Raw genomic sequence first — 56,092 nt, 5'->3', positions numbered from 1 at the left:
AACAGCAGCGCGTTCACGATGAAGCCCGCCCGGTCCCCGCAGTCGACCGCGTGCTTCCTGATCCGGCCGCAGACCTCGCGGACCGTCGCGTGGACGTCGTCGGCCGTCAGCACCGTGCGGACGACCTCGACCAGCTTCATGGCCGGAGCCGGGTTGAAGAAGTGCATGCCGATCACGTCCTGCGGGCGCGAGGTGGCCCGGGCGCAGGCGACGACCGGCAGGGACGAGGTGGTGGTGGCCAGCACCGCGCCCGGCTTGCAGACCTTGTCCAGCGCGGCGAACAGCTGCCGCTTGACCTCCAGGTCCTCGGCGACCGCCTCCACGGCCAGGTCGACGCCGGCGAAGTCGTCGTAGGTGCCCGTCGGCGTGATGCGGTCCAGGGTCTGCGCGGCGGCCTCGGCGGTCATCCGGCCCTTGTCGACCGAGCGGGACAGGGACTTGCCGATGCGGGCCTTCGCGGTCTGGGCCTTCTCCTCGCTGCGGGCGGCGAGGACGACCTCGTACCCGGCCTTGGCGAAGACCTCGGCGATACCGGAGGCCATGGTGCCCGAGCCCGCGACACCGACCGAACGGACCTCCCGTCCGGGCACGAGACTGCCGTCCTCCAGCGGGGTCAGCGCGTCCCGCACGACGGTGCCGCTGCCCGGCGCCTCGTACGTGTAGAACCCGCGTCCCGCCTTGCGGCCGGTCAGGCCCGCCTCGCTCAGCTGCTTGAGGATCGGCGCCGGGGCGTGCAGCCGGTCGCGGGACGCGGTGTACATCGCCTCCAGGACCGTGCGCGCGGTGTCGACCCCGATCAGGTCGAGCAGCGCCAGCGGGCCCATCGGCAGGCCGCAGCCCAGCCGCATCGCGGCGTCGATGTCCTCGCGGGAGGCGTACTTCGCCTCGTACATCGCGGCGGCCTGGTTGAGGTAGCCGAACAGCAGGCCGTCGGCGACGAATCCGGGGCGGTCGCCGACCGCGACGGGCTCCTTGCCCAGGTCGAGGGCGAGATCGGTGACCGCCGCGACGGCCGCCGGCGCCGTCAGCACCGAGGAGACGACCTCGACCAGCCGCATCGCCGGGGCCGGGTTGAAGAAGTGCAGGCCCAGCACCCGCTCCGGACGGGCCGAGTCGGCGGCGAGCCGCGTGACGGACAGGGCGTTGGTGCCGGTCGCCATGATCGTCTCGGGCCGCACGATGCCGTCCAGTTCCCGGAAGATCTGGTGCTTGATCTCGTACGACTCCGGCGCCACCTCGATGACCAGGTCGGCGTCGGCCGCGGCCCGCAGGTCGGTGGAGGTGCGGACGCGGTCCAACATCTCCGCGCGGTCCTGCTCGGTCAGCCGCCCGCGCTCGACGCCACGGGCGGTGGAGGACTCCAGGGCGGCGACGCACTTGGCGGTCTGGGCCTCGCTGATGTCGATGCCGACGACCTCGCGGCCGGCCTTGGCGAGGACCTCGGCGATGCCGGTGCCCATCGTGCCGAGGCCGACGACTGCGATGGTGCGCAGCGGGGACAGGGACGGGTCGGAAAGGGGAGTGGCCATCGCGGGACTCCAGGAATGAGGGTGACGACTTCGGAACGCGCCCGGGTGCGCCGAAGACGGACCGGCGGGAGCCGGACCCCGGGCGCACCGGGTGCGTGAAAAACGCGGGTGTTGTTGGCCGGGCTGCGAGCGCACACGCCCGGTGCCGTCGCCACGGGCGCGCACGCCCGGTGAAACGGCGGTTCCGACCGGCCCTGTCCCGGGGCCGAGCCGTACTGCGGTACCTGACGTACCGAACCGACTGCTCTCACGACGGCCGCGTCACCAGACCGCCGCGAGGAATACGAGTGGGTAACTCGCTCGTCTGAGCTTAACTCGCGGGTAACGAGCGCGCCAGCCCTCGTGTTTGTGATGTACGTCCCGAGCAGCTCGCGCCGCCCCTAATCTCTCAGTCATGGACGAAGAGTTGCGATCACTCACGGAGCGCTTACGGCAGGAGTCGGGGGCGTCGCCCGCCTTCGAGCGGCTCGTGGCGACCGACGACCTCGACGCCCTGGCCGCGGTGCTGACCGAACCCGGGCAGCCCTTGTGGGCGCGGGAGCTGGCCGCCTTCCGGCTGGGACTCGCCGGGGACCGGCGGGCCTTCGAGTCCCTGGTGCTGCTGCTCAACCACCGTGACCCGCCGCGCTGCGCCTCCGCCGCCTACGCCCTCGCCCGCCTCGGCGACCCGCGCACCGCCCGCGCGGCCGCCGCCCTCGCCACCAACGAACTGCGCGTCGCCTACGCCCTGCACCCCGTCCGGCTCCTGGTCGACCTGCGCGCCCCGGAGGCCGTGCCCGCCCTGATCACCACCCTTCAGCGACGGCTGCGCCCGCACGACCCGTACCGCCGCGTGGCCCTAGCCTGCGTGGAAGGGCTCGGCGCGCTGGGTGACGCCCGGGCCAGACCCGTGCTGAACGAGGCTCTCGCGCATCCGGTGCTGGCGGAGGCGGCGGTGCGGGCGCTGGGGCGGATTCCGAAACAGAGGTGAGTCAGCGGGGGCGGGTGAGCTCAGCGGGGGAGTGCGCGTGCGTACCGCACCTCCGGGACAACGACACCGTCCACCTCGAAGGGCTCCTCGGCGCCGTCCGCCTCGAAGCCGGCCCGTTCGTAGAAGCGGCGGGCCCGGCCGTTCTCCTTGAGGACCCACAGGAGCAGACGGCCGTGGCCCGCGGCGGCGCAGCGCGCGACGGACTCCGCGAGCAGGGCCTGCCCCGCGCCCTGTCCCAGGTGTTCCGGATGGACGTAGATCGCGTACAATTCGGCGTGAGCGGTGACGACTTCGCCGTCCCGGTACGGCCCGTGGCATGCCCAGCCCACGACCTCGCCGCCGGTGTCCTCGGCGACCAGGTTCACCACGCTGCCGTCGGCTTGGGCCAGATGTCCGCGACGGCGCTCGGCGTCCTCCGCGACGCTGAGCCCGTCCAGGTACGACCGCGGCATCAGCCCCCGGTACGCGCTCTGCCAGCCGCGGATGCGGATCTCCGCGACGCGGTCGCAGTCGGCGAGCGTCATCTCCCGTATCCGAAGCGCCCTTGTCGAGGGGTTCCGAAGCACCCTCGTCGAAGGGTTCACTCCGCCACCACCACCGCGAACGCCTCGACCTCCAACAGGAATTCAGGTCGGACCAGCCCTGCGACCCGCACCGCCGACGCCGCGGGCAGCCGGTCGTCGGGTATGTGCTCGGCACGGGCTGCTCGGATCGCGGGCATGTGGGCCATGTCCGTGACGAAGTAGGTGAGTTTGACGACGTGGTCGAAGGTCGCCCCGGCGGCGGCCAGGCAGCGCCGGAGGTTCTCGAAGACCTGACGGGCCTGCGCCGCCGGGTCGCCCTCTCCGACCGGCCGGCCCTGCTCGTCGAGGGGGAGCTGTCCCGCGATCGCCACGAAACGGCCGGTGCCCATGACGACGTGGCTGTACTGGGCCGCGGCGGCGACCCCGTCCGGCGCGGGAATTCTGGTCAGCTCACTCATGGATCCCATGGTGGACCACGGCACCGACCCGTGCGTTCAGAAGGTGCGTTCCGCCGCGTTCACGCGTGGGGTCGCCTCCAACGCGGCGCGCAGCTCGTCGGCCGGGAGCGGCGCGGCGGGTGACTGGAGCATGTGCTCGACCGGCACGTCGGGGTCGGCCAGGTAGATGCGGGTGTAGGCGCCGGACTCCGGTTCGAAGCGCCGGCTTTCGCCCAGCGTTCCGGCGTCGACGGTGTCGCAGCCGAGCCGGTCGATCAGCGCCGCTGCCCGAGCCTTCGCGTCGGGATCGTCGCCGGCGACGGGCAGGGCGCTGCCGTCCGCGGCCCCGGCGGCCGGGCGAGTTGCGGGATGTGGTGGGCCAGGATGTTGTTGAACGCCTTGACCAGCAGGGCGCCGGGCAGCAGCCGTTGGGCCAGTTCGGTCGTGGTCACCTCCTCGGAGTCGAGTTCGGCGATCCGGCCGTCGCGGGAGGGGTCGTAGTTGCCGGTGTCCAGCACGGTCCGGCCCCGCAGCAGGTCGGCGGGCAGAGAGCGGTACGCGGTCAGCGGGCGCTGAGCAGGGTCTGCTCCCCGGCGCGGGCGGCCTGCTCGACGGTGCCCGCCGTGGCTCGCGGCCCCAGCTCCTCGACCAGGCCCGTCACCATTTCCGTCCCCCCGGCAATACGGAGGTGGCCTCCGTATTGTCGGGGGGACGGATCCGGCGAGTGGGAGGGGCGGCCCGGGTCGCCCGGCGGCTCAGGCGGACGCCAGCTTCCGGATGCGCGGGTGGTTCTCCAAGGCCCACCGCACGGTCTTCGGTGGGCGCCCGAGCAGGGTTTCCAGCTGGTCGGTGACGCCGCGGTACCCCCCGCCGCCCATCAGCCGGGTCAGGGTCTTCAGGTGCTCCGCGATGTGCGGATACGCGGACATGGCGGTGTCCACGTAGATCTCGTTCCAGGTTTCGACGTCTTCGGGAACGTAGACGACCGGGCGTCCCAGCGCGGCCGCGTAGTCCTCCGCGAACCCGTGCATGTCCTTCAGTTCCGGGCCGGTCAGATCGTAGGACTTCGCGATGTGCGGCTCCGGGTCGGTCAGGATCTTCACGCACAGTTCAGCCACGTCGTAACCCGCGATGGGCGCGAGCCGGTGGTGGCCGAAGGGCAGGCGCAGTTCACCGTTGCTCAGCGGCTCCAGCGCCAGCCAGGTCAGGAGGGGATTCTCGACGAACATGGCCGCCCGCACATGGACCGCCGGGAGGCCGGACCATTCCAGCACCTGCTCGGCGACCCAGTGGGCCCGTTGCTGCGGCGACCACTGCGTGACGAGTCCACCGAGCCATGAACGCCGCTCCTCCTCCGGCGCTGTCATCTTCTCGAACGTCATGAAGGACTGCTCGTACTCGGAGATGTTGACGAAGACCTCGATGTCGCCCTGGGCCCGCGCCGCCGCTGCCATCAGGCTGACGGCGTCGGTGTAGTACGGCGACAGGCTCATGCTGAAGTAGATGCGGCGCACGCCCTGCAGCGCGGCGGTCACGTCGGCGATGTCGAGCAGGTCGCCGACGAAGACCTCGGCCCCTGCCTGGCGGAGCGCGTGGGCGCGTTCGTCGTCCTGGCGCACGAACGCGCGCACCGGCTGCCCTTGGTCGAGCAGCATGTCGACCATCGTTCGGCTCACACCACCGATCTCGCCGGCGGCACCGGTGATCAGGATGGGGTTGCGTTCTGGCATCGAGGTGTCCTCTGTCTGGTGGGGGTGGGTCATCGGGGCGCCGGGCCGTCGATGCGGGTGAGGAAGTCGAGGAGTGCGGCGTGGACCTCGGCGGGACGCTCCTGCTGCGTCCAGTGCCCGCAGCCCGGCAGTACCACCGGACCGTGCAGTCGAGGCGCCACGGCGGTCAGCGGGTCGGCCGATCCGCCCTGGCCACGGAACATCTCGCTCAGCGAACTGCCCCCGTCCGGGCCGCGCAGTGAGGTGACCATGTCGCGGTCTCCCACCACGTACAGGGCGGGGACGTCGATCCCCCGCCCCCGGAAAGGCGCGAGCAGTGCGTTGTTGCGTTCGAGGTTCCGGTACGAGTTGAAGGCTCCGGTGAATCAGGGCGATCACGTCGCCGACGAGGTGGAGCAGGGTGTACGACGTGACGTCCGGCGGCTGCTCGCTGCGGGCGTAACCGCGCTGGTCGGGGGCGACGACCCGGTATCCGGCCGCCGCCGGCGCCCCGAACCGGTGACGCCAGGAGTACCAGCTCTCCGGCCAGCCGTGCAGCAGCAGGACCAGCGGCCCCTGCCCCTGCTCGGCGATGTGCAGTCTGACCCCGTTCACGTCGACGAAGAGGTGGGTGAGCGGACTCTCCACGAGGAGCTCCCTGCGAGGGACGGGGCGGTGCGGGCTAGTGCTTCAGCTGGGCGTACAGGGCTTCCAGGTCCGCGGACAGCTGCGACTTGACCCACCGGGTGGTGTCGTCGGCCAGCACCTCGTGCGCCCCTGCCTCGATGCCGTCGAGCGCGGCCACGGCGACGCCGCGGGGGTCGGCCTTGGGCGCGTCGATGCCCGACGTCATGTCGGTGTTCACGTAGGCGACATGGAGCCCGGTCACCGCGATGCCGCGCGGCTGCAACTCCAGACGCAGAGAGTTGGTCTGCGACCACAGGGCGGCCTTGGAGGCGCTGTAGGGCGTGCCGTCGGCCAGCCAGGACAGGGCGGAGTGGACGTTGAGGATGTGACCCCCGCCCCTGCGCTCGATGACCGGCGCGAAGGCCCGGGTGACCAGCAGCGGCCCGTAGAAGTTGGTCTCCAGGTCCCGGCGTACGTCGTCCATCGGGGAGTCGAGGTACGAGGCACCGACGGAGGCGCCGGCGTTGTTGATCAGGATGGTGACGTCCTGCGCCTGCTCGGCGGCGGCTGCCACGGATGCCGGGTCGGTGACGTCGAGCGCCAGCGGAACGGCACCGGGGTGCGTCACCGAGCGCCGGTCGCGGGCGGTGGCGTAGATCTTGCCGGCGCCGCGTGCGTACAGCTCCTCGACCAGCATCTTGCCGATACCCCGGCTGCCTCCGGTGACGAGGACGTTGGCGCCTTTGATCGCTGTCACGACTACCTCCAGAACGCGGGAAACCGATCGGTTTCACCACAGTAAACCGATCGGTTTCGTCCTGCAAGTCGTGTCAGGTCGCCCGTGGCGGTCTGCGGCCCCTCTTATCGGGCCGGGACCACGGGCAGGACGATGCGGGACGGCCGGGCGGGGTCGTGGAACACCCGCTGCCGGGCCGCTCGGGCCGTGGTCGCGCTCTCCTCCGGCTCACCCGTGTTGAGGTTGCGGTCCCAGCGCGGGAAGTTGCTGGAGGTGACCTGGACCCGTATCCGGTGCCCCGTCCGGAAGACGATGCTGGTCGACCACAGGTCCACGACGTGCTCGGCCGCCTCGCCCGGTGTCGCCGCGCGTACGCGCACGATGCCGTCGGCCACATTGCGGGAGACGCCGTTCTCGTCGACGTCGCACAGGCGTGCCACCCAGTCGGTCGAGGGCCCGTCCGTGGCGGCGAAGAGCACCGCCCGGACCCGGCCGGTCACCTCGACGTCCTCGGTGAGCGGTTCGGTGGTGAAGACCAGGACGTCCTCGCGCGCCTCCACGGCCGTCTGGTCGAGTGGCCCGGGGCGGAAGTCGTCGGACATGTAGATCGCGCCGCCGGTGGTCGGCACCGGATTCATGGGGTCGTAGGTGAACTCCTCCGGCTGCTCGGCGGTGGACGGCGGCTCCGGGGTCAGGCGGCCGTCGGCGCGCAGGTGGAAGTCGGTGTCCACCGCCCGCGATAGCGGCCATTCCGTCTCCACGCGCCACTGGTTGATCCCCATGACGAACAGCAGGACGTTGCCCGTGTCCGGCTCCAGAGGCTCACCCTCGCCGAGGGTGCGCCGGAACCAGTCGAACTGCATGTCGTGCACGCGTCCGCGCATGCCCATGTACTCGGAGTGCGCGGCGAATCCGAAGTTGACGTCACCGACCACGTGCTGCCAGTTGGTGTGGGTCCACGGGCCCATGACCAGCGTGGCGGACCGGCCGGCGCGGCGCATGGCGGTGAAGTTGTCGAGCGTGCCCTGGCTGAAGATGTCGTACCAGCCGCCGAGCTGGAAGGTGGGCAGGTCGACCTCGTCGTGCCGGCCCGCGACGCGGCAGGACCGCGCCCAGTCGGGCTCGCGCCGGGAACGCTCGTAGCCGAGCTCGGGCAGGTCGTGCCGGGCGAACGCCGGGAACCGCCCGGCGGGCAGCTCCGCGTAACCGCCGCTCGCCAGGCCGTCCAGATCCCGCACGAGCCCGGTGATGCCGCTGACGAGCCCGTCGAGGTCGGTGCGGTGACGGCGCATCAGGGTGTCGGCCCCCTGCATGAGAGACCAGGAAGCGGTCATGCCGAGCTCGATCGCGCCGCCGCGCGTCCACAGGCCGTCGTCCGGATCCGACCACGTGATCAACGGGGCGATCGCCTGCAGCTCCGGCGGCTTCGACAGCGCCGCCATCCACTGGGTGTTGCCGAAGTAGCTGCCGCCGATCATGCCGACGGAGCCGTTGGAGCCGGGCAGGGCGGCGGCCCACCGCACGGTGTCGTAACCGTCGCTCTCCTCGTACGTCCACGGCTCCCATTCCCCGTCGGAGGCGAACCGTCCACGGGTGTCCTGTATGACGACGATGAAGCCGCGCCTGGCCGCCGCCAGAGGATCGAGTACGACGCCCATCAGGGGCGTCTGCTTGCCGTACGGCAGCCGGCTCAGCAGCACCGGCCACGGTCCCGTGTCGCCGGGCCGGTAGACATCGGCGCGCAGCACCGTGCCGTCACGCATCTGGGCCGGAACATTGCACTCGATCTGAATCTCCGCCATGTACTGCTCCCTTGTGTGCCGTGACGTCGGCCGGTCACGCCACCGCGTTCAACAGGTCGGCCGGTGTGGATTCGGCGGCAGGCAGAAGTTCCGGGACCAGTCCTTCTCCCCGTGGACGGGCGATGCCGCGCACCAGCTCCCGGGGTCATTGAGAAACCGACCGGCACCTTACGGTAAACCGATCGGTTTTCATGTGCAAGAGGGTGACGAGGGGCCAAGGTCTACGAGTGGTGCGTCAGCGCATGTCTGCCGCATCGAGCAGGGTGGTCACGGTGGGTGCGACGAGCCCGGTCAGCCTGTCGGCTCCGATCCCCGCGCGGGCGCTGGCGCCGTCGAACACCAGGCTGAGCTGCCGGGCCAGCAGGTCGGGATCGCCCGCCCCGCCCTGTTCGGCCTCGGAGCGGAAGAACTCCGTCAGGTTCGCCTTGATCCGGTGGGCCACTCGGCTCGCGGGGTGGTTCTGATTCTTCAGCTCGATCTGCACGGCCAGGTACGGGCAGCCCCGGAACTCGGGCGCCCCCGACTGCGACTCCACCTGCTCGAAGACGTGCAGGATCCGCTCGCGGGGTGACCGGCCGTCGTCCGCCGCGGGCAGGAGGGTCGCCACGAAGGCGGAGGCCCGCTCCTCCAGGCTCACTGCCAGCAGTTCGTCCTTGCTCTCGAACAGCTGGTACAGGGAGCGCTTCGACACCCCCGCCGCCTTGCACAGCGCCTCGACGCCGATGCCGACACCGTCCCGGTAGGTGAGCGTGGCCGCCGCCTCCAGCAGCCGCTCTCTGGTACTTGCCTTCACCTCGGTGGTCATACTGCGAGGTTAACCCGATGTGGAGGAAATGAAAACCGATCGGTTTTCGGGGGTCGGTCTCCGCTACGCCGGGACGGCGGTCTTCTCGGGCTCGGTCTCGACCGGGATACGGTGCAGCCCCTTGCGGTCGTACCAAGCGGTCACGCCGAAACCGAACAGCACGGCCACCGCGAGGCCGGCGCCCATCATCACCCAGCCCCGGGTCAGGCCCGCGTCGGCCTGGGCGTCGTAGTAGAGGATCGAGCCGAGGCCGCCGGTGATCTGCCGCAGCGGCTCGAACTCCGCGAGGAAGCGGTAGAAGCCGGGGAGCGCCTCGAAGGGCGCGGTGGCGCCGGCCGTCGGCACCGCCATCCCGGTGAAGACCAGCGTGACCACCAGCGTGCCGGGCGTGCCGAAGACGGCGAGGAGGGCGAGCGCGCCGATCCCGCAGACCGCGATGGCGCACACCGAGTACAGCCACAGCAGCGGCAGATGGGCGGCGTCCATCCCCGTGATGCCGATCGCGCCCGCCATGACCAGGGTTCCCATCAGCAAGGACAGACCGATCATCACCGTGCTGCCGATGGCGAGGGTCTGCACCCGGGTCGCCCGGATCAGCGGGCGGTGCAGGCGCAACGGGCCCATGTCGTTGTGGGTGTAGCCGAGGCGGCGTGGTTCACCTGGCCGCTGATGACATTGTGCGGACAGCATGCCGCAGACCACCAGGGCAAGCGCGTAGTAGAACGCCGTCAGACCCAGGCCGCTGTGCGAGTCGAGTGGATGCCCGTCCCTGACCGTGACGGCGGCCGGGTCGGCGAGCAGGACTCGCGCCGCGCCGGGCAGCTTCGCCTGCCCGGCCGCGTTCCGCGCGGTGAGTTCCCTGCCCACCTGGAGCGAGGCGCTCTCGGCCGCCTCCGTCGTCGCCGCCCGGGCCAGGCTGGAGCCCATGCTGCCGGCGGACTGGTTGGTCAGTACCGTCAGTGTCGGGCGGGACGGGGTCCCGGTCCCGGTCCCGGTGGTCGTCGTGCTGGTCAGTTCGGTGGTCGAGGAGGTGAAGCCGGCGGGGACGACGAGCGCGCCGTACCGCTTGCCCTCGCCGAGTTCCTCCTTCGCCCCCTTCTCGTCCATCACCTTCCAGCCGATCCGGTCCCCGCTCACGGGGGACTTGATGATCGACTCGGTGATCCGCGCTCCCAGGTTGATGTGCTCGCCCCCGGCAGCGGCCCCTTTGTCGGCGTTGACCAGCCCGACGGGCAGCTTCTTCACGTGGTCGACCGGATCGATGTCGGCACCGACGTAGAGCACGGCGAACAGCAGCGCGAGTACGCCCGTGATGACGCGTTGGCGATCCACAGAGGTTTGGCGCGCAGGACGCGGAAGGGGTGCAGGCCACTCATGGCTTACTCCGGCAGATCAGGGCGTTCGCTTCGCCGGAGGCTGCCAGCCGCCGGTGACTTCCTTGACGGGCTTGTGGGGGAAGCGGCGCTGGGCGTATTCCTGCGCGTGTGAGCCCGGCAGGACGTGGAGGGTCTCCTTCTTGTTCTGGAGCGGTCGCAGGACGGTGTCCATGAAGGTCTTGCGGTCGTCCAGATAGGGGCCCAGGACGTCCTCGCCGCCGGGGCAGACGGCCAGGCAGTAGCCGGACTTGTAGCCGGGGGGTGAGCTCAGGCTCTGCCACATGGAGGCGCTCTCGGAGTCGGTGACGCGGGAGCGGTAGTCGGCGGCGTCCTCGCTGTCGGCCACGGTCTGCGCCCGTCGGTGAACCCGCTCATGAACTCCCGGTAGTTGTGCGTGGTGCAGGCCAGCGCGTCGAACGCCCCGTCCTTGCTGATGGCGCCGATCGGGCAGGCGGCGACGCACAGCTTGCAGTCGATGCAGGGGTTGTAGTCCAGCGCCTGCCCGTACTCGCTCACCTCCGCGTCCACCAGGACGGTCGCCAGCAGGATGAAGCTGCCGAACTTCGGGTGGATGACGTTGCGGTGCAGGCCCATCACGCCGAGGCCCGCGGCCACCGCGACGGTCTTGTGCGCCACCACCCAGATCCGCTCGCTGGGGAAGCGGTCCATTTCCTGGGGGAAGCCGACCGACGGATTGAGCGCGCGGTAGCCGGCGTCCTGCAGTGCCTGGGTGACGCTGCGGGCGGCGTGGTTGGCCTGCTCGTCGGTCTGGTGGAACTCCTGGTTGGCCACGCTGCGGGCGGGGGAGCGGCAGTTGTCGCGGTTCATCCGGAACGCCATCGCGATCAGGGTGCGGGTGCCGGGCAGCGCGGACTGTGCGTGCTCGCGCTCACCGGCCAGGTCGGGGTGGTCCAGGCTGACCGCGGCGGCGTCGTCCGCGCCGGCCGCCAGGCACAGTTCGCGCAGCCAGGCCGCGTCGATCACCGCCGGCGGGCTCGCGACGTCACCCGCCGCGCGCCGGGCGAGCACGGCCCGCACCGACGGATGTGCGGCCAGTTTTGCCGGGATCCTGAGATCCGCCGACTGCCCCTCGGCGCCGCGCGCGGTTGTCATCCGTCACTCCCTGGTAGAGAAACCGGTCGGTTTCGGTTCACTGTAAACCGATCGGTTTCCCGTGTGCAAGGCCAAGAGGGGGCGTGAGGCTGCAGGGCTGCGGCGGAAACCTGTACTGGCTGGAGCGGTCAGAGTCACCTGACCTGACCACCTCCTAGAGGATCCGGCGTGCGAGTCCGGGTGTTTCGGCAGGCGACCATCTTTGGATGCGCTCGACCGCTCCTAAATGAGCGAGAGTTGAGTCGGCCCGGACACCGGCGGCTCCTCGGTCGGCTCCGGGGGCCGGATCCGGCGCGGCATCTGCGCGCGTGTGGGCCCGATGCCGTACTCCTCGGCCAGTTCGTGCACCTGACGGGTGATCCGGCGCTGGTACCACTTCGGGGCGTAGGAGCCCTCCGCGTAGAGCCGCTGGTAGCGCGCCACCAGGTGCGGATGGTGCTGCTCCAGCCAGGCCATGAACCATTCGCGGGCGCCGGGCCGCAGATGCAGCACCAGCGGTGTGACGGACGTGGCGCCGGAGGCCGCTATCGCCCGTACCGTGGCCCGGAGTTGGGCCGGCTGGTCGCTGAGGAACGGGATCACCGGCGCCATCAGCACACCGCAGCCGATGCCGTGCTCGCCGAAGGTCCGTACGACCTCCAGGCGCCGCTCCGGCGCGGGCGTGCCCGGTTCGACGGTGCGCCACAGCTCCTGGTCGGTGAAGCCGACCGAGACGGAGATGCCCACGTCGGTCACCTCCGCGGCCTGCTTGATCAGGTCCAGGTCGCGCAGGATGAGGGTGCCCTTCGTCAGGATCGAGAAGGGGTTCGCGTGATCGCGCAGGGCCGAGATGATGCCCGGCATCAGCTGGTAGCGGCCCTCGGCGCGCTGGTAGCAGTCCACGTTCGTGCCCATCGCGATGTGCTCGCCCTGCCAGCGGCGGGAACCGAGCTGGCGGCGCAGCAGCTCCGGCGCGTTGATCTTGACCACGATCTGGGAGTCGAAGCCCAGGCCCGTGTCGAGGTCGAGATAGCTGTGCGTCTTGCGCGCGAAGCAGTACACACACGCGTGTGAGCAGCCGCGATAGGGATTGACCGTCCACTGGAACGACATCCGGGAGACCGCCGGCACCCGGTTGATGATCGAGCGGGCCCGGATCTCGTGGAAGGTGATCCCGCGGAACTCCGGCGTGTCGAAGGTACGGGTGGTCACGGCGTCCACGCCGAACAGCGCGGCATCGGCCCTGCTGTGTTCGGAGTCCTCGGTGAGGTTGTCCCAGCGCATGACGCCTCCTCGGTAGCACTGCCCACAGAATAGAACACACGTTCCCTTGATCGTGCGAGGGTGTTTTCCGAACGTGTTCGACCGGGTTGGGCGACCCCGATTTGGGTGGCCGGGCAGCGGGGTGGTTGGCTTGCCTCCAACCCCCGAGAACCCATGTCCTGGAGGAAAGCGATGGCGCAGGTCGAGGCCACTACGGAGCGGATCGTCGCGGCGGACGCGGAGACGGTGTTCGACGCCCTCGCCGACTACAGCGGCACGCGCGCGAAGCTGCTGCCCGAGCAGTTCAGCGAGTACGAGGTCCGCGAGGGCGGTGACGGCGAGGGCACCCTCGTCCACTGGAAGCTCCAGGCCACCAGCAAGCGCGTGCGCGACTGCCTCCTGGAGGTCAGCGAGCCCACCGACGGCGAGCTGGTGGAGAAGGACCGCAACTCCTCCATGGTCACCACCTGGCGCGTCACCCCGGCCGGCGACGGCAAGTCCCGGGTCGTCGTGACCACCACCTGGACCGGCGCCGGCGGCATCGGCGGCTTCTTCGAGAAGACCTTCGCCCCCAAGGGCCTCGGCCGGATCTACGACGCGCTGCTCGCCCGGCTCGCCGCCGAGGTCGAGAAGTAGCCTCCCTCAAACCGGGAATTTCCAGGGGCCGTTGCGCCCCTCACCGGTTCGGGTGATCTCCATTCGGCTCCGACTTGTGCCGTAACTCGTCGCGCTTGCTCGTAGTTGTCGCTTTTACGCGGGAATTGTGCGGCAGCGCGACGAGGGGAGCGGTAGGTGGGCGGGATCACTCTGGCGCAGGACGAACCGGCGGTGGCACCTCCCGAACCCCCGGCCCCACCACAGGCCCCGGCCGCCGAACTGAGCCCGCGCAGGGTGCGGTTGGTCTTCGTCGCCCTCATGCTGGCCCTGCTCCTCGCTGCCCTGGAGCAGATGATTGTCGCCACGGCGCTCCCGAAGATCGTCGGTGAGCTGCACGGCCTGGACCGGATGTCCTGGGCGATCACCGCCTACCTGCTCACCGCGACCGTCGGACTGCCGATCTACGGCAAGCTGGGCGACCTGCTCGGCCGCAAGGGCGTCTTCCAGTTCGCGATCGTCGTCTTCGTCGCCGGCTCCGCGCTCGCGGGCCGGGCGCAGACCATGGACCAGCTGATCGCCTTCCGGGCCCTCCAGGGCGTCGGCGCGGGCGGCCTCATGATCGGTGTCCAGGCGATCATCGCGGACATCGTGCCCGCCCGGCGGCGCGGCCGCTACATGGGCCTGATCGGCGCCGCCTTCGGACTCGCCTCCGTGGCCGGACCCCTGCTCGGCGGCTACTTCACCGACCACCTCTCCTGGCGCTGGTGCTTCTACGTCAACGTGCCCTTCGGCCTGGTCACGCTGGTCGTCGTCGCCGTCGCCCTGAAGCTCCCGAAACCGGTCGGCAAGGCCCGGCTCGACCTCCTCGGCGCGCTGTTGCTGACCGCCGCCTCCACCTGCCTGGTCCTGCTGACCAGTTGGGGCGGCACCGAGTACGCCTGGGACTCGCGCATGATCCTCGGTCTCGGCGCCGGAGCGGCCGTGGCGACCGTCCTCTTCCTCGTCACCGAGCACTTCACCGCCGAACCCCTCATGCCGCTGCGGTTGTTCAGGGACTCCGTCTTCAACGTCACCGGCCTGATCGGCCTGGTGACCGGGGCCGGGCTGTTCGGCGCCGCCAGCTATCTGCCGACCTGGCTGCAGATGGTCGACGGCGCCTCCGCCACCGAGTCGGGCCTGCTCATGCTGCCCATGATGGCCGGCATCGTCGGCGCCTCGATCATCGCCGGGCAGCTCATCAGCCACACCGGCCGCTACAAGTCCTACCCGATCCTCGGCGGCGCCCTCTCCGTCGCCGGCATGTGGCTGCTGTCCCGCCTTGACGCCGACACGCCCCGGCTGCACTACAGCATCTGGATGGCCGTCCTCGGCGCCGGCATCGGCATGGTGATGCCGGTGCTGATCCTCGCCGTGCAGAACTCCGTGCGCCCCGCCGACCTGGGCACCGCGACCAGCGCCAACAACTACTTCCGGCAGATCGGCGGCAGCGTCGGCGCCGCCGTCTTCGGCGCCCTCTTCGCCGACCGGCTCGCCGACGCCCTGGCCCGCGACCTGCCCAAGGGCGCGGGCGACCGGCTCCCCGACCCCGAGTCCATCACCCCGCAGCTCGTGCACGGCCTGCCCCCGGCGCTGCGCGACGGCTACATCGGGGCGTACGCCGACGCCATGCCGCGGATCTTCCTCCACCTGGTGCCGGTGCTCGTCCTCGGACTGGTCATCGCCCTCTTCCTCAAGGAGAAACCCCTGGTGTCCCACCACGTATCCGTCACTGACCCGGACACGGCGCCGGGGAGCACCCCGATCCCGCAGGCCCGCGCTTCCCACACCGCCGGGATCCCCGTCTGCGGCTCGGTGCAGCACCACGACGGGACCGTCGTGCCCCGCGCGGCGCTCACGCTCATCGACGCCACGGGACAGCAGACCGGGCGGGGCGCCAGCGGCGAGGACGGGCGCTACGCGCTGGCCACCCCGGGCCCCGGCGCGTACGTGCTGATCGCCGCCGCGGGCGGCCACCAGCCGCAGGCGGTCTCCGTGACCGTCGGCGAACGCCCCGTCGAACTGGACATCGTCCTGGGCGGTGCCGGGAACCTCGTCGGCRGCGTGGTCACCGCCGACGGCACACCCGTGCGGGACGCCGGCGTCACCCTCACCAACGCGCACGGCGAGGTCGTGGCCACCACCCGCAGCGGCCGCGAGGGCGGTTACGTCATCACCGATCTGGTCGCCGGCGAGTACACCCTCGCCGCCAGCGCCCCCGCGTTCCGCCCGGCCGCACTCCCCGTCACCGTCCAGGCCGCCCGCGAGACCCGCCGGGACATCGAACTGGCCGGCGGCGCGGTCCTGCGCGGCACCGTCCGGGCGGGCGGCGGCCGGCCCGTGGAGGACGCGCGCGTGACCCTGCTGGACGCCGCCGGGAACGTCGTCGACACGCTGACCACCGGCCCCGACGGCACGTTCCGGTTCGTCGACCTGTCCTCCGGCGAGTACACCGTCATCGCCGCCGGATACCCGCCCGTCGCCACCGTGCTCCAGGTGGCCGGGGGCGGCCGCACCGAGCGGGACCTCCAGCTGGGACACGAGGACTGAACCCGCACCGGCGCGCGGGGTCGTGCGCCGGTGCGCACCCCGCGCGAGGAATTCCCGCATTGCGCACATGGCAACCGGCGGTCGCCGTACGGTGGTGACGCCGGCACAGATCTTGCGGATCCGTGGGGAGAGAGGGCCTGGGCCATGGACCGTGGCACCGAGAGGGCCGGGTACGGCTCGGTGACGGACCCCACCGAGCCCGGCCGTGTCCCCGGCAGCCGCTGGCCGACGGGATCGCCACCCTGGTCGGCGACTGGGGCCGGGCCTTCCTCGTGGAGCTCTCGGGGGCGGCCAAGGCGGTGCTGCGGGGGCTGGCGAGCGGACCCGCCGGTCCGCCGCCCAAGCTCGCGCCCGTGTTCCGGCACGGCCTCGCACCCGGCGAGGTCGCCGACGATGCCGTACCCGCATACCTGCGCTCGGCCGGTCTCACCGTCCTGGCGAGCGGCGAACTGCCTCTGGTGACCACGGAGTTCCACTCGGACGGCACGCGTATCGAGCTGCCCGCCAGGTGGCTGGTGGCGGGGCGTACGGCCTGAGACGGACGGTCAGCGGTCCGGGCCGCCCAGCCGGTCGGCCAGGCAGGCCAGGTACAGCGCCATGGCCGTCCGGTGCTCGCGCAGCGGGCGGCCGGTGAGCTGCTCGATCTTGTTCATGCGGTAGACGACGGTGTTGCGGTGGATGTGCAGCGCCGCGGACGCCCGGACGAGGCTGAAGCCGCTCTCGCACCAGGCGGTGATGGTGTCGCGCAGGGCCGGCCAGTCCGGCTGCTCCCGCAGCCGCGCGGCGGTCAGGTCGAGCAGCCGGGTGCGGGCGGACTGGCTCACCGCCGACAGGAGCTGGTGGACCCGCAGATCGCCGATCGAGTGGACGGTGGAGCCGCCGTCCACCCGGGCACCCAGGCGCAGCGCGTCGCAGGCGTCCTGGTAGGAGTCGTGCAGAGCGCCGACGGACGTGGCCGGTTCGCCGATGCCCGCGCGGGCGGTGAGCCCGTCCTGGGCGGCGATGACGTCCGTGACCCGGCGGCAGTCGGCGGCCGCCGCGTCCGCCGGGGCCCGGGCCGGGAGCCGGTGCAGGACGCCGATCCAGCCGGGAGCCGTGCCGGCGACGATGTCCTGCGGGTCGGCGAAGACGTCGCGGACCGTACGCAGCAGCTCGGAGCGAACGAGCGCCACGTCCCGGGCCCGGGCGCCGCGACGGGCGCCGGGGTCGGGCACGGTCACCTCGAAGGCCACGGCGACCCGGCGCAGCCGCAGGTCGAAGCCGAGGTCGGCGGCCCGGAACATCAGGAGGTCGCCCTCCACGACCAACGGGTCGTACGCGGCGATGTCGGTGAGCAGTTTCTCGGCCGCCCGCTCGGCGAGCAGCCGGGAGCGCAGCATCACGGACTCCCGGATCAGGATCTCCGTCTGCCGCTTCACCAGCAGACCGAAGCGGCCCACCTGGGCGGGGGTGCCGGTGATCCCGACGGTCCCCACCGCACGCCCGTCCGTGACCAGGGGCAGGGTGATCCCGGGCCGGACCCCGCGCAGCGCCTGGGCCTGAGAGGCGTTGTGCGTGGCGGGTTCCTTGGTGCGGACGACCTCGACGGACGCCTCGTGGAAGGTGCCGACGCGGCTGCTGTCGCCGCTGCCGATGACCATGCCCTCCGCGTCGGTGATCAGCACGTTGAAGCCGATGACCGCGGAGGTGTCCCCGGCGATCTCCTGCGCGAGTGACGGGCTCAGCATGGGCGATTCCTCCCGCCAGGGGCGGTCCGGGTTGGACGCACCGTACAGGGGAGGGGGTGATTCCGGCGACAAGTTCGTACGAAGTGAACGGTGACGCGCGGCGGGCCTGTGCCTAGCGTATGGGCCTCATCACCTCCCCGCCGGGGGCACAGTGTCCGGTGAATCGGCGGGATCCTTCAGCACCGAGACGGAAGGCCCGAGCCGATGATCCGTGTGCGCTCGCTTGCTCTCGCTTTGTCCGCGATGCTCCTGATGTCCACCGCCGCCTGCGGCTCGGGCGGGGACGACGCCCCGAAGAACGTGTCCGCCGAGACCGCCGCGCTGGGCACGCTCACGCCCGGCGTCATCAAGGTGGCCGTCCAGCCCTACGCGCCCTACACCAGCGTCCAGGGCGGCAGAATCGTCGGCCTCGACGGCGACATCCTCGCCTACGCCGCCAAGAAGCTGGGCCTGAAGGTCGAGCCCGAGGTGACGGACTTCGCCGGCATGCTCGCCGGGGTGCAGTCCCGCCGGGTCGACATCACCATCGGCGGCGTCGCCTGGTCCGCCGACCGGCAGAAACAGGGGCTGTTCACCGATCCGCCCTACTACTCGCCCCCGGCGATGGCCGTCCGCAGCGGCAAGACGTACAAGACGGTCGGTGACCTGGAGGGCCTGAACCTGGGCACCGTCGAGGGCTACGTCTGGGTCAAGTCCATCCAGGCCGTGCCGGGTGGCAAGCTGCACGCCTACCCCGACGCCAACGGCGTCTTCGACGACCTGGGCGCGGGCCGGGTCGACGTCGGCTTCCTCGATCCGCTGATCATCATCGCGGCGCAGAAGCAGCGCCCGGAGCTGAGGATCGACACGCAGTACCTGACGCCGCCRACCGCCGCGCAGGTGAAGGCCAAGCCCGCCTACGCGTACTTCCAGCCGTACCAGACCGGCTTCTACCTGCCGAAGAAGGCCACGAAGCTGGAGCGGGCGCTCTCCGCGCAGATCGACGCCATGTACGAGAACGGCGAGCTGGACAAGCTCGTCCGCAAGTACGGCGGCGACCCGAAACAGTTCCTCGTGCCCGCCGCCGACGTCGCCACGGCCCGCCGCGGCGTGGACCGTCCCCAGGACTGGACGCCCCCGTCCATCGCCCAGTGAAAGCAGCCGCCATGTCCGGTCTCTTCGAGGTGCCCTGGTCCGAATACCGGCCCGATCTCATCGACGCGCTCGGGCGCACCGTGTCCTACACGGTCGTGAGCTTCACCGGTGCGGTGCTGCTCGGCCTGGCCGTGGCGCTGCTCCGGCTCAGCAGGGCCTGGCCGGCGCGCGCCCTCGCCGCCGTCTACACCGAGGTGTTCAAGAACGTCCCGCTGCTCGCCATCATCTTCCTGACCTACTTCGGCCTCGCCTCGGCCGGGATCCGGCTGGACGTCTTCACGGCCGGCTGCCTCAGCCTGGTCGTCTTCTACGCCGCCTACCTGTCCGAGATCTTCCGCGCCGCGATCAGCGGCGTGCACGCCGGGCAGACCGAGGCCGGTGAGGCCCTGGGGATCGGCAGGACCGGCATCTTCGGCCACATCGTGCTGCCGCAGGCCCTCCGGCTGGCGCTGCCCGGCACCAACACCATGCTCGTCGACCTGCTCAAGTCGACCTCGCTGCTGGTCACCGTCTCCGCCGCGGAGCTGATGTCCGAGGGGCGGCTCATCACCTCGGCCACCTTCCGGGCCCTGGAGGTGTACCTGGTCATCGCGGCGATCTACTTCGCCCTCTGCTACCCGCTGTCCCAGCTGCTGCTGCTCCTGGAGCGGAAGGTCCGGTCGGGAGTGCCTCTGTCGCCGTGGCGACGGCGGCGCCTGCGGGCGGCCCGTGCCCTGCTGGCCGCCGAGCCGGCCGCCGTCGTCCCCGTGAAGGAGGTTTCCGCATGACCGAGTCAGTGGCCGCGGCGCCGCCCGCCACCCGGGCCTCCTCTCAGGCCGTCATACGGATCGAGGGGCTGTGCAAGTCCTTCGACGGCCGGCTCGTGCTCGACCGGGTGAACCTGGAGGTCGGCCGGGGCAGCATCGTCAGCGTCATCGGGCAGAGCGGGGGCGGGAAAACGACCCTGATGCGCTGCGTCAACCTGCTGGAACGCCCGGACCGGGGCACTGTCGAGGTCGCCGGGGAGACCGTCCACCAGGGCGGCCGCATGGTCTGCCGCGACCTGCCCCGGCTGCGCCGCACGGTCGGCATGGTTTTCCAGCGGTTCCATCTGTTCCCGCACCTGACCGCCGTGGAGAACGTGGTGCTCGCGCAGCGCAAGGCGGGAGTGCCCGAAGCGCAGGCCCTGGAGCGGGCCGTGGCGCTGCTGCGCCGGGTCGGGGTGGCCCACCGCGCCCTCGCCCAGCCGGAGCAGCTCTCCGGCGGCGAACAGCAGCGCGTCGCCATCGCGCGGGCCCTCGCCCTGAGGCCCGAGGTGCTGCTCTTYGACGAGCCCACCTCCTCCCTGGACCCCGAGGCGACCCGGGAGGTGCTGAGCGTGATGCGCGAACTGGCCGCCGACGGGATGACGATGCTGCTCGTCACCCACGAACTTCCCTTCGCCCGGGAGGTGTCCGACCACGTCGTGTTCGTCGACGGCGGCCGGATCGTGGAGGAGGGCCGGCCCGAGGACGTCCTGGACACCCCCGCCGAGGCCCGCACCAGGGAGTTCCTCGCGTCGTACGGGAACGCGTCATGAGCGCCGTGTCGGGTGTGGCGGGTCCCGTCGTCGTGGTGGGCGGCGGCGTGGTCGGGCTGTGCACGGCCTACTATCTGGCCGCCGCGGGGGTGCCGGTGGAGGTGGTCGAGCGGCGCCGGCTCGGGTCCGGGGCGTCCCGGGGCAACGCCGGCTGGGTCTGCCTCAGCCACTCGACGCCGGTGCCGGCCCCGGGCGTGGTGCGCTACGCCCTGCGCTCGCTGGGCCGTCCGGATTCCCCGCTGTACCTGCGGCCGCTTCCGGACCCGGCGTTCGTACGGTGGCTGTGGCGGTTCTGGCGCAGCAGCACACCGGCCGTCTTCAAGCGCGGCTACGCGGCGATCGCCGAGCTGAACCGCGAGACCTTCGGCCTGTTCGACGGCATGCGCGAGGCCGGGGTGGACACGACGCTGACCCGGCCCGGGATGGTGCACGCCTTCCTGTCGCCGGCCGAGGCCCGGCACCACCTCGCGATCCAGCGGGAGATGGCGGACGGGCACTACCCCGTGCCCGACGACATCGTCACGGGCGCCGAGGCGCACCTGCTGGACCCGGCGCTGTCACCGGCCGTGCGCGCGGCCTACCTTGTGGCGGGGGAGGGCGTGGTCGACCCGGAGGCGTTCGCGCGTGCCCTCGGCGAGGCGCTGGCCGCCGCGGGTGTGAAGATCCACGAGAACGCCGAGGTCACCGGGTTCCGGACGGAGGGCGGCCGGGTCACCGCCCTGCGCACCGCCGACAGTGAACTGCCCTGTGCGGCGGTCGTCGTCGCCGCCGGCATGCGCTCGCCGGACCTGCTCGGGTTCCTGGGACACCATCTGCCCCTCCAGGCCGGCAAGGGCTACAGCTTCTCCGTGGACCTGGACCCGGCGCCCCGCCACACGCTGTACTTCGGCGAGCGCCGGGCCGTCGCCTCACCGATCGGCGGCACCACGCGGATCGGCGGAACGATGGAGCTCAGCGGCAACAACAACCGTCTCGACTGGCGCCGCATCGTCGCCGTCGCCCTCGCGAGCCGGCCCTACCTGGGCCGCTGGTTCGACGACCCGGACGACCTGGTCGGCCTGATCCGGGACCCGTGGGTGGGCGGGCGGCCGTTCCTCCCCGACGGGCTTCCGGTGATCGACCGCGTCCCGGGGCACGACAACGCCTTCGCGGCCACCGGCCACGGCATGCTCGGGGTCACCCTGGGCCCGGTCACCGGGCATCGGCTCGCCGAGTACGTCGTCACCGGGCGGCGGCCCGAGGCCCTCGCGCCCTTCGGCTTCGACCGGCTGCGGAGCTGAGCACGACGCGGCCTGGCGGGCGCCTTTTTGTCGGTGTACGGTCACGTTGCCCCGGTCCGTGCACCTCCCTCGTCCCCCGGAGGACAGTCATGCCGATGCCCTGGTTACGGATGCTGGTCGCGTCGACGGCGGCGATGGTGCTGGCCGGCCCGCCCGCGGTCGCCACCGCCGCCCCGCCGGACCAGGACGGCGTGCGCGCGAGCGTGCACACCGCCGGGCGGGTCAAGGACGCCGGGGACGTCCTCCAGTACAGCTGGCCCGGCGTGTACTTCGAGGGCCGGTTCCGCGGCACCGGCGTGGGCATCGTGCTCGACGACCCGGCCGCCGACTACGACGTCCAGGTCGACGGAGCCACCGTCGCGACCCTCGTCACACCGGGCAGGACCACCCACTGGATCGACCGCCTGCGCGACGGCGTGCACACCGTCCGGCTCGTCAAGCGCAACGACACTCCCTGGAGCACCAGTTCGTTCGGCGGTTTCGTCGCCGCGCCCGGCGGGGCCGTCCTTGGCAGACCGGCCGCGCGCAGCCGCCAGATCGAGTTCGTCGGCGACTCCCTCACGGCGGGCTACGGCAACCTCTCGACCTCCCGCGACTGCACCGGCGAGCAGCTCAAGCGCACCACCAACGCCGACGTGAGCTACGGCGCCCTCACCGCCCGGCGGCTGCGCGCCGACTACCAGATCAACGCGTACTCGGGCCTGGGGATGGTGCGCAACTACAACGGCGGGTCGCCGGAGGTGAACTACCGCACCTTCTACGACCGCGCGCTGCTGAACGTGCCAGGCGACGTCTGGCAGAACCCGGGCACCTGGCGGCCGAAGCTCGTGGTGGTCCACCTCGGCACCAACGACTTCTCGACCCCCGTCAACCCGGGCGAGCCGTGGACGGACGAGAGCCTCGCCGCCGCCTACCGCAGCGCCTACGGCGGCTTCCTCCAGAAGCTGCGGGCGCGCTACGGGCCCGCAACCACCGTCCTGGCCGTCGGCACCGGCCCGTTCGCCGGACACGTCGAGCAGGTGGTCGAGGAACGCAGGGGCGCGGGCGACCGCGGGGTCCGCTACTGGCGCCTCGACGACACGGGCCTGGACCACACCGGCTGCCACTGGCACTACTCGGCCCGTGACAACCGCCTGCTCGCCGACCGGCTCACCGCGTTCATCAGCGACCTGCCGATACGGTGGTGACATGTCGTAGCCGGTTCTCACCGCAGCGCGTAACGTGACGAACCATGAAGATCTCCACCCGGGGGGACGGCTCGTCATGAGAATCCTCATCAGCGCCGACATGGAGGGCGCCACCGGCGTCACCTGGCCGGACGACGTCATGCCCGGCGCGTCCCAGTGGGAGCGCTGCCGCTCGCTCTTCACCTCGGACGTCAACGCCGCCGTGCTCGGCTTCCACGACGGCGGCGCCGACGAGGTGATCATCAACGAGGCGCACTCGACCATGCGCAATCTGCTGCTGGAGCAACTGGACGAACGGGCCCAGCTGCTCACCGGCCGGCACAAGGCGCTGTCCATGGTCGAGGGCGTGCAGCACGGCGACGTGGACGGCATCGCGTTCGTCGGCTACCACGCGGGCGCCGGCATGGAGGGCGTCCTCGCGCACACCTACCTCGCGAACCAGATCACGGGCGTGTGGCTGAACGACGTACCCGCGAGCGAGGGGCTGCTCAACGCCCATGTCGTCGCCGAGTTCGGAGTGCCGGTCGTGCTGGTCACCGGGGACGACGTCGCCTGCGAGGACGCGCTCGGGTACGCGCCCGAGGCACTGAAGGTCGCCGTGAAGGACCACGTCTCGCGGTACGCGGCCGTGTGCCGTACGCCCGCCAGGACCGCGGCCGACATCCGGGCGGCGGCCAAGGAGGCGGCGTCACTGGCGGTGCGTCATGAACCCGTGCGCGGCGGTCCGTTCACCGTCGCCGTGGAGTTCGACGCCGAGCACCTGGCCATGGCCGCCACCGTCGTGCCGGGTGTGGAGCGGATCGGGGAGCGGAAGGTGGCCTACACGAGCGAGACCATGTACGAGGGCATCCGCGCCTTCAAGGCGGTCACCACGATCGTCTCGGCCGCGGTGGAGGAGCAGTATGGCTGAGCAGGCGGACGGGCAGGCGCTGGAGGAGGTCGTGACGTTCACGTCCGACCTGATCCGGATCGACACCACCAACCGGGGCGGGGGCGACTGCCTGGAGAGGCCCGCCGCCGAGTACGCCGCCGCGCGGCTCGCCGAGGCCGGGATCGAGCCGACGCTCCTGGAGCGCACCAAGGGCCGCACCAACGTCGTCGCCCGCGTCGAGGGCACCGACCCGTCGGCCGACGCGCTGCTGCTCCACGGCCATCTGGACGTCGTACCCGCCGCGGCGGCCGACTGGAGGGTGCACCCGTTCTCCGGGGAGATCCGCGACGGGGTCGTCTGGGGGCGCGGCGCCGTCGACATGAAGAACATGGACGCGATGATCCTGGCCGTGGTCCGCGCCTGGGCACGCCAGGGCGTCCGGCCCCGGCGGGACATCGTCATCGCGTTCACCGCGGACGAGGAGGCCAGGGCCGAGGACGGCTCCGGGTTCCTCGCCGCCCAGCACGCCGCGCTGTTCGAGGGCTGCACCGAGGGCGTCAGCGAGTCGGGCGCCTTCACCTTCCACGACGGCGCCGGACGGCAGATCTACCCCGTGTCGGCCGGTGAGCGGGGCACCGCCTGGCTGAAGCTCACCGCGCGCGGCCGGGCCGGGCACGGCTCCAAGGTGAACAACGACAACGCCGTCACCCGGCTCGCGGCCGCGATCACCCGGATCGGCGAGCACGAGTGGCCGCTGCGGCTGACCCCGACCGTGCGCGCCGCGCTCACCGAACTGGCCGCGCTGTACGGCATCGAGCCCGACCTCACCGACGTGGACCGGCTGCTCGACAAGCTCGGACCGGCCGCCCGGCTCGTCGAGTCGACCGTCCGCAACAGCGCCAACCCGACCATGCTGGACGCCGGTTACAAGATCAACGTGATTCCCGGTGAGGCCGTGGCGCACGTGGACGGCCGGTATCTGCCCGGCGGGGAGGACGAGTTCCGCGACACCCTCGACCTGCTCACCGGGCCGGACGTGGAGTGGGAGTTCCACCACCACGAGGTGGCCCTCCAGGCGCCGGTGGACTCGGCGACGTTCGCCCGGATGCGGGCCGCCGTCGAGGAGTTCGCCCCGGAGGGGCACGTGGTGCCGTACTGCATGTCCGGCGGCACGGACGCCAAGCAGTTCTCCCGCCTCGGCATCACCGGCTACGGCTTCACACCGCTGAAGCTGCCAGAGGGCTACGACTACAACGCCATGTTCCACGGCGTCGACGAGCGGGTCCCCGTCGAGGCGCTGCACTTCGGTGTCCGCGTGCTCGACCGGTTCCTGCGCACGGCCTAGGCGAGGGGGAGACGGTGCGGACACTGGCGTACGGGTCGTGGCCCTCGCCCATCGACGCGGCCCTGGCCGCCGCGCACGACGGGCACCCGGAGTACGTGGGGTTCGTCGGCGACGAGGTGTGGTGGACCGAACCGCGCCCCGCCGAGGCGGGCAGGCGCACCCTGGTGCGGCGGCACGCCGACGGCAGCGAGGAGTCGCTGCTGCCCGCGCCGTTCAACGTGCGCAGCCGGGTCATCGAGTACGGCGGACATCCCTGGGCCGCACTCCCGGGAGAGAACGGCCCGCTGGTGGTGTTCGTCAACTTCAGCGACCAGCGGCTGTACCGGTACGAGCCGGGCGGCGAGCCGCGTCCGCTCACGCCCGTGTCCGACGTGGGCGGGGGCCTGCGCTGGGCCGAGCCGCAACTGCGGCCCGAGCGGGGCGAGGTGTGGTGCGTGCTGGAGGAGTTCACCGGCGCCGGGCCCACCGATGTGCGCCGCGTCCTGGCCGCCGTACCGCTGGACGGCTCCGCCGCCCGGGACCGGGACGCCGTACGGGAACTCACCGACGACCGGCACCGGTTCGTCACCGGGCCGAAGCTGTCGCCCGACGGGCGGCGGGCGGCCTGGCTCGCCTGGGACCATCCCCGCATGCCGTGGGACGGCACCGAGTTGCTCCTCGCCGACGTCGGCCCGGACGGCACCCTGCACGGCGCCCGGACCGTCGCCGGCGGGCCCGGCGAGTCCGTAGCCCAAGCCGACTGGACCCACGACGGCCGCCTGCTGCACGCGAGCGACCGCAGCGGCTGGTGGAACCTCTACCTCGACGGGGAGCCCCTGTGCCCGCGCGAGGAGGAGTTCGCCGGGGCGCTGTGGAAACTGGGCATGCGATGGTTCGCGCCCCTCGACAGCGGCCTGATCGCCGTCGTGCACGGCCGGGGAGCCACCGCCCTCGGCATCCTGGACCCCGAGACCGGTGAGGTCGTCGACGCGGCCGGGCCCTGGACCGAGTTCGCCGCCACCCTCGCGGCGCACGGCGAGCGCGTCGTCGCCGTCGGTGCCAGCCCGCGCAGCGCCTACGAGGTCGTCGAGCTGGATGCCCGCACCGGCCACGCCCGCGTCATCGGCGCCGAACACGACGACGCCGTGGACCCCGCGTACTACCCCGAGCCGCAGATCCGCACCTTCACCGGTCCCGACGGGCGCGACATCCACGCCCACATCTACCCGCCGCACCACCCCGGCTGCGTCGCCCCCGCCGACGAGCTGCCGCCGTACGTCGTCTGGGCGCACGGCGGGCCCACCGGACGCGCGCCGCTCGTGCTCGACCTGGAGATCGCGTACTTCACCTCGCGCGGCATCGGCGTCGCCGAGGTCGACTACGGCGGGTCCACCGGATACGGCCGCGCGTACCGCGAACGGCTGCGCGAGCAGTGGGGCGTGATTGACGTCGAGGACTGCGCCGCCGTCGCCCTGGCCCTCGCCGACGAGGGCACCGCCGACCGCGACCGGCTCGCCGTCCGGGGCGGCAGCGCGGGCGGCTGGACCGCGGCCGCCTCGCTCACCACGACCGACGTCTACGCCTGCGGCACGATCAAGTACCCCATCCTGGACCTCACCGGCTGGGGCACGGGGGAGACCCACGACTTCGAGTCGCGGTACCTGGAGAGCCTGATCGGGCCGCTCGCCGACGTGCCCGCGCGCTACACGGAGCGCTCGCCCGCCACCCACGCCGACCGCCTGGACGTGCCGTTCCTGCTGCTCCAGGGCCTGGACGACGTGATCTGCCCGCCCGTCCAGTGCGAGCGGTTCCTGGCCCGGCTCGGGGACCGGCCGGTGCCGCACGCCTACCTCACCTTCGAGGGGGAGGGGCACGGGTTCCGCCGGGCGGAGACCATGGTGCGTGCCCTGGAGGCCGAACTCTCCCTGTATGCCCAGGTGTTCGGACTGACCCTACCCGGCGTCCCGACCCTGGAGCTGGCCAAGTGAGACCGCTGCTGCGACCGCCCCGACTCGCCCCCGGCACCCGCGTGGCCGTCGTCGCGCCCAGCGGGCCCGTGCCGGAGGAGCGGCTCCAGGCCGGGCTCGACGTCCTGCGCGGCTGGGACCTCGACCCCGTGGTGGCGCCCCATGTGCTCGGTCGCCACCGTGAGTTGGACTACCTGGCCGGCACGGACGCCCAGCGGGCCGCCGACCTCCAGAACGCCTGGTGCGACCCGACCGTCGCCGCGGTGCTGTGCGCCCGGGGCGGGTACGGGGCGCAGCGCATGGCCGACCTGCTCGACTGGGAGGCGATGCGGGCGGCGGGCCCGAAGGTGTTCGCCGGGTTCAGTGACATCACCGTCCTGCACCAGGCGTTCGCCACCCGGCTGGGACTGGCCACCCTGTACGGCCCGGCGGCGGCCGGTGTCGACTTCATCAAGAACGCCCGGGCGCAGGAACATCTGCGCGCGACCCTCTTCGACCCCGAATCCGTGCGGACCGTCACCGCCGTGCCCCCGGGTGGCACCGCACTCGTACCCGGACGGGCCCGGGGCGTCACGCTGGGCGGCTGCCTCAGCCTGCTCGCGAGCGACCTCGGAACCCCGCACGCCCTCGCCGGCGCCCGGGGCGGGCTGCTGCTGATCGAGGACGTGGGCGAGAGCCCGTACCGCGTCGACCGGTATCTGACCCAACTCCTGCGTACCGGCTGGCTGGACGGGGTCGCCGGGATCGTGCTCGGGTCCTGGGCGGCATGCGGCCCGTACGAGGAACTGCGCGCGGTGCTCGCCGACCGGCTCGGCGGCCTCGGTGTCCCGGTCGTGGAGGAGTTCGGGTTCGGGCACGGCGAGGGCGCGCTGACGATGCCGCTCGGGATCCCGGCCGAACTGGACGCCTCCACGGGCACGTTGGCGTTCGACGTGCCGGCCCTGAGCTGAGCACGCCGCTACTGAAGCCCTGTCAAGAAACCCTCGTTTCGGTGATTGACGCCCTCTGACACGTGTCACACCATGACTACCGGCCTGTACCTACTGGTCGGTATCCGGGTTGTCAGGTTGTTGCCGTTGTCGTCACCCCTCACCGTGGAGGTCCGTGTGTCCCGACACGTGCCCAGATCCCGCGCACCCCTCGCTCTCGCTCTGGGCGCCGCCCTGGCCGCCCCCCTAGCCATCGGCCCACCCGCCTCCGCGGCCGATCCCTACACCGTCACCCCGCTGACGTTCACCGTCCAGGCCGGCGGCCGTTCCTGCACGGTCGACGCCGACCTGTACCGTCCCGCGGGCGTGGACCGGGAACACCCGGCACCCGCCGTGCTCGGCACGAACGGCTTCGGCGGCAGCAAGTCGGACGGTTCGACGGACACCATCGGCAAGGCCTTCGCCCAGCGCGGCTACGTCTCCCTCGTCTACTCAGGGCTCGGCTTCGGCCGCAGCGGCTGCCTCATCTCCCTCGACGACCCGGACATCGACGGCGCCGCCGCCGCGCAGCTCGTCGACTTCCTGGGCGGCAAACGCGCCGCCGACGACGGCACGACCGCCGACTTCGTCACCCTCGACGCCCCCGGCGATCCACGCGTCGGCATGATCGGCGGCTCCTACGGCGGCGCCGTCCAGCTCGCGACGGCCGCCGTCGACCACCGCCTCGACGCGCTCGTCCCCATGGTCACCTGGCACGATCTGGCGTACTCGCTGGCCCCCAACAACGCCGTCGGCGGCAGCGGCGTGCCCGGAGTCTTCAAGTGGCAGTGGACCAACGGCTTCTATCTCATCGGCGAAGGCCAGCCCCTGCTCCAGCCCAGCCTCGACCCCTCCCGCATCAACTCCCTGGCCTGCCTGCACTTCGTCACCGAGGCCTGCCGGACCGTCCACACCCTCAACTCCGGCAGCTACCCCGCCGACCGGACCGCCGAGCTGCTCGCCTTCGCCCACCGCGTCTCCCCGGCGTCCTACCTGCACCGCGTCAAGACGCCCACCCTGCTTGTCCAGGGGCAGGCCGACACCCTCTTCAACCTCAACGAGGCCACGGCGACGTACCGGACGCTCCGGGCCCAGGGCACCCCCGTGAAGATGATCTGGCAGTCCTGGGGGCACAGCGGCGGACTCACCGGCCCGGCGGCCGCCGGTGAGTTCGACCTGTCGAAGGGCAACCTGGAGACCAGCTACGTCGGCCGGCGCGTTCTCGCCTGGTTCGACCGCCACCTGCGCAAGCAGACGCACGTCGACACGGGACCGGCCTTCGCCTACTACCGCGACTGGGTGACCGACCCGAACCGCACCTACGCCACCGCCGACCACCTCCCCGCGCTCAACCGCACGCTGTACCTCTCCGGGGACGGCAAGCTCGTCGACAACCGCAACAAGGTGGCCCGCGGCACGCGCGGCTACACCAACTGGCTGACCCCCACGAGCCATTCGGAGAGCTCGCTGGCCGGACTCATCGGGCTGCGGGACTCACCACCACACGACACCAAGGGCACCTACCTCGACTGGACCAGCGAGCCGCTGGACCGCCCCCTCGACGTCGTGGGCGCACCCCGGGCCACGCTCAAGGTGCACTCCCCGAAGGCCGAGCGCACACAGAACTCCGGCGACGCGGCCGACAAGCTGGTTCTCTTCGCCAAGATCTACGACGTCGCCCCTGACGGCACCCGTACCCTCGTGCGCCGCCTGGTCGCGCCGGTCCGGGTGCCGGACGTGACGAAGAGCTTCACCGTCAAGCTGCCCGGCATCGTGCACCGGTACGAGACGGGGCACCGGCTGCGGTTCGTGATCGCGGCGAGCGACGACGCGTACTTCGGCAACCGGGGGATCAAGCCGGTGACCGTGGTCGGCGGACCGCGCGAGCCCGGGGTGCTCCAGCTGCCGGTCGCCGGGTCCTGAGCCGGACACAGCCGGCGCGGTTACTGTGGCGGGATGCCGCACGACGCATCCCGCTACCTCGCCGAAGGCCCCCGGGTGGGCATACGCCACTTCGCCTACGAGGACGCCGCCGAGTTCACCTCCCGCGCGCGGGAGAGCAAGGACCTGCACCACCCGTGGCTTTTCCCGCCCGACACCGCCCCGGCGTACACCGCGTACGCCGGGCGGCTGATCGAGGATCCCTCCAAGGCCGGGTTCCTGGTCTGCGAGGTGAGCGACGGGGCCATCGGCGGCTTCATCAACGTCAACAACATCGTCGAGGGCGGCTTCCAGTGCGGAACGCTGGGCTACGGCGCCTTCGCCCACGCCGCCGGGCGCGGGCTGATGCGCGAAGGGCTGGACCTCGTCGTGCGGTACGCGTTCGGGCCGATGCGGCTGCACCGGCTGGAGATCAACGTCCAGCCCCTGAACGCCGCGTCGATCGCCCTGGCCCGCAGCTGCGGATTCCGCCTGGAGGGCTTCTCGCCGAAGATGCTCTTCGTCGACGGCGACTGGCGCGACCACGAGCGCTGGGCGATCACCGCCGAGATGATCACGGAGCCGGGGCGGCGGCGCTGAGCCCAGGGGGTGTCCGTGAAGTCCCGTCGTTCGCCCGGAGGGCGGGCCCTGCGGCGTTCGGTGCGTGCTCTCGGCGTGCCGGGCGTCGCGGGGCAGGCGGGACTTTGCGGACACCCCCTGGCCCCGGCCGGGATCACGCCTGGCGGTCCACGTACTCGTAGACCGACCCGTCCGGATGCAGGGCGATCAGGTTGCGGCCCGCCGGTGAGGCGATGGGGCCCGCGATGATGTGGGCGCCCACCTCGGTCAGCACCTTGTGGGTCTCCTCGACATCCGTCACGGCGATCGTCGCGGCCACCTTGCGCAGTACCTCCAGTTCGGCCGGGGGCCCGCTCATCAGCAGGAAGCAGCCGATCGCCGCCACCTGGACACCGCCCCGTTCGAAGCGCTGGGCTCTGCCGCCCGCCAGCCGCTCGTAGAAGGGAATCGCGGTCTCGAGGTCGTCGACGCAGACGCGCAGTGTGGCACCCAGAATCTCCATGGGGACGAGCCTAGTTACGCGCGAGGGGCCGAGGGTACCCGGCCGGGTATGAAGCCGCTGGATCACCTGGAGCATCTGGACAAGCATCTGGTCGACGAGCTGGCACAGGTGGCGCGCGAGACCGTCCGGGACGAACTGCGCGAGCAGACGCGCAAGCAGCGCCGCAAGGCCGCGCTGTACGCCGCGTCCGGCGCCCTCGCCCTGTACGCGGGCGCGGCCCTCGCGCTCGCCGTGGGACTGGCCCTGGCCCTCGGCCTGCCCGACTGGGCCGCCGCGCTGATCACCGCCGCGATCCTGGGTGTCGCGGCGTACGTGCTGCGCGGCATGGCCCGGCCGTCCGCGCCCCGGCCGGGCCCGGCGCACGCGGCCGGCATGACGCCGGGACACGAGAGCACCACCGGCCCGGGCACCGCAGTGCCCGGCGGTGTGCCGCCCGTACCGCCGGCCCCGCCCGTCGCCGGACCGGTCGCCGGAGCCGCCGGCGGACCCGCCCCGGGCGTCGTGCCCCCGCGGTCGGCGGACGACCCCGACGTGCCTCCCCGCAGGGCGTGATCCGAAGTGAGCACGACAGAAACACCCCACGGCCGTGTCGTCGTGGTGACCGGGGCCAGCGGAGGCGTGGGACGGGCCACGGCCCGGGCCTTCGCCGCCGGGGGCGACCGGGTCGCCCTGCTGGCCCGGGGAAGCGAAGGGCTCTCCGCCGCGGCCGACGAGGTGCGGCGCGCCGGGGGCGAGGCCCTCGTCGTCGGCGTGGACGTCTCCGACGCCCAGGCCGTCGACGACGCCGCCCAGCAGGTCGTCGACACGTTCGGGCCCATCGACGTCTGGGTCAACAACGCCTTCACCGGGGTCTTCGCGCCCTTCACGGAGATCGGCCCGGACGAGTTCCGCCGCGTGACCGAAGTGACCTACCTGGGCTATGTGTTCGGCACCCGGGCAGCCCTGCGCCACATGCTGCCGCGCGACCGCGGCACGATCGTGCAGGTCGGCTCCGCGCTCGCCTACCGGGGCATCCCGCTCCAGTCGGCGTACTGCGGGGCCAAGCACGCGATCCAGGGATTCAACGAGTCCCTGCGCTGCGAGCTGCTGCACGCGCGCAGTGGGGTGTGTACGACGATGGTGCAGCTGCCCGCCGTCAACACCCCGCAGTTCGAGTGGGTGCTGAACCGCATGCGGGGCCGGGCCCGGCCGGTCGCGCCCGTGTACCAGCCGGAGGTCGCGGCCCGGGCGATCGTGTACGCGGCGTCGCACGCGGGGCGCCGGGAGTACTGGGTGGGCGCCTCCACGGCCGCCACGCTCATCGCCAACGCCGTCGTCCCCGGGCTGCTGGAGCGCTATCTGGCGCGCACGGGCTTCTCCTCGCAGCAGGACGAGGACCGGCACGACGAGCCGGCCAACCTGTGGGCCCCGGCGGACGGGCCGCAGGGCCACGACTTCGGCGCGCACGGGCGGTTCGACGACGAGGCCGTGCACGACAGCCCTCAGCAGTGGATCTCACGGAACCGGCGGCGGATGGGCGCGGCCCTGACCGTGGGGGCGGCGGGGGTCCTGGCCGCACGCAAACTGGCCGGGCAGGCCCGCCGGTAGGCTCACCTCGGCCGACATAGCCGACATACCGGAGGCTCACCGGAGGCTCTGGGCGAGCGACCCCCACGCCTTTGGGGCAGTGGGGAGCGTCGCGTCGATCCGGGGGCAGTCGAGTCCGGCCTTCCGTCAGACGGCCTGCTGGAGCTGCGGCAGCACCTTCGTGCGGTAGAAGTCGAAGAAGCCGCGCAGGTCCGGGCCGATCTGGTTGACGTAGACCCGGTCGAAGCCCGCGTCGGCGAACTGCTTCAACTCCGCCACGTGCTCGTCCACGTCGTCGCCGCACACCCGGTTCTCCCGCACCATGTCCTCGGTGACCAGCTGCTGCGCCTGCTCGAAGTGAGCCGGCGAGGGCAGCACCTGGCCCAGCTCGCCGGGCAGCTGCTCATTCGCCCAGAGCCGGTGGACGGTCTTGACGGCCTCGTCCTTGTCGGTGTCGTAGCAGACCTTGGTGCCGCCGCTGACGAGCTTTCCGCCGCCCCCGCCCTTGCGGTACTGCTCCACCATCGCCTCGTCCGGCTGGATGGTGATGTAGCCGTCGCCGACGCGGGACGCGAGCTGGGTGGCCGCCGGGCCGAAGCCGGAGATGTCGATCGGGATCGGCTCGTCCGGGACCGTGTACAGGCGGGCGTTCTCCACCGTGTAGTGCGGGCCGTGGTGGTTGACCTCCTCGCCGGTGAACAGCCGGCGCATCACCTGGATGGCCTCCTCCAGCATGTCCAGACGGACGTGGGCCGGAGGCCAGTGGTCGCCCAGGATGTGCTCGTTGAGCGCCTCGCCGGAGCCGACGCCGAGCCGGAAGCGATTGTCCGTCATCACCGCGCTGGTCGCCGCGGCCTGCGCCACCACTGCCGGGTGCATCCGCACGGTCGGGCAGGTCACCGCCGTTTCGATCGGCAGGGACACCGCCTCCGACAGCGCGCCGATCACCGACCACACGAACGGGCTCTGGCCCTGCTCGTCGTTCCACGGGTGGTAGTGGTCCGAGATCCACAGCGCCTGGAATCCGGCCTGTTCGGCCATTCGCGCCTGCTCGATCAGCTCGGCGGGTCCGTACTGCTCGCACGAGAGGAAGTAACCGTACTCGGGCATGGGGGAGTGCCTCCGCGACGTGGGCGGTCCGTATCCCGCACCGGGTACCCGGGCGCCGGTCCGGAAACCGGCGGCGCCCGGCCGAGAGGACCCCGGCGGACGTTTGGGTGCCCTGGCCAGGGGGACGCGGAAGGCTCCCGAGCTACGCGACAGCGCCGGAGGCGAACCGTGAGTCGACCCCGCATCGTGATCGTCGGTGCCGGCTTCGCCGGGTACCGCACGGCACGCACCCTGTCCCGGATGACCCGGGGCCGGGCGCACATCACCCTGCTGAACCCGACCGACTACTTCCTGTATCTGCCCCTGCTGCCCCAGGTCGCCGCCGGGGCCCTGGAGCCGCGCCGGGTCACGGTCTCCCTCTCGGACACGCTGCCGAACGTACGGCTGGTGCTGGGCGAGGCCGACGGTATCGACCTCGACRGACGGACCCTGCACTACACCGGCCCCGAGGGCGACGGCGGCACGCTCGCCTACGACCGGCTGGTGCTCGCCGCCGGCAGCGTCAACAAGCTGCTGCCGATCCCCGGCGTCGCCGAGTACGCGCACGGCTTCCGGGGGCTGCCGGAGGCGCTGTACCTGCGCGACCACGTGACCCGGCAGGTGGAGCTGGCAGCCGCCGCCGACGACCCCAAGAGCTGCGCCGCCCGGTGCACCTTCGTCGTGGTCGGCGCCGGCTACACCGGCACCGAGGTCGCCGCGCACGGGCAGATGTTCACCGACGCGCAGGTCCGCAAGCACCCGCTGCGGCAGGGCATGCGGCCGCGCTGGATGCTGCTGGACGTGGCGCCGAGGGTGCTGCCCGAGATGGACGAGAAGCTCTCCGCCACCGCCGACCGGGTGCTGCGGCAGCGGGGCGTGGACGTGCGAATGGGCACCTCCGTGAAGGAGGCCACGCCCGACGGGGTCGTGCTGACCGACGGCGAGTTCGTCGAGACCCGGACGCTGGTGTGGTGCGTGGGCGTACGGCCCGACCCGCTGGTCGAGTCCCTCGGGCTGCCGATGGAGAAGGGGCGGCTGCTGGTCGACCCGCACCTCCAGGTGCCGGGCCGGCCCGAGCTGTTCGCCTGCGGTGACGTGGCCGCGGTGCCGGATCTGGAGAAGCCGGGGAGCTACACGCCGATGACCGCGCAGCACGCCTGGCGGCACGGCAAGGTCGCGGCGGAGAACGTCGCCGCCTCGCTCGGCCTGGGCGGTGCGCGCAAGCCCTACCGCCATCGCGACCTGGGCTTCGTCGTCGACCTGGGCGGTGCGAAGGCCGCCGCCAACCCGCTCGGCGTGCCCCTGTCCGGGGTGCCGGCGGGTGCGGTGACGCGGGGCTACCACCTCGCCGCGATGCCCGGCAACCGCGTCCGGGTCGCCGCCGACTGGCTGCTGGACGCCGTACTGCCGCGCCAGGCCGTGCAGTTGGGGCTCGTCCGGTCCTGGTCGGTGCCGCTGGACACGTCCTCGCCGGAGCTGGCCCGGGTACCGGGCGGGCCGGAGCGGCGGCAGGAGACGAGCGCCCGGTCGGGGCCGGGGGCGGCGATCGAGGCCGACACACACGACGGGGGGACCGGCGCCGGATCCTCGCAGGGCCGGGCCGGAGCAGAACCCGCGAAGGGGCAGCCCGGATCCGAGGCGACGCAGGACCGGCCCGGATCCGGGACCGCACAGCGCCGATCGGAAGAGGAGCTGGCCAAGGGCCGCCCCGGCGGTGAACCGACCGGGAACTGGCCGACCGACGAGCCTGCCAAGGGACCGGTCGGGGGCGGGCCGGCGAAGGGGCATCTGGGTGGTGAGCCGACCAGGAGCCAAGCCAGGGGTGAAGCCCCGCAGGGGCGGTCCGATGGTGAACCGGCGAGTAACCAGCCCGCCAGGAACCAGCCCGGCGGTGAGCCCGCCAGGAGCCAGCCCGGGGGTGCGTCCGCGAAGGGGCAGCCCGGTGCTGAGCCCGACAGGAACCAGCCCGGCGGCGAGCCCGCCAGGAATCAGCCCAGGGGTGCGTCTGCGAAGGGACAGCCCGGTGCTGAGCCGGCCAGGAACCAGCCCGGGGGTGCGTCCGCGAAGGGGCAGCCGGGTGGTGAGCCGGCCAAGAACCAGCCCGGCGGCGAGCCCGCGAAGGGGCAGCCGGGTGGTGAGCCGGCCAAGAGCCAGCCCGGCGCCGAGCCCGCCAAGAACCAGCCCGGGCCCACCCCACACTCCCCGGCCGACCAGCCACCCCCGGGTCCCGACACCGCCCCCGGCCCCGTCAAGCGATCCGACGTCCCGGACGACTCCGCGAAAGGAGACTCATGAACACCGGTGAACTCGCCGACCTCGGACAGCAGCTGCGTGTGGACAGTGTCCGCGCTGCCGCCGCCGCGGGCTCCGGGCACCCGACGTCATCCATGTCCGCAGCGGACCTGATGGCCGTCCTGCTCGCGCACCACCTCCGCTACGACTTCGACCGTCCCGCCCACCCCGGCAACGACCGCTTCGTCCTCTCCAAGGGACACGCCTCGCCGCTGCTGTACTCCGCGTACAAGGCGGCCGGCGCCATCGACGACGAGGAACTGCTCACCTTCCGCAAGCTGGGCAGCCGCCTCGAAGGGCACCCCACGCCCCAGCGTCTGCCGTGGGTCGAGACGGCCACCGGCTCGCTCGGGCAGGGCCTGCCGGTCGGGGTCGGCATCGCGCTGGCCGGCAAGCGGCTTGACCGCACCGGCTACCGCGTGTGGGTGCTGTGCGGCGACAGCGAACTGGCCGAGGGATCCGTGTGGGAGGCCGCCGAGCACGCCGGGCACGAGCACCTGGACAACCTCACCGTGATCGTCGACGTCAACCGGCTCGGCCAGCGCGGCCCGACCCGGCACGGCCACGACCTGGACGCCTACGCCCGCCGCTTCCAGGCCTTCGACTGGCACACCATCGAGGTCGACGGGCACGACGTGGACGCGATCGACCGCGCCTACGGAGAGGCCGCGTCCACCAAGGGCCAGCCCACCGCGATCCTCGCCCGCACCCTCAAGGGCAAGGGCGTCGAGGGCGTCCAGGACCGCGAGGGCCTGCACGGCAAGCCGCTGCCCGAGGCCGACGAGGCGATCACCGAACTCGGCGGCCCGCGCGACATCCGCCTCCGGGTGCAGGAGCCCCCCGCCGCCCGCATGCTGCACTCGGTCCACACCGGGAACTTCGAACTGCCGACGTGGGACAAGGGCGAGGAGGTCGCCACCCGCAACGCCTTCGGGCAGGCGCTGGCCGCACTCGGCACGGGCCGCGGCGACATCGTCGCCCTGGACGGCGAGGTCGGCGACTCCACCCGGGCCGAGTTCTTCGCCAAGGAGCACCCCGACCGCTACTTCGAGTGCTACATCGCCGAGCAGCAGCTGGTCGCCTCGGCGGTCGGGCTCGCGGCCCGCGGCTGGGTGCCGTACGCCGCGACCTTCGCCGCCTTCCTGACCCGGGCCTACGACTTCATCCGGATGGCGTCCATCAGCGGCTCCGGCATCAACCTCGTCGGCTCGCACGCGGGCGTCGCCATCGGCCAGGACGGGCCCAGCCAGATGGGTCTGGAGGACCTGGCGATGATGCGGGCGGTGCACGGCTCGACCGTGCTGTACCCCTGCGACGCCAACCAGACCGCGCGGCTCGTCGGTGCGATGGCCGGTCTGGAGGGCGTCCGCTACCTGCGCACCTCGCGCGGCGAGAGCCCCGTGATCTACGGCCCGGACGAGGAGTTCCCGGTCGGCGGGAGCAAGGTGCTGCGCTCCTCCGACCGCGACCGGCTGACCCTCGTGGCGGCGGGCGTCACCGTGCACGAGGCGCTGGCCGCCGCCGACGCCCTGGAGGGGGAGGGCATCCAGGCGCGGGTGATCGACCTGTACTCGGTGAAGCCCGTCGACCGGGCCGCCCTGCGCCGGGCCGCCGAGGAGACCGGCTGCCTCGTGACCGTGGAGGACCACCACGCGGAGGGCGGCATCGGCGACGCGGTCCTGGAGGCCTTCGCCGACGGGCGCCCCGTACCGCGCCTGGTGCGGCTCGCCGTGCGGAGCATGCCGGGCTCGGCGTCCCCGGACGAGCAGCTGCACGCCGCGGGCATCGACGCCGAGTCGATCGCCGCGGCCGGGCGGCTGCTGGTGGAGGAGGCGGTCGTGCCGTGAGCGGCGATGACGGCACGCGCAGGGTGCGGGCGGGCCGCCGCACCGTGGAGGTCCACCGGCCGGACAAGGTGCTCTTCCCCGGCGGCGGCGACGCCAAGGAGTACACCAAGGGCGACCTGGTGGACTACCACCGGGCCGTCGCGCCCTTCATGCTGCCGCACCTGCGTGGCCGCCCGCTGATGCTGGAGCGGCACCCGGACGGGCTCGACGGCCCGCGGTTCATGCAGAAGAACACCCCGGAGCACTACCCGGAGTGGATCACCCGCGTCGAGGTGGCCAAGGAGGGCGGCACCGTCCGCCACGTCGTCTGCGACGACACCGCCACCCTCCTCTACCTGGCCGACCAGGCCGGCATCACCCTGCACCGCTGGCTCTCGCGCGCCGACAGCGTCGACCACCCCGACCGGCTGGTCTTCGACCTCGACCCGGCGCAGGACGACTTCGACGCCGTGCGCGAGGCCGCCCGGCTGCTGGGGGAGCTGCTGGACGAGCTGGAGCTGCCCTCGGCGCTGATGACCACCGGATCGCGCGGGCTGCACGTGATCGTGCCGTTGAACGGCCGGCACGACTTCGACGAGGTGCGCTCCTTCGCCCGGGACGTCGCCGACACCCTCGCCGACGCCCACCCCGACCGGCTCACCACCGCCGCCCGCAAGAAGGACCGCGGGGAGCGGCTCTACCTCGACATACAGCGCAACGCCTACGCGCAGACCGCCGTCGCGCCCTTCACGGTCCGGCCCCGGCCGGGCGCGCCCGTGGCCACCCCCGTCACCTGGGACCAGCTGGACGACCCGGAGCTGCACGCCCGCCGCTGGACCATCGCCGACGCCGTGGAGCAGGCCCGCACCAACCCCTGGTCGGGCCTGCTGAACCGCGGCCGGGCATTGGGCCCGGCCCGGCGGCGGCTGAACGCCCTGCGCGGCTGAGCCACACCCCGTGGCCGCCGGCGGGTGGCAGATGCATGCGCCCGTAGAGGTTTGGCGAACACTCTTGCGGCCACACGGAGGGGGAGGTGGCCATGTCGAACACAAGAAACACCCAAGAGTCACAGAGTTCACAGAAGGCTCAGGACTCTCAAAATTCCGGCAAATCTACTGACAACGCGGCCGACGACCGGCCGAGCCCCATGGAGGTGCTGCGCCAGGCGCGCAGTCAGCTCGCGGAGCTCACCGGCATGACCGCCGAGTCCGTGTCGTCCTTCGAGCAGACCGAGCAGGGCTGGGCGCTGGAGGTCGAGGTCCTCGAACTCGAGCGCGTGCCCGACACGATGAGCCTGATGGCGAGCTATCAGGTGGAACTCGACGCCCAGGGACAGCTCACGGGTTATCGCCGCGTCCGCCGCTACGAGCGGGGGCGGTCCGACCCGCGAAGGACCGGCGGTCACTAGGCCGCCCGAGCGGACCCGCACCCACAGACAAGGAGGGACATCCGGCATGACAGTCGTACCGGCACAGCAGACCGGTGGCGGAGGCGGCAGCAGCGGTCTCTACGACGTGCTTGAACTTGTTCTGGACAGGGGGCTCGTCATCGACGCATTCGTGCGAGTCTCCCTGGTCGGCATCGAGATCCTCAAGATCGACGTTCGCGTCGTCGTCGCCAGCGTCGACACCTACCTGCGCTTCGCCGAGGCGTGCAACCGGCTCGACCTGGAGGCCGGGCCGCGCAAGGACCCGGGCCTGCCCGACCTGGTCGGGGAGATGACCGAGTCCGGCGCGCGCGGTAAGTCCAAGGGGGCGCTGTCCGGCGCCGCCGAAACCATCTCCGACGCCTTCAAGCAGGCGCGTTCCGATGGCTCCGAGCAGGAGACCGAGTCCCGTCCGCGAGCCCGCAAGAGCACGTCCGCCCGCCGGAAGGAGGAGCAGGAGTGAGCACCTACGTCTACGGCATCGCCGCGAGCTCGCACCCCGGGCTCCCCGAGGGCATGGGCGGCGTCGGTGACCCGCCACGCCCGGTGCGCATCCTGCGCGAGGGCGACCTGGCGGCCGTCGTCAGCGAGGCGCCCGAAGGGCTGCGGCCCAAGCGCAAGGACCTGCTCGCCCACCAGAACGTGCTCAGCGAGGCGGGCGCGGCCGGCTGTGTGCTGCCCATGCGGTTCGGCAGCGTCGCCCCGGACGACAACTCGATCACGGCGGTCCTCGCCGAGCGTGCCGAGCACTACAAAGAGCGCCTGCGGGCCCTGGACGGCCGGGTCGAGTACAACGTCAAGGCCAACCACGTCGAAGACGCCGTACTTCACCAGGTGATGGCCGAGAACCCGGACATCCGCGGTCTCGCGGAGGCCAACCGGCAGGCCGGCGGCGGCAGTTACGACGACAAGATCCGGCTCGGCGAGATGGTCGCGGCCGCGGTCAAGGCCCGGGAGGCCGAGGACGCCGCCGCACTCCAGCGCCTCCTGGAACCGTCCGCCGATGCCGTCAGCGTGGGCCCCGAGTCCACCGGCTGGCTGGCCAACGTGTCGTTCCTGGTGGACCGGGAGACCGCCGAGAACTTCCTGGTGGCCGTGGAGGAGGCCCGCAAGGAACTGCCGCACCTGGAGGTGCGGGTCAACGGACCGCTGCCGCCGTACAGCTTCGTCGAGCCGGGCCCGACCGAGCCGGCCGGCACCGTGGCGAGCGGCACGGACACCGGAGCGGGGTGACGACGTGGGCCTGATCTCGGAGGTGCTGCTGCTGCCGTTCGCACCGGTGCGCGGCAGCGCCTGGGCCATCAGACAGGTGCTCCAGGAGGCCGAGCGGATCTACTACGACCCCGCCACGGTCCGGGCCGAACTGTCCCGGCTGGAAGAGCAGTTGGAGGCCGGTGAGATCACGGAGGAGGAGTTCGACCGCCTTGAGGACGAACTCCTCGACCGGTTGGAGATCGCTTCGCGCGGGAGCGCGGGAACGGGCAACGGGACAACACAATGAACCGAGTGGGACTGGGTCTTGCCGTGGGGGCCGGATACCTCCTGGGACGGACCAAGAAACTCAAGATGGCGGTGGCCGTCGGCGGCCTGGTGGCCGGGAAGAAGATGAACCTGAGCCCGCGCATGGTCGCGGACCTGGTCCAGCAGCAGCTGCGGAACAACCCGCAGTTCAAGGAGATCGGCGACCAGCTGCGTCAGGATCTGCGCGGTGTCGGCAAGGCGGCCTCCGGTGCCATGGTCGAGCGGCAGCTCGACGCTGTCGCCGACCGGCTGCACAGCCGCACGGCCCAGGTACGCGACCAACTGTCGGGCGTGGTGCCCGGCACAGGCGACACCGACGCCGAGGAGCCCGAGGACACCGACGCGGAGGAGCCCGAGGACACCGAGGACGAGGAGCCCGAGGACTCCGGGCCGGAGGAGGAGGACGAGGAGCCGGAGCCGGCCCCACAGGACGCGGCGAAGAAGGCCCCGGCCAAGAAGGCACCCGCGAAGCAGACGGCGAAGCAGGCATCCGCCAAGAAGGCCCCCGCGAGGAAGGCCCCCGCCAAGAAGACGGCGGGCCGCAAGGGGGCGGCGAAGAAGACCACGGCCGCGAAGAAGGCGACCTCAGCCGGGAACAGGGGCGGCAGCTCCCGGACCCGGCTGCCGAAGGGAGGCGGTGAGGGATGACCGACACGCTCGGATCAGCGACCTCCGCCGCAAACGGAGCGGCGAAGAACCCGCTCACCGACGTGGCCCACAGCGAGGCCGCCGACCGGCTGAAGGCCGAGTTGCAGGAGTATCTCGCCGCCCAGGCGACCCGCATGCTCACCGGTGTGGGCCGCAAGCTCGGTGAGACCACCAACAGACTCAACGACATCGCCGAGGGCAACAGCCCCGGCTTCGCCAAGCTCGCCCTCGACGGCGGCCGCAAGCTCGCCGAGGGCAAGGGCCCGGTGCGCGCCGCAGTGGAGACGGGTGGCTCACGCCTCAAGGACAAGGTCACGGGCGCCCTGAAGAACCTGGGCGGCGGCAAGGGCAAGCGCTCGGCGGGCAAGAAGCCCACCGTCATCATCGAGCACATCGACGTCGGGGTACCACTGCGCACGGCGTACGACCAGTGGACCCAGTACCAGGACTTCAGCACGTTCGCGAAAGGTGTCAAAAGCGCGAACAAGGGCGACGAAACCACGTCGGACTGGCAGCTCAAGGTCTTCTGGTCCAATCGCAGCTGGAAGGCGAAGACGACGGAGCAGGTGCCCGACGACCGCATCGCGTGGACGTCGGAGGGCGCCAAGGGCACCACGAAGGGCGTGGTCTCCTTCCATCGCCTCGCCGACAACCTCACCCGGGTCCTGCTGGTCATCGAGTACTACCCCACGGGGCTGTTCGAGAAGACCGGCAACATCTGGCGCGCCCAGGGCCGCCGCGCCCGGCTCGACCTGAAGAACTTCGTCCGCTTCGTCACGATCAAGGGTGAGGCGGAGGACGGCTGGCGCGGCGAGATCCGCGACGGCGAGGTGGTCCGCAGTCACGAGGACGCGCTCGCCGAGGAGGAGTCCGAGGAGGAGTCCGAGGAGGAGCGCCCCGAGGGCGAGGAACCCGAGGACGAGTACGCCGAGGACGAGGAAGAGAACGGCGAGGAGGAACCCGAGGGCGAGTACGAGGACGAAGCCGAGTCGGAGTACGACGAGGAAGAGCCCGAGGAAGAGCCCGAGGAAGAGCCCGAGGAAGAGGCCGAGGAAGAGCCTGAAGGCGAGTACGAGGAGACCGAGGCCGACGAGGACGAGTACGCCGAAGGCGGGAGCCGGCGATGACGACGCCCAGCAGGATGCCCGAACCCTACGGCCATGGAAGCGGCGCCAACCTCGCCGACATCCTGGAACGGGTGCTCGACAAGGGCATCGTCATCGCGGGCGACATCCGCATCAACCTGCTCGACATCGAACTCCTCACCATCAAGCTGCGTTTGATCGTGGCCTCGGTGGACAAGGCGAAGGAGATGGGCATCGACTGGTGGGAGACCGACCCGGCACTGAGCTCGCGGGCCCGCCGTGACGAACTGACCCGTGAGAACGCCGAGTTGCGCGAGAGGCTGGCCCGGCTGGAGGAACTGGAGCCCAGCCGGGCGCAGGAGAAGGAGGCACCGTGACCGGACTGCGGTACGTCTACGCCGTCTGCCGCCCCTTCGGCACGCCGCTCCAGTCCCAGCTGACGGGGGTGGCGGGTGATCCGCCCAGAGCGCTGAACCACCACGGCCTCGTGGCCGTGGTCAGCCACGTACCGGAGCGGGACTTCGCGGAGGAACCGCTCCGGGCCCATCTCGAGGACCTCGACTGGCTCACCGAGACCGCCCGCGCCCACCAGGGCGTCATCGACGCGCTCACCACCGTCACGACCCCGCTGCCGCTGCGGCTCGGCACCGTCTTCCGGGACGACAGCGGCGTGCGGACGATGATCGAGGCCCGTGAAGAGGACTTCCGGCGCACCCTCGACCGGCTGGAGGGCCGGGTCGAGTGGGGCGTGAAGGTGTACGCCGAGTCCGAACCGCAGGAGAGCGCCCGGCCCGCGCAGAAGGCCACCTCGGGCCGCGACTACCTGCGGCAGCGGCGTATGCAGACCAGGTCGCACGAGGAGATGTGGCAGAAGGCGGAAAGCTTCTCGAACCGACTGCACGAGAAGCTCTCCGCCTTCGCGGAGGATTCCCGGCTGCATCCCCCGCAGAACCCCACGCTTTCCAAAGCGACCGGGCGGAACGTATTGAACGCCGCCTATCTCGTGCCGCGCGCGCATTCCGAGGAATTCGTGGAAATGGTGGACCGCACGAAGGGCGAGGTGCCCGGAATGCGCGTCGAACTCACCGGCCCCTGGGCGGCCTATTCGTTCGCCGGGGAGGCCACATGACCGACGGGGAAAAGCCGTGACCGTAGACGGGGAGAAGCCGTGACCGTAGTGGAACGCCGTGAGGTCGCCCTCGTGGACCTGCTCGACCGGCTGCTCGCCGGCGGCGTCGTGATCACGGGGGACATCACCCTGCGCATCGCCGACGTCGACCTTGTCCGTATCGACCTCAACGCGCTCATCAGCTCGGTGAACGCCCAGGTGCCCTCCCCGTTCGAGGAGTTGCTGTGACGTCGTCCGACCAGCCCGCGCAGGATCCGCGGCCGCGCCGCAACCGGCTGGACCTGGAACCCGACACCGTCGAGCGTGACCTGGTCAAGCTCGTGCTCACGGTGGTGGAACTGCTGCGCCAGCTCATGGAGCGCCAGGCGCTGCGCCGGTTCGACGTCGGGGATCTCAGCGAGGAGCAGGAGGAGCGGATCGGGCTCACTCTCATGCTGCTGGAGGAGCGGATGGCGGAACTGCGCGACCGCTACGGACTGCGGCCCGAGGACCTCAATCTGGACCTCGGGCCGCTCGGACCGCTGCTCCCCCGGGACGGGGGCTAATTCACCACCTGTACCACCGGCCCCTGCCTCCGGTCGCCGACGTACCACGGACGAAGAAACCCAGCAGCCACAGAACGAGGACCGCCAACGCGATCCACCAGAGTACCTTTACTGCGAATCCGGCGCCGAAAAGGATCAAAGCCAGAAGCAGTACCAGCAGGATGGGAACCATAATTCGAACCTCCTGCTTTCAAGGGTGTCCCCGAATCCGTATTTCAGGCGTCCTTTCGGCAGAGAATTTCTCCGTGCAGCACGCTGAACCAGCCGTCCTCCCGCTCCCCCCACTGCCGCCAGGCGTCGGCCACGGCCCGCAACCGCGCCTCGCTCGCGTGTCCGCCCAGCCGGGCCCGGTCCGCGTACGCCGACGCCAGCGTCCGGTCGGCCCACAGCCCGCTCCACCAGGCCCGCTCCTCCCGCGTGGCGAAGGTCCAGGTGCCGGAGGTCGCCGTGACGTCCGTGAAGCCGGCGCGCAGCGCCCACGCCTTCAGCCGGCGCCCGGCATCGGGCTCACCGCCGTTGGCCCGGGCGACCCGGCGGTAGAGGTCCAGCCAGTCGTCGAGCCCCTCGGACGCCGGAAACCAGGTCATGGCCTCGTAGTCGGCGTCCCGCACGGCGACGAGACCCCCGGGCTTCACCACTCTCCTCATCTCGCGCAGCGCCCGCACCGGATCGCCCACGTGCTGAAGCACCTGGTGTGCGTGCACCACACAGAAGGTGTCGTCCGGGTAGTCCAGGGCGTGCACGTCGGCCACCGCGAAGTCGACGTTGGCCACACCCCGCCCGGCAGCCGTGGCGCGCGCCCGCTCCAGGATCTCCGGCTCCCGGTCGACGCCGGTGACATGTCCGTCGGGCACGAGCGCGGCCAGGTCGGCGGTGATGGTGCCCGGCCCGCATCCGACGTCCAGGATCTTCATGTGGGGGCGGAGCGACGGCACCAGATACGCGGCCGAGTTGGCGGCGGTGCGCCAGGTGTGCGAACGCAGCACCGACTCATGGTGCCCGTGCGTGTAGACAGCGGTCTCCCGTGGTTCCGGCATGGCGGATCCCCCCTCTTCCGTTCGGGTCGGCAGGGGATCACCGTACGCGGTCCGGCCGCATGGTGAGACCGCATTCCCGGCATATGGACTGACGGTACGTCAGCTGGAGGGGATCGGCCGGTAGACGGTCAGCGCCTCGGGCAGCTTCTCCAGGGTGACGCGGCCCTCCACCTCGATGACCTCACCGTCGTAGGCGAGGAGCGTGCCGGGCGCCACGTGGTCCAGCCGCAGCCGTCCCACCTGGACGGCGGCGTGGGCCGGGGAGCGGGTCAGCGGCCCCGCGAGGGCGGCGGCGAGCAGCCGGACCGCCGGCCGGCGTCCACCGTGCACGACACGCACGTCGAGTTGCCCGTCCGCGAGGTCCTTCCGGCGCCCGGAGGCCAGCCCCAGGCGGTGATAGGTCCCGTTCCCGGCGAACAGCAGCCACAGGGGGCGCGTACGGCCCTGGAACTCGGCCTCCAGCGGATGGCCGTCGGCCCGCAGCACGCGCAGGGCCGCGAGCACGCCGGCGGGCCAGCCGCCGATCCGGTGCGACCAGCGCTCCCGCTCGCGCACCAGCTCCGGGTAGACGCCGACACTGCACGTGTTGAGGAAGACGCCGTGCTTCCCGCCGCAGGAGTACCGGCCCACGTCCACGCGCACGGCCTCGCCCGCACGCAGCGCGCGGACGAGATCGCGTACGTCCTCGATGCCCAGGTCGTAGGCGAAGTGGTTCAGCGTCCCGCCCGGCAGCACCGCGAGGGGCAGGCCGGAGCGGAGCGCGACGCGGGCGGCGGCGTTCACCGTGCCGTCGCCGCCGCACACGCCGAGGACCCGGGCGCGGGCGGCCGCCTGCTCCAGCTCGGCGGCCACGTCCCCCGGCTCGCACTCGACGACCTCGGCCCGAGGAAGGGCGTCCCGCAGGGCGCGGGCACGCTCGGCGCTCCCCGCTGCGGTGTTCGCCACCAGCACGAGTCCCTCGCCGTCCGGCAGCGCCGGGACCTCGGCGCGGGGGCGGGCCGGCGGGGCGACCTGGCCCCGCGTCGGCACCATGCCCCGTAGCGCGAGCGCGGCACCCACACCGAGGGCGGCGCCCGTCATGGCGTCACGCGGGAAGTGCGCGCCGGTGTGGCCGCGGGAGAGGACGACGGAGGCGGCCACCGGGCCGACGACCGTGCCCCAGGCGGGGGACTCCAGGGCGACACCGGTCGCGAAGGCGGCGGCCGACCACCACCTCGTTCCCCTCCGGGCACGCGGAGTGCGGGTCGCGGCGAGGGCGGCGGCGGCCGCGAACCACAGGGCGCCGTGGTTCGCGCCGCGGCTCAGGCGGGACAGGACGGGGTCCGGGGCGGCGGGCGTCATGGGATGCGGGTACCCCGAGGGGGTGGACACACCGGCCGTCCACGGGCAGGCTCGGAGTGATCATCGTGACCGAAGAGGGGGATCCGAGGCATGAGCGGGCTAGTGACGGCGGTCAGCAGCAACGGGGAATACTCGTTCACCAAGCCGAACCGGGACAGCATCAGGCTGCTCGCCGGTCTCGGGGTGGAGGGGGACGTGCACGCCGGAGTGACGGTCAAGCACCGTTCGCGCATCGCGCAGGACCCCACCCAGCCGAACCTGCGCCAGGTGCACCTCATGCACGAGGAACTCTTCGCCGAGGTCGGTGAAGAGGGGTTCAAGGTGGCGCCCGGCGAACTCGGCGAGAACATCACCACGCGGGGCATCGACCTGCTCGGTCTGCCGGTCGGCACGCTGCTGCGCATCGGCGACACGGCGGTCCTGGAGGTGACCGGTCTGCGCAATCCCTGCATGCAGATCGACACCTTCCAGGACGGGCTGCTGAAGCGGGTCGTCGGCCGCGACGAGGCGGGGAACGTCGTGCGCAAGGCCGGGATCATGAGCGTGGTGCGGGAAGGGGGCGTGGTGCGTCCCGGGGACACGATCGAGGCGGAACTTCCCACCGGTCCGCACCGGCCTCTGGACCGGGTCTGAGACGCTGCCCGGTGCTTCCGGTCTGCGGTGTCGTTTCAGAAATGCGTTTGCCCGGCGCACCGTCGCGGCCGCAGAATCGCGCCCATGGGCCACCTTGAAGCCGCACACCTGGAGTACTACCTGCCGGACGGAAGGGCGCTGCTGGGTGATGTCTCGTTCCGGGTGGGGGAGGGGGCCGTCGTCGCCCTCGTGGGGCCCAACGGGGCCGGGAAGACGACCCTGCTGCGGATGCTCGCCGGTGAGATCAAGCCGCACGGCGGAACCGTCACCGTCGGCGGCGGACTCGGCGTGATGCGGCAGTTCGTCGGATCCGTACGGGACGAGACGACCGTACGGGACCTCCTCGTCTCCGTCGCCACCCCCCGCATCCGCGAGGCGGCCCACGCCGTGGACACCGCCGAGCACGCCCTCATGACCGTCGACGACGAGGCCGCCCAGCTGAAGTACGCCCAGGCCCTCGCCGACTGGGCCGAGGCCCGCGGCTACGAGGCCGAGACGCTGTGGGACATGTGCACCACGGCCGCCCTGGGCATCCCGTACGACAAGGCACAGTGGCGGCTCGTCCGCACCCTCTCCGGCGGCGAGCAGAAGCGGCTCGTCCTGGAGGCGCTGCTGCGCGGTACCGACGAGGTGCTGCTGCTCGACGAGCCGGACAACTACCTCGACGTTCCCGGCAAGCGCTGGCTGGAGGAGCGGCTCAAGGAGACGCGCAAGACCGTGCTGTTCGTGTCGCACGACCGGGAGCTGCTGGCCCGCGCCGCCGAGAAGATCGTGAGCGTGGAGCCGGGCCCGGCGGGCGCCGACGCCTGGGTGCACGGCGGCGGGTTCGACACCTACCACGAGGCCCGCCGACTGCGGTTCGAGCGTTTCGAGGAACTGCGCAGGCGCTGGGACGAGAAACACGCGCAGCTGAAGAAGCTGGTGCTGACGCTCCGTCAAGCCGCGGCTGTCAGCCACGACATGGCCTCGCGATACGCCGCCGCGCAGACCCGTCTGCGCAAGTTCGAGGAGGCGGGTCCGCCGCCGGAGCCGCCGCGCGAGCAGGACATCAGGATGCGGATCAAGGGCGGCCGCACCGGCGTCCGGGCCGTCACCTGCGAGAACCTGGAGCTGACCGGTCTGATGAAGCCCTTCGACCTGGAGGTCTTCTACGGCGAACGCGTCGCCGTCCTCGGCTCCAACGGCTCCGGCAAGTCCCACTTCCTGCGCCTGCTCGCCGGCGACGACGTGGCGCACACGGGGAACTGGAAGCTCGGGGCCCGGGTCGTCCCCGGCCACTTCGCGCAGACGCACGCGCATCCGGAGCTGGAGGGCCGCGCGCTGCTCGACATCCTGTGGAAGGAGTACGCACAGGACCGCGGCGCGGCCATGTCGCGGCTGCGCCGCTACGAGCTGACGAACCAGGCCGAGCAGACGTTCGAGCGTCTGTCCGGCGGCCAGCAGGCCCGCTTCCAGATCCTCCTGCTGGAGCTCCAGGGCGTGACGGCGCTGCTGCTCGACGAACCGACCGACAACCTGGACCTGGAATCCGCGGAAGCGCTCCAGGAGGGCCTGGAGTCCTTCGACGGCACGGTCCTCGCGGTCACGCACGACCGCTGGTTCGCCCGCTCCTTCGACCGCTACCTCGTCTTCGGCAGCGACGGCCGGGTCCGGGAGACCCCGGACCCGGTCTGGGACGAACGCCGGGTGGAACGGGCCCGCTAGGGCACCGCCCCCCGGCTCACTTCCAGCGGAGCAGCGCCCCGAGTCCGCCCGTCGGAACCTCCCGCTCCGCAACGGCCAGCGCCGCCGCGTCCGTCGCCACCGCCGAGCGGATCAGCGCGTCGTCCGCCCGGGCCGGCCAGGAGTGCTGCTCGCCGAGGATCTTCAGATCCGTACGCCGCACCGCCACCTGGTCCGGGTCCTCGCCGATCCACACCTCGCGGTGCGCGTCCGGTCCGTCCGGCCTGATCAGCAGCTCGTCGATGCGGTGCTCGCGCGCCGCCTCGACCAGCGCGGGCACGCCCTCCACGGCCCCGGCCCTTCCCTCGTCGTCCGGGTTCCGGGCGGCCCGGAACCGCTCCAGCTCGGCCTCGGCCTGCCGCGCCACATGCTCGGCGCGGGCCCGCTCCACGTCCTCGTCGAGGAGCCGGCTGCCGCTGCCGTGCGGCGCCTCGACGACGAGGTCGTGCAGCCGCTTGGGCAGCCGCTCGTGCACGGACCGCCGCTCACGATCGTCACCGACGAGAATCAGCAGGTCGGCGCGGGTCTCCTCCTGGCACACGGCGAGCGCGTCGGCGATCTCCGCGGCGTTGTGCTCCCAGGTGTTCTCCACCCGCAGCTGGAAATGCCGCTCGGACCAGTCCACGGAGCTCGTCCGGTGCACCGGCCACTGCCGCCCGGTGACGCTCCCGGCCTGCTCCCGGCCCAGCGCGCTGCGCAGCTCGAAGTCCGCGCCCTTGCGGTCGACGTACGCCACCACGCACACCGGGTCCTCGCCGGCCAGCTCCAGCAGCGGTGTGACACGCGGCAGCGGGGCCCATTCGGCCCAGTCGCCGCCCTGCGGGGGACGGGCCAGCGGCGGGTCGAGGATCACCTCGCCGGCGCGGGCGAACAGGGCCCGGCCGTGCGGTTCGGAAGAGTGCCGCAGATCCTCGATGGCGCTCTGTACGGCCCGGCAGGTCGCCTCGTCCGCGCCCTGGTCGGCGAGCTGCTTGGCCATCGCCCGGGCCGTGAGCTGACGCTCGTGGGGGGTGTCCTCCGTGTGCCGGGAGGTGTCGACGTACACCGAGGCCCAAGGCCCGGGGTGTTCGTAGAGTGGGTGCAGAAAGGCGAGATCCATGGCTCCCTCCCGGATGCCGCTCGGGGGTAGTGCTCAGTTGCTCCCCGGGCGGGTACCCGGACCGCATGAACGAACACGACGAGCGGGGCGACACCATGACCGGAGTGGACCCTGACCGGCTGGACGACCAGCAGCTCATGAAGGAGCTGGAGACCATCCACCGCACGCGCCACGACACGCTGCTGTACGGCTCGAACGACGCGCTGCGGGCCCACAACGAACGCATGGCGCAGCTCGAGGGCGAGTTCCTGCGCCGCAACCCGCGCCGCCCGGTGGCCGCGGGCCGCACCCGCGAAGGGGCCCGGGAGCGGGGGAGCGGCGAGTCGACGACTCCGACGACCCCCGGCACCTGAGCCCCTCACAGGACAGCACCGGCACAGCGCGAAGCCGGGCCGCGCAGGCACAAGCCCGGTGCGGCCCGGCTCAGCGCCGCAACGCCCCCGATGCCGGTGCGCCGCGATCGCGTCGACGAACGCGTTCAGGAACCCCTCGCGTCAGGCGGTCTCCTTGGCGAAGACGTCGAGGAAGGTCTCGCAGAACGCCTTCAGATCGTCCGGCTTACGGCTGGTCACCAGCTTGTTGGCGCCGTGGTCACAGACCTTCACCTGCTCGTCGACCCAGGTGCCGCCCGCGTTGCGGATGTCGGTCCGAAGGCTCGGCCAGGAGGTCAGCACCCGGCCGCGTACGACGTCCGCCTCGACCAGCGTCCACGGCGCGTGGCAGATCGCGGCCACGGGGCGGCCCTGCTCGAAGAAGTCCCGGACGAACGCGACGGCCTTGTCGTCCATCCGCAGGAAGTCCGGATTGGCCACGCCGCCCGGCAGCACCAGAGCACCGAACGAGTCCGGTGCGCTCTGGCCCACGACCTCGTCCACGGGGAAGGTGTCGGCCTTGTCGAGGTGGTTGAACGCCTGGATCTCCCCCTCCTTCGTCGACACCAGCACGGGTTCGTGCCCGGCGTCCTTCGCGGCCTGCCACGGATCGGTCAGCTCGACCTGCTCGACGCCCTCGGGTGCCACCAGAAATGCGATACGCATGCTGCTCAACGTCCTTTCCCGGAGCGCGCGGCACTCCAGCGCGCCGCCTCGCTCCTCACGTTCTTGTCGTTCTCAGAGGTGGCGGGTCGGGACGTCACCGACGTCGACGTCCCCCTGCCGCCGGCCGATGCTCACGCACCTCCCCGGGCGTCCGGCTCGGCGCGGCTGATGTCGGCGAGCGCCGACGCGGAGTCCTCCGCCTCGGCCAGGTCGCCGAGGCTCACCATCCCCACCGGCAGTCCGTTCTCCACCACCGGCAGCCGGCGCACCGCGTGCTCGCGCATCAGGGTGACCGCGGTCGTCACCGGGTCGTCCGGCGTCACCGTCACCGGGTCCGGCGTGCACACCGACTGCGCGCTCACCGTCATCGGGTCGGCACCGTCGGCCACCGCCCGCACCGTGATGTCACGGTCGGTGAGCACGCCGACCACGTCCTGACCGTCGGCCACCACCACGTCGCCGATGTTCTGGGTGCGCATCAACTGCGCCGCCTCGACGAGCGAGGCGTCCGGGCGTACGGCGACCACACCCGGGGTCATCACGTCCTTCACCAGCTCGGCCATCACTGAAGGCCCTCCTCTGTTCCCCCTCGGCGGGGGCACCGCGGACGGGCCGACCCGCCCGCGACACGCCCCGGTGCGGTCGCTACGCGTACTCCTCCGGCCCGGTCTCCCGGGCCCGGATCAGGGCCTGGGCCAGCTCCTGGACATTGCCGTAGCGCTCCTGGCGCGGCAGCCGCTCCAGGGCCTCGACGAGGGCGTCGGGCGCCTGATGGCCGCGCAGCTCGCGGACCAGGTCGCGCGCGGTCGCCGGGAACACCCGGCGGCCCAGGATCCGGGCCAGCTCCAGGCGCACCGACTCCAGGGACGTCGGCGCACGGCTCGGCGTCACCGGCCCGTACGCGACCTCGGGGTCGTCCTCGGCGGCCGGCTCCGGGTCGTGCCACTCCTCACTGCGGGTGGGGTGCCCGGACCTGAGCAGCCCCTGGAGTTCGTGCTTCATCTCGTCGTCTCGGTGGACGCTCAGCCGGTCGCTGCCTCGCTGCATGTCTCCCTCCAGACGGTCGGGGGTCCGCACCGCGTACCCGAACACCGGGAGCCGACACGGGTTCGCCGCCCCCGATCGGTGCCGTCCGCACTGGTTTGCGCCACGGCCTGCGGGAGACCCGGATCACACCCCCCACACCTCTCTGGGGAAGGACACGCCATGGCGTTGCTCGCTGTGCTCATTCCGCTGCTCATGCTCGGAGTGGTGCTGGTGCTGGGCCGTTACGAGGAACTGCTGCTGCCACAGGACGACACCGGCCGGCGCGAACCGGCCGGCGTGCCCCACACGGCCGCGGCGACCGCTACTTCCTCCTCTCACGCCCCGGCAGGAACTCCTGCATCTTCGCCTTGAAGCCCTGCTTGACCACCGATCCCCGGTCCGAGTCGCCCTTCAGGATCGACGCGGCGGTCGCCTCCATCTGCTCCCAGGTGGCGTGCGGCGGGATCGGTGGGACGGCCGGATCGGTCAGGAACTCCACCACCGCGGGACCGTCCGCCTCCAGCGCGGCACGCCAGCCCGCCTCGACGTCCTCCGGCTTCTCCACCCGGATGCCGGTCAGCCCCAGGGAACGCGCGAACGCGGCGTACTGCACGTCCGGGATCGCTTGCGACGGCAGGAACTGCGGCGCGCCCTCCATGGCCCGCATCTCCCACGTGACCTGATTCAGGTCCTGGTTGTTCCACACGGCGACCACCAGCCGCGGGTCCTCCCACTGGTGCCGGTACTTCGCCGCCGTGATCAGCTCCGCCATCCCGTTCATCTGCATCGCCCCGTCGCCCACCAGCGCGATCGCGGGCCGGTCCGGGTGCGCGAACTTCGCGCCGATCACGTACGGCACCCCGCAGCCCATCGTCGCCAGCGTGCCGGAGAGCGAGCCCCGCATGCCCGGCCGCATGGTCAGGTGCCGCGCGTACCAGTTGGCCGTCGAACCCGAGTCGGAGGCGATGATCGCGTTGTCGGGCAGCAGCGGGTCCAGGGCGCGGGCCACGTACTCCGGATTGATCGGATCGGCGTCGAGTCCGGCCCGGCGCTCCATGACGTCACGCCAGCGCGTCACGTTGGCGCATATCGTGTCGTACCACTCGCGCCCGCGCCCCTCCTCGATCAGCGGGATCAGCCGCTCCAGCGTGGCCTTCGCGTCACCGACCAGGTTCACCTCGTACGGGTAGCGCATCCCGACCATGTGCGGATCGATGTCGATCTGCACGCCCCGCGCCTTGCCGAACTCCGGCATGAACTGCGTGTACGGGAACGACGACCCGATGGTCAGCAGCGTGTCGCAGTCCCGCATCAGCTCGTACGAAGGACGCGTGCCCAGCAGGCCGATCGAGCCGGTGACGTACGGCAGTTCGTCGCTGAGGACGTCCTTGCCGAGCAGCGCCTTGGCGACACCGGCACCGAGCAGCTCGGCGATCCGCTCCACCTCGGCCCGCGCACCGGCCGCGCCCTGGCCGACCAGGATCGCCACCTTGTCACCGGAGTTGAGGATCTCGGCGGCCCGGCGCACCGAGTCGTCGGAGGGGACCGCCGTCCACGAACTGCGGTCCAGGCTGGAGGGCACCATCTTGAACTCGTGCGTCGGCGGCGAGTAGTCGAGTTCCTGCACATCACCGGGGATGATGATGGCGGTGGGGCAGCGCCGCGCGTACGCGGTGCGGATCGCCCGGTCCAGCACGTTCGGCAGCTGCTCCGGCACCGTCACCGTCTCCACGAAGTCGGAGGCGACGTCCTTGTACAGCGTGTGCAGATCCACTTCCTGCTGGTAGGAGCCGCCCATCGCGCTGCGGTGCGTCTGGCCGACGATCGCCAGCACCGGAACATGGTCCAGCTTCGCGTCGTAGAGGCCGTTCAGGAGATGGATCGCGCCCGGCCCGGACGTGGCCGCGCACACCCCGAGACGGCCGCTGAACTTGGCGTACCCGACCGCCTGGAACGCCGACATCTCCTCGTGCCGCGACTGCACGAAACGGGGCTCGTTCTCGGCCCGGCCCCATGCGGCGAGCAGGCCGTTGATGCCGTCGCCCGGATAGCCGAAGACCTGCTCGACCCCCCATTCGCGCAACCGCTCGAGGACGTGGTCGGAGACCTTGGTGCTCATGTACGACCTCCCGGACGTATGGGGACAGAGCCATCGGTACGAGTCACCCTGCGCGACGGCGGAAAACCTCTCCGGGTTTGCGGTCGGGGGCCGGGGGCAGGCGCACCTCAGTGCTTCGGACAGGAGGCACGTCCGTGGGAGCGGCCGATCGCGCCGCCACCGGCGCTCCTGGTCCGTGCAGGTGATGCGCTCCCACGGTGACCGTCCAACCCAGAGCACCTTCAAGGGAATTGCGACGCACATCATGCCGATCCACACCAGCGCGAAGCCGCACCCCCACGACGACGCCCCCGACACCGCCGAGGCCTTCCGCAGGCTCGCCACACTCCCCGCCGGGCCCGAGCGCGACGCGCTCCGCGACGAGATCGTCGAGGCCTGGCTGCCCATGGCCGACCGCCTCGCCGGACGCTTCCGCAGCCGCGGCGAGAGCTTCGAGGACCTGCGCCAGGTCGCGGCCCTCGGCCTGGTCAAGGCCGTCGACCGGTACGACCCCGAGCTCGGCAACGCCTTCGAGAGCTATGCCGTGCCCACCATCACCGGCGAGATCAAGCGCCACTTCCGGGACCACATGTGGACCCTGCACGTACCTCGCCGGGTCCAGGACCTGCGCAACCGCGTCCGGTTCGCCTCCCAGGACCTGTCCCAGACCATCTCCGGCCGGCGGCCCACCGTCGCGGAGATCGCCGAGCACGCGAAGATGAGCGAGGAGGACGTCAAGACCGGCCTGGAGGCCCTGGAGAGCTTCACCGCCCTGTCCCTGGACGCGGAGCTGCCGGGCAGCGAGGACGGGTACTCCCTGAGCGACGCCCTCGGGTCGCCGGATCCGGCGCTGGACACGGTCGTGGACCGTGAGGCGGTGAAGTCGCGGCTGGCGGCGCTGCCGGAGCGGGAGCGGGCGATCCTGTACATGCGGTTCTTCGGGGACATGACGCAGAGCCGGATCGCCGAGGAGCTGGGGATCTCGCAGATGCACGTGTCCCGGCTGATCAGCCGGTGCTGCGGTCGGGTCCGGGAACAGGTCATGCGGGATGTCGCGTAGCGCCGAGTTGCTCCGATTCACCTGATGGGGTGGCACTGTCCCGCGAATGGGGCACGGCCGCGCGCGGCGTCGTAGCGGGCTGGCTGTGATGGCAGAAGGGCTTTTCCGCCGTCGCCCGAAGGAGCTCGCTCCATGCGCCGCACCCGCCACGCACTCTCCGTCGCCGTCCTGGCCGGCTCCGCCCTGGTGGGCTTCGCGCCGGTCGTGTCCGCCGAACCGGCCGCCGAGGTCAGCCCGGCCACCGTGGAGCCCGGGGGGACGCTCACCATCTCGGTCAGCTGTGATCCGACCGGGGGGCCGCCGCCCGACAGCATCGACGCGACCTCGCAGGCCTTCGACGAGGGCACGGTCCCGTTGCGCAAGGTGACCGGCAACGACGACGAGGTGTCAGGCCCGGCCTACCGGGGGACGGCCCGTATCGCCCCCGCGGAGAACTTCGAGGGCGACCCGGATGCCCTCGGCGAGGACTCGGCGTGGACCGTCGACGGCACCTGCCCGGCCGCTCCCGGTGGGGAGGGCAAGGAGTGGAGCGCGACGTTCACGGTGGCCCACGGCGGTGGCCACCACAAGCCCTCGCACAAGCCGACGCACAAGCCCTCTCACCATCCCACCCACGAGCCCTGCCCCGAGGAACCACGCGACGAACCGCGCGACCACCACACCGAGTGCGGCGGAGCGGTCGTGCAGCGTGGGGTGCGCGCCGGCGACGGCGGTGCCTTCACCGACTCCGTGCCCGCGCTCGTCGCGGGCGGGGTGCTGATCGCGGGCGCGTTCGGCGCCGCCGTGCACCGCCTGCGCCACCGGGAGAGCGACCCGTACCGCTGACGCGCGGCGCGCACCAC

Annotated in this window: 58 protein-coding genes and 2 pseudogenes (1 of these 60 cut by a window edge); 35 read left to right on the top strand and 25 right to left on the bottom strand. The window is 71.8% G+C overall.

All coding sequences use genetic code 11. The features are described from left to right. Positions 1-1,529, bottom strand: partial view of a 3-hydroxyacyl-CoA dehydrogenase family protein gene (locus CA983_RS01235; RefSeq protein WP_086598982.1) — the 5' portion only. Its footprint begins 277 nt before the window's first position; the window shows 1,529 of its 1,806 coding nt (coding positions 1-1,529); its start codon is at positions 1,527-1,529; its stop codon lies off the left edge, out of view. Between the two features lie 394 nt (positions 1,530-1,923). Between CA983_RS01235 and CA983_RS01230 the strand changes: the two genes are divergently transcribed. Then, positions 1,924-2,499, top strand: a complete 576-nt coding sequence (locus CA983_RS01230) for an adenylosuccinate lyase (RefSeq protein WP_086598981.1) — start codon at positions 1,924-1,926, stop codon at positions 2,497-2,499. A gap of 20 nt (positions 2,500-2,519) precedes the next feature. Here CA983_RS01230 and CA983_RS01225 read toward each other — a convergent pair whose 3' ends face one another. The 13 genes and pseudogenes from CA983_RS01225 to CA983_RS01175 form a co-directional block, all read right to left on the bottom strand. Beyond that, the gene (locus CA983_RS01225; RefSeq protein ID WP_086598980.1) at positions 2,520-3,023 is read right to left on the bottom strand and encodes a GNAT family N-acetyltransferase; all 504 of its coding nucleotides are present in this window, start codon (positions 3,021-3,023) and stop codon (positions 2,520-2,522) included. Positions 3,024-3,079: 56 nt separating this feature from the next. Beyond that, entirely contained in the window at positions 3,080-3,481 is a 402-nt protein-coding gene (locus CA983_RS01220; protein ID WP_086598979.1) for a RidA family protein, read from the bottom strand. Between the two features lie 254 nt (positions 3,482-3,735). After that, positions 3,736-3,978, bottom strand: a complete 243-nt coding sequence (locus CA983_RS47045) for an NAD(P)-binding domain-containing protein (protein ID WP_208636857.1) — start codon at positions 3,976-3,978, stop codon at positions 3,736-3,738. A 237-nt stretch (positions 3,979-4,215) separates the two neighbouring features. Next, positions 4,216-5,190, bottom strand: coding sequence for an NmrA family NAD(P)-binding protein (locus tag CA983_RS01210; protein WP_208636856.1), 975 nt, complete (start codon positions 5,188-5,190; stop codon positions 4,216-4,218). A gap of 29 nt (positions 5,191-5,219) precedes the next feature. Beyond that, entirely contained in the window at positions 5,220-5,456 is a 237-nt protein-coding gene (locus CA983_RS49345) for an alpha/beta fold hydrolase (RefSeq protein WP_425276408.1), read from the bottom strand. A 94-nt stretch (positions 5,457-5,550) separates the two neighbouring features. Then, positions 5,551-5,817, bottom strand: a pseudogene (locus tag CA983_RS49790) (alpha/beta fold hydrolase); the annotation flags it as partial. Between the two features lie 34 nt (positions 5,818-5,851). Then, positions 5,852-6,553, bottom strand: coding sequence for an SDR family oxidoreductase (locus CA983_RS01200; RefSeq protein WP_086598978.1), 702 nt, complete (start codon positions 6,551-6,553; stop codon positions 5,852-5,854). Positions 6,554-6,657: 104 nt separating this feature from the next. Further along, complete coding sequence (locus CA983_RS01195; RefSeq protein ID WP_086598977.1) at positions 6,658-8,334, bottom strand: CocE/NonD family hydrolase; 1,677 nt, start codon at positions 8,332-8,334, stop codon at positions 6,658-6,660. Between the two features lie 235 nt (positions 8,335-8,569). Next, on the bottom strand, positions 8,570-9,139 hold the full coding sequence (locus tag CA983_RS01190) for a TetR/AcrR family transcriptional regulator (RefSeq protein WP_086598976.1): 570 nt from the start codon (positions 9,137-9,139) through the stop codon (positions 8,570-8,572). Between the two features lie 63 nt (positions 9,140-9,202). Next, positions 9,203-10,471, bottom strand: a complete 1,269-nt coding sequence (locus CA983_RS01185) for a DUF3533 domain-containing protein (RefSeq protein WP_244206552.1) — start codon at positions 10,469-10,471, stop codon at positions 9,203-9,205. A gap of 60 nt (positions 10,472-10,531) precedes the next feature. Continuing rightward, complete coding sequence (locus CA983_RS47510; protein ID WP_244206550.1) at positions 10,532-10,798, bottom strand: hypothetical protein; 267 nt, start codon at positions 10,796-10,798, stop codon at positions 10,532-10,534. Continuing rightward, on the bottom strand, positions 10,783-11,628 hold the full coding sequence (locus CA983_RS47040) for a 4Fe-4S binding protein (RefSeq protein ID WP_244206549.1): 846 nt from the start codon (positions 11,626-11,628) through the stop codon (positions 10,783-10,785). The genes CA983_RS47510 and CA983_RS47040 overlap by 16 nt, the downstream gene beginning before the upstream one ends. A gap of 222 nt (positions 11,629-11,850) precedes the next feature. Next, positions 11,851-12,891: an Rv2578c family radical SAM protein gene (locus CA983_RS01175; protein ID WP_086598975.1), complete on the bottom strand. Its 1,041-nt coding sequence runs from the start codon at positions 12,889-12,891 to the stop codon at positions 11,851-11,853. Between the two features lie 171 nt (positions 12,892-13,062). Between CA983_RS01175 and CA983_RS01170 the strand changes: the two genes are divergently transcribed. The 3 genes and pseudogenes from CA983_RS01170 to CA983_RS01160 all read left to right on the top strand — a co-directional run. Next, complete coding sequence (locus CA983_RS01170; RefSeq protein WP_020276619.1) at positions 13,063-13,506, top strand: SRPBCC family protein; 444 nt, start codon at positions 13,063-13,065, stop codon at positions 13,504-13,506. Between the two features lie 156 nt (positions 13,507-13,662). Then, positions 13,663-16,053 (top strand): MFS transporter, encoded by a 2,391-nt coding sequence (locus tag CA983_RS01165; protein ID WP_086598974.1) that lies wholly within the window; start codon positions 13,663-13,665, stop codon positions 16,051-16,053. A 203-nt stretch (positions 16,054-16,256) separates the two neighbouring features. Next, positions 16,257-16,589, top strand: a pseudogene (locus CA983_RS01160) (SAM-dependent methyltransferase); the annotation flags it as partial. A 9-nt stretch (positions 16,590-16,598) separates the two neighbouring features. Here the strand turns inward: CA983_RS01160 and CA983_RS01155 are convergent. Continuing rightward, the gene (locus CA983_RS01155) at positions 16,599-17,780 is read right to left on the bottom strand and encodes a CdaR family transcriptional regulator (RefSeq protein WP_086598973.1); all 1,182 of its coding nucleotides are present in this window, start codon (positions 17,778-17,780) and stop codon (positions 16,599-16,601) included. 252 nt (positions 17,781-18,032) lie between these two features. Here CA983_RS01155 and CA983_RS01150 point away from each other — a divergent pair, with 252 nt between their 5' ends. The 11 genes from CA983_RS01150 (at position 18,033) to CA983_RS01100 (ending at position 30,589) form a co-directional block, all read left to right on the top strand. Then, positions 18,033-18,914 carry a substrate-binding periplasmic protein gene (locus tag CA983_RS01150; protein ID WP_244206548.1) on the top strand — a complete coding sequence of 294 codons (882 nt, stop codon included), beginning with the start codon at positions 18,033-18,035 and terminating at the stop codon, positions 18,912-18,914. A gap of 11 nt (positions 18,915-18,925) precedes the next feature. After that, positions 18,926-19,681, top strand: a complete 756-nt coding sequence (locus CA983_RS01145; protein WP_086598971.1) for an amino acid ABC transporter permease — start codon at positions 18,926-18,928, stop codon at positions 19,679-19,681. Continuing rightward, positions 19,678-20,472 (top strand): amino acid ABC transporter ATP-binding protein, encoded by a 795-nt coding sequence (locus tag CA983_RS01140; RefSeq protein WP_086598970.1) that lies wholly within the window; start codon positions 19,678-19,680, stop codon positions 20,470-20,472. The genes CA983_RS01145 and CA983_RS01140 overlap by 4 nt, the downstream gene beginning before the upstream one ends. Next, a complete protein-coding gene (locus CA983_RS01135) occupies positions 20,469-21,752 on the top strand; it encodes an NAD(P)/FAD-dependent oxidoreductase (protein WP_244206547.1) in 1,284 nt (427 codons plus the stop codon). Before CA983_RS01140 ends, CA983_RS01135 begins: the two co-directional genes overlap by 4 nt. Before the next feature lie 95 nt (positions 21,753-21,847). Further along, the gene (locus CA983_RS01130; RefSeq protein ID WP_244206546.1) at positions 21,848-22,939 is read left to right on the top strand and encodes an SGNH/GDSL hydrolase family protein; all 1,092 of its coding nucleotides are present in this window, start codon (positions 21,848-21,850) and stop codon (positions 22,937-22,939) included. A 76-nt stretch (positions 22,940-23,015) separates the two neighbouring features. After that, entirely contained in the window at positions 23,016-23,849 is an 834-nt protein-coding gene (locus CA983_RS01125; RefSeq protein WP_086598968.1) for a M55 family metallopeptidase, read from the top strand. Beyond that, entirely contained in the window at positions 23,842-25,155 is a 1,314-nt protein-coding gene (locus CA983_RS01120) for a M20/M25/M40 family metallo-hydrolase (RefSeq protein WP_086598967.1), read from the top strand. Before CA983_RS01125 ends, CA983_RS01120 begins: the two co-directional genes overlap by 8 nt. A gap of 14 nt (positions 25,156-25,169) precedes the next feature. Continuing rightward, complete coding sequence (locus CA983_RS01115; protein ID WP_086598966.1) at positions 25,170-27,122, top strand: prolyl oligopeptidase family serine peptidase; 1,953 nt, start codon at positions 25,170-25,172, stop codon at positions 27,120-27,122. Further along, complete coding sequence (locus tag CA983_RS01110; RefSeq protein WP_086598965.1) at positions 27,119-28,051, top strand: S66 peptidase family protein; 933 nt, start codon at positions 27,119-27,121, stop codon at positions 28,049-28,051. The genes CA983_RS01115 and CA983_RS01110 overlap by 4 nt, the downstream gene beginning before the upstream one ends. 156 nt (positions 28,052-28,207) lie before the next feature. Continuing rightward, positions 28,208-29,992, top strand: a complete 1,785-nt coding sequence (locus CA983_RS01105; protein WP_244206544.1) for a CocE/NonD family hydrolase — start codon at positions 28,208-28,210, stop codon at positions 29,990-29,992. Positions 29,993-30,025: 33 nt separating this feature from the next. Next, complete coding sequence (locus CA983_RS01100; RefSeq protein ID WP_086598963.1) at positions 30,026-30,589, top strand: GNAT family N-acetyltransferase; 564 nt, start codon at positions 30,026-30,028, stop codon at positions 30,587-30,589. A 133-nt stretch (positions 30,590-30,722) separates the two neighbouring features. Here the strand turns inward: CA983_RS01100 and CA983_RS01095 are convergent, their stop codons facing one another. Continuing rightward, complete coding sequence (locus CA983_RS01095) at positions 30,723-31,070, bottom strand: VOC family protein (protein ID WP_059420053.1); 348 nt, start codon at positions 31,068-31,070, stop codon at positions 30,723-30,725. Positions 31,071-31,118: 48 nt separating this feature from the next. Here CA983_RS01095 and CA983_RS01090 point away from each other — a divergent pair, with 48 nt between their 5' ends. Both CA983_RS01090 and CA983_RS01085 read left to right on the top strand, forming a co-directional pair. Next, a complete protein-coding gene (locus CA983_RS01090) occupies positions 31,119-31,622 on the top strand; it encodes a phage holin family protein (protein WP_086598962.1) in 504 nt (167 codons plus the stop codon). 6 nt (positions 31,623-31,628) lie between these two features. Continuing rightward, positions 31,629-32,657, top strand: coding sequence for an SDR family oxidoreductase (locus tag CA983_RS01085; protein ID WP_086598961.1), 1,029 nt, complete (start codon positions 31,629-31,631; stop codon positions 32,655-32,657). Positions 32,658-32,783: 126 nt separating this feature from the next. On the opposite strand, the gene CA983_RS01080 is transcribed toward CA983_RS01085, so the two are convergent. Continuing rightward, positions 32,784-33,746, bottom strand: a complete 963-nt coding sequence (locus CA983_RS01080; protein WP_086598960.1) for an LLM class F420-dependent oxidoreductase — start codon at positions 33,744-33,746, stop codon at positions 32,784-32,786. A gap of 168 nt (positions 33,747-33,914) precedes the next feature. Here CA983_RS01080 and CA983_RS01075 point away from each other — a divergent pair, with 168 nt between their 5' ends. The 13 genes from CA983_RS01075 to CA983_RS01015 all read left to right on the top strand — a co-directional run bounded on the left by CA983_RS01075 (position 33,915) and on the right by CA983_RS01015 (position 44,197). Then, positions 33,915-36,020 (top strand): FAD-dependent oxidoreductase, encoded by a 2,106-nt coding sequence (locus CA983_RS01075; protein ID WP_086598959.1) that lies wholly within the window; start codon positions 33,915-33,917, stop codon positions 36,018-36,020. Beyond that, positions 36,017-37,864, top strand: coding sequence for a transketolase (locus CA983_RS01070; protein ID WP_086598958.1), 1,848 nt, complete (start codon positions 36,017-36,019; stop codon positions 37,862-37,864). The genes CA983_RS01075 and CA983_RS01070 overlap by 4 nt, the downstream gene beginning before the upstream one ends. Continuing rightward, positions 37,861-38,790 (top strand): non-homologous end-joining DNA ligase, encoded by a 930-nt coding sequence (gene ligD / locus CA983_RS01065; protein WP_086598957.1) that lies wholly within the window; start codon positions 37,861-37,863, stop codon positions 38,788-38,790. The genes CA983_RS01070 and ligD overlap by 4 nt, the downstream gene beginning before the upstream one ends. 92 nt (positions 38,791-38,882) lie before the next feature. After that, complete coding sequence (locus tag CA983_RS01060; RefSeq protein WP_086598994.1) at positions 38,883-39,251, top strand: gas vesicle protein GvpO; 369 nt, start codon at positions 38,883-38,885, stop codon at positions 39,249-39,251. A 46-nt stretch (positions 39,252-39,297) separates the two neighbouring features. After that, the gene (locus CA983_RS01055; RefSeq protein ID WP_086598956.1) at positions 39,298-39,732 is read left to right on the top strand and encodes a gas vesicle structural protein GvpA; all 435 of its coding nucleotides are present in this window, start codon (positions 39,298-39,300) and stop codon (positions 39,730-39,732) included. Beyond that, positions 39,729-40,502, top strand: a complete 774-nt coding sequence (locus CA983_RS01050; protein WP_086598955.1) for a GvpL/GvpF family gas vesicle protein — start codon at positions 39,729-39,731, stop codon at positions 40,500-40,502. The genes CA983_RS01055 and CA983_RS01050 overlap by 4 nt, the downstream gene beginning before the upstream one ends. Before the next feature lie 4 nt (positions 40,503-40,506). After that, positions 40,507-40,770, top strand: coding sequence for a gas vesicle protein GvpG (locus CA983_RS01045; protein WP_059420067.1), 264 nt, complete (start codon positions 40,507-40,509; stop codon positions 40,768-40,770). After that, positions 40,767-41,438, top strand: coding sequence for a DNA primase (locus CA983_RS46080; RefSeq protein WP_086598954.1), 672 nt, complete (start codon positions 40,767-40,769; stop codon positions 41,436-41,438). The genes CA983_RS01045 and CA983_RS46080 overlap by 4 nt, the downstream gene beginning before the upstream one ends. Further along, entirely contained in the window at positions 41,435-42,565 is a 1,131-nt protein-coding gene (locus CA983_RS01035) for an SRPBCC family protein (RefSeq protein ID WP_086598953.1), read from the top strand. The genes CA983_RS46080 and CA983_RS01035 overlap by 4 nt, the downstream gene beginning before the upstream one ends. After that, positions 42,562-42,900, top strand: coding sequence for a gas vesicle protein (locus CA983_RS01030; protein ID WP_086598952.1), 339 nt, complete (start codon positions 42,562-42,564; stop codon positions 42,898-42,900). The genes CA983_RS01035 and CA983_RS01030 overlap by 4 nt, the downstream gene beginning before the upstream one ends. Further along, positions 42,897-43,652 carry a GvpL/GvpF family gas vesicle protein gene (locus tag CA983_RS01025; RefSeq protein WP_086598951.1) on the top strand — a complete coding sequence of 252 codons (756 nt, stop codon included), beginning with the start codon at positions 42,897-42,899 and terminating at the stop codon, positions 43,650-43,652. The genes CA983_RS01030 and CA983_RS01025 overlap by 4 nt, the downstream gene beginning before the upstream one ends. 39 nt (positions 43,653-43,691) lie before the next feature. Next, a complete protein-coding gene (locus CA983_RS01020) occupies positions 43,692-43,880 on the top strand; it encodes a gas vesicle protein (protein ID WP_003994122.1) in 189 nt (62 codons plus the stop codon). Continuing rightward, positions 43,877-44,197 (top strand): gas vesicle protein K, encoded by a 321-nt coding sequence (locus CA983_RS01015; protein WP_010038702.1) that lies wholly within the window; start codon positions 43,877-43,879, stop codon positions 44,195-44,197. The genes CA983_RS01020 and CA983_RS01015 overlap by 4 nt, the downstream gene beginning before the upstream one ends. A 1-nt stretch (position 44,198) precedes the next feature. On the opposite strand, the gene CA983_RS01010 is transcribed toward CA983_RS01015, so the two are convergent. The 3 genes from CA983_RS01010 to CA983_RS01000 form a co-directional block, all read right to left on the bottom strand. Further along, a complete protein-coding gene (locus CA983_RS01010) occupies positions 44,199-44,369 on the bottom strand; it encodes a hypothetical protein (RefSeq protein ID WP_059420075.1) in 171 nt (56 codons plus the stop codon). A gap of 43 nt (positions 44,370-44,412) precedes the next feature. Then, a complete protein-coding gene (locus tag CA983_RS01005) occupies positions 44,413-45,234 on the bottom strand; it encodes a class I SAM-dependent methyltransferase (RefSeq protein WP_086598950.1) in 822 nt (273 codons plus the stop codon). A 99-nt stretch (positions 45,235-45,333) separates the two neighbouring features. Then, on the bottom strand, positions 45,334-46,575 hold the full coding sequence (locus tag CA983_RS01000) for a diacylglycerol/lipid kinase family protein (RefSeq protein ID WP_086598949.1): 1,242 nt from the start codon (positions 46,573-46,575) through the stop codon (positions 45,334-45,336). Between the two features lie 90 nt (positions 46,576-46,665). Here CA983_RS01000 and CA983_RS00995 point away from each other — a divergent pair, with 90 nt between their 5' ends. Together CA983_RS00995 and CA983_RS00990 are read left to right on the top strand one after the other, a co-directional pair. After that, on the top strand, positions 46,666-47,208 hold the full coding sequence (locus CA983_RS00995) for an MOSC domain-containing protein (RefSeq protein WP_086598948.1): 543 nt from the start codon (positions 46,666-46,668) through the stop codon (positions 47,206-47,208). A gap of 84 nt (positions 47,209-47,292) precedes the next feature. Beyond that, positions 47,293-48,912: an ATP-binding cassette domain-containing protein gene (locus tag CA983_RS00990; protein ID WP_086598947.1), complete on the top strand. Its 1,620-nt coding sequence runs from the start codon at positions 47,293-47,295 to the stop codon at positions 48,910-48,912. Between the two features lie 16 nt (positions 48,913-48,928). On the opposite strand, the gene CA983_RS00985 is transcribed toward CA983_RS00990, so the two are convergent. After that, on the bottom strand, positions 48,929-50,029 hold the full coding sequence (locus CA983_RS00985; RefSeq protein WP_086598946.1) for a baeRF2 domain-containing protein: 1,101 nt from the start codon (positions 50,027-50,029) through the stop codon (positions 48,929-48,931). A gap of 65 nt (positions 50,030-50,094) precedes the next feature. On the opposite strand from CA983_RS00985, the gene CA983_RS00980 reads away from it, so the two are divergent. Continuing rightward, positions 50,095-50,382 (top strand): DUF6158 family protein, encoded by a 288-nt coding sequence (locus CA983_RS00980; RefSeq protein ID WP_086598945.1) that lies wholly within the window; start codon positions 50,095-50,097, stop codon positions 50,380-50,382. Between the two features lie 141 nt (positions 50,383-50,523). Here the strand turns inward: CA983_RS00980 and CA983_RS00975 are convergent, their stop codons facing one another. The 4 genes from CA983_RS00975 to CA983_RS00955 all read right to left on the bottom strand — a co-directional run bounded on the left by CA983_RS00975 (position 50,524) and on the right by CA983_RS00955 (position 54,211). Next, the gene (locus CA983_RS00975; protein WP_086598944.1) at positions 50,524-51,066 is read right to left on the bottom strand and encodes a type 1 glutamine amidotransferase domain-containing protein; all 543 of its coding nucleotides are present in this window, start codon (positions 51,064-51,066) and stop codon (positions 50,524-50,526) included. Positions 51,067-51,197: 131 nt separating this feature from the next. Beyond that, the gene (locus CA983_RS00970; protein ID WP_086598943.1) at positions 51,198-51,629 is read right to left on the bottom strand and encodes a CBS domain-containing protein; all 432 of its coding nucleotides are present in this window, start codon (positions 51,627-51,629) and stop codon (positions 51,198-51,200) included. 82 nt (positions 51,630-51,711) lie between these two features. Next, positions 51,712-52,113: a DUF2795 domain-containing protein gene (locus CA983_RS00965; protein ID WP_086598942.1), complete on the bottom strand. Its 402-nt coding sequence runs from the start codon at positions 52,111-52,113 to the stop codon at positions 51,712-51,714. Between the two features lie 301 nt (positions 52,114-52,414). After that, positions 52,415-54,211 (bottom strand): thiamine pyrophosphate-requiring protein, encoded by a 1,797-nt coding sequence (locus CA983_RS00955; protein WP_086598940.1) that lies wholly within the window; start codon positions 54,209-54,211, stop codon positions 52,415-52,417. Positions 54,212-54,455: 244 nt separating this feature from the next. Here CA983_RS00955 and CA983_RS00950 point away from each other — a divergent pair, with 244 nt between their 5' ends. After that, on the top strand, positions 54,456-55,250 hold the full coding sequence (locus CA983_RS00950; RefSeq protein WP_086598939.1) for an RNA polymerase sigma factor SigF: 795 nt from the start codon (positions 54,456-54,458) through the stop codon (positions 55,248-55,250). Between the two features lie 132 nt (positions 55,251-55,382). Beyond that, positions 55,383-56,075, top strand: coding sequence for a hypothetical protein (locus CA983_RS00945; RefSeq protein WP_086598938.1), 693 nt, complete (start codon positions 55,383-55,385; stop codon positions 56,073-56,075). The last annotated feature ends 17 nt before the right edge of the window (positions 56,076-56,092 follow it).

This window comes from Streptomyces swartbergensis (assembly GCF_002148965.1).
Lineage (GTDB): Bacteria > Actinomycetota > Actinomycetes > Streptomycetales > Streptomycetaceae > Streptomyces > Streptomyces swartbergensis.
The sequence above is the reverse complement of the archived record's forward strand: the minus strand, read 5'-3'. Positions and strand labels throughout refer to the sequence as shown.

Coding starts and splice junctions, on each gene's coding strand:
- CA983_RS01060 (WP_086598994.1), top strand. CDS start 38,883: ATGTCGAACACAAGAAACACCCAAGAGTCACAGAGTTCACAGAAGGCT.
- CA983_RS01155 (WP_086598973.1), bottom strand. CDS start 17,780: ATGCTGAGCCCGTCACTCGCGCAGGAGATCGCCGGGGACACCTCCGCG.
- CA983_RS00955 (WP_086598940.1), bottom strand. CDS start 54,211: ATGAGCACCAAGGTCTCCGACCACGTCCTCGAGCGGTTGCGCGAATGG.
- CA983_RS00970 (WP_086598943.1), bottom strand. CDS start 51,629: ATGGCCGAGCTGGTGAAGGACGTGATGACCCCGGGTGTGGTCGCCGTA.
- CA983_RS01000 (WP_086598949.1), bottom strand. CDS start 46,575: ATGACGCCCGCCGCCCCGGACCCCGTCCTGTCCCGCCTGAGCCGCGGC.
- CA983_RS00945 (WP_086598938.1), top strand. CDS start 55,383: ATGCGCCGCACCCGCCACGCACTCTCCGTCGCCGTCCTGGCCGGCTCC.
- CA983_RS47040 (WP_244206549.1), bottom strand. CDS start 11,628: ATGACAACCGCGCGCGGCGCCGAGGGGCAGTCGGCGGATCTCAGGATC.
- CA983_RS01230 (WP_086598981.1), top strand. CDS start 1,924: ATGGACGAAGAGTTGCGATCACTCACGGAGCGCTTACGGCAGGAGTCG.
- CA983_RS01225 (WP_086598980.1), bottom strand. CDS start 3,023: ATGACGCTCGCCGACTGCGACCGCGTCGCGGAGATCCGCATCCGCGGC.
- CA983_RS00950 (WP_086598939.1), top strand. CDS start 54,456: ATGCCGATCCACACCAGCGCGAAGCCGCACCCCCACGACGACGCCCCC.
- CA983_RS01100 (WP_086598963.1), top strand. CDS start 30,026: ATGCCGCACGACGCATCCCGCTACCTCGCCGAAGGCCCCCGGGTGGGC.
- CA983_RS01095 (WP_059420053.1), bottom strand. CDS start 31,070: ATGGAGATTCTGGGTGCCACACTGCGCGTCTGCGTCGACGACCTCGAG.
- CA983_RS01010 (WP_059420075.1), bottom strand. CDS start 44,369: ATGGTTCCCATCCTGCTGGTACTGCTTCTGGCTTTGATCCTTTTCGGC.
- CA983_RS47510 (WP_244206550.1), bottom strand. CDS start 10,798: ATGTGGCAGAGCCTGAGCTCACCCCCCGGCTACAAGTCCGGCTACTGC.
- CA983_RS01005 (WP_086598950.1), bottom strand. CDS start 45,234: ATGCCGGAACCACGGGAGACCGCTGTCTACACGCACGGGCACCATGAG.
- CA983_RS01135 (WP_244206547.1), top strand. CDS start 20,469: ATGAGCGCCGTGTCGGGTGTGGCGGGTCCCGTCGTCGTGGTGGGCGGC.
- CA983_RS00975 (WP_086598944.1), bottom strand. CDS start 51,066: ATGCGTATCGCATTTCTGGTGGCACCCGAGGGCGTCGAGCAGGTCGAG.
- CA983_RS01175 (WP_086598975.1), bottom strand. CDS start 12,891: ATGCGCTGGGACAACCTCACCGAGGACTCCGAACACAGCAGGGCCGAT.
- CA983_RS01055 (WP_086598956.1), top strand. CDS start 39,298: ATGACAGTCGTACCGGCACAGCAGACCGGTGGCGGAGGCGGCAGCAGC.
- CA983_RS01070 (WP_086598958.1), top strand. CDS start 36,017: ATGAACACCGGTGAACTCGCCGACCTCGGACAGCAGCTGCGTGTGGAC.
- CA983_RS46080 (WP_086598954.1), top strand. CDS start 40,767: ATGAACCGAGTGGGACTGGGTCTTGCCGTGGGGGCCGGATACCTCCTG.
- CA983_RS00995 (WP_086598948.1), top strand. CDS start 46,666: ATGAGCGGGCTAGTGACGGCGGTCAGCAGCAACGGGGAATACTCGTTC.
- CA983_RS01130 (WP_244206546.1), top strand. CDS start 21,848: ATGCCCTGGTTACGGATGCTGGTCGCGTCGACGGCGGCGATGGTGCTG.
- CA983_RS00980 (WP_086598945.1), top strand. CDS start 50,095: ATGAACGAACACGACGAGCGGGGCGACACCATGACCGGAGTGGACCCT.
- CA983_RS01080 (WP_086598960.1), bottom strand. CDS start 33,746: ATGCCCGAGTACGGTTACTTCCTCTCGTGCGAGCAGTACGGACCCGCC.
- CA983_RS01030 (WP_086598952.1), top strand. CDS start 42,562: ATGACGACGCCCAGCAGGATGCCCGAACCCTACGGCCATGGAAGCGGC.
- CA983_RS01210 (WP_208636856.1), bottom strand. CDS start 5,190: ATGCCAGAACGCAACCCCATCCTGATCACCGGTGCCGCCGGCGAGATC.
- CA983_RS00985 (WP_086598946.1), bottom strand. CDS start 50,029: ATGGATCTCGCCTTTCTGCACCCACTCTACGAACACCCCGGGCCTTGG.
- CA983_RS01145 (WP_086598971.1), top strand. CDS start 18,926: ATGTCCGGTCTCTTCGAGGTGCCCTGGTCCGAATACCGGCCCGATCTC.
- CA983_RS00990 (WP_086598947.1), top strand. CDS start 47,293: ATGGGCCACCTTGAAGCCGCACACCTGGAGTACTACCTGCCGGACGGA.
- CA983_RS01220 (WP_086598979.1), bottom strand. CDS start 3,481: ATGAGTGAGCTGACCAGAATTCCCGCGCCGGACGGGGTCGCCGCCGCG.
- CA983_RS01125 (WP_086598968.1), top strand. CDS start 23,016: ATGAGAATCCTCATCAGCGCCGACATGGAGGGCGCCACCGGCGTCACC.
- CA983_RS01090 (WP_086598962.1), top strand. CDS start 31,119: ATGAAGCCGCTGGATCACCTGGAGCATCTGGACAAGCATCTGGTCGAC.
- CA983_RS01190 (WP_086598976.1), bottom strand. CDS start 9,139: ATGACCACCGAGGTGAAGGCAAGTACCAGAGAGCGGCTGCTGGAGGCG.
- CA983_RS00965 (WP_086598942.1), bottom strand. CDS start 52,113: ATGCAGCGAGGCAGCGACCGGCTGAGCGTCCACCGAGACGACGAGATG.
- CA983_RS01035 (WP_086598953.1), top strand. CDS start 41,435: ATGACCGACACGCTCGGATCAGCGACCTCCGCCGCAAACGGAGCGGCG.
- CA983_RS01195 (WP_086598977.1), bottom strand. CDS start 8,334: ATGGCGGAGATTCAGATCGAGTGCAATGTTCCGGCCCAGATGCGTGAC.
- CA983_RS01170 (WP_020276619.1), top strand. CDS start 13,063: ATGGCGCAGGTCGAGGCCACTACGGAGCGGATCGTCGCGGCGGACGCG.
- CA983_RS01120 (WP_086598967.1), top strand. CDS start 23,842: ATGGCTGAGCAGGCGGACGGGCAGGCGCTGGAGGAGGTCGTGACGTTC.